The organism is Spirosoma humi (assembly GCF_054776575.1).
Genome location: NZ_BAAHBR010000007.1, coordinates 1 through 57,671, shown reverse-complemented (window position 1 = coordinate 57,671; position 57,671 = coordinate 1). Strand labels below are relative to the sequence as shown.

The following is a 57,671-nucleotide window of genomic DNA, read 5'->3' as shown; positions in this document are numbered from 1 at the left end:
CAGTTCTGGAAAGCGGAAGCCTACTCGGCCGGAAAGCAGTATGATACGGCGATTCCTCTTTACACCAGCATCAAATCCGGCGCTGGCGATTACGCGACAAAAAGCCTGTACGGCCTTGGTTACGCGTATTACAACAAGAAAGATTACGCCCGGGCACTGCCCTACTTCCGCGATTTTGTGAGTAAAGGCACTACTGCCGATGGTGCTGCGCAGGTCCAGGACGCCACCATTCGCCTGGCCGACAGTTACTTTGCTACCAAACAATACGAAAACGCCTTACGCTCGTACGACCAGGCCATTGCGCAGAATGCCTCGGATAAAGATTATGCCTCCTACCAGAAAGCCGTCATTCTGAGCTATGTTGGCCGCGACGCGGAAGCAAAGGCTCAGTTCGATCAGGTGCAGCGGCAGTACCCGAATTCGCGCTTTGTCGATGAGTCGTTGTTTCAGAAAGCGAACGTTGATTTTGAGAAGGGATCCTATCAGGTTGCCATTCAGGGATTTACGAAGCTGATTCAGGATAAACCCAACAGTTCACTCGTGCCGGCCGCCCTGCTGAAGCGGGCCATTGCTTACGGTAACCTGCAACAGTACGACCCGGCGGTAGCGGATTACAAACGCATTCTGGCTGATTACGGCGACTCCGATCAGGCGCAGAGTGCCCTGCTGGGTATTCAGAATACATTGAATGATGCTGGTCGGCCCGAAGAGTTTTCGCAGGTGTTGGGCCAGTACAAGAAAGGCAATCCGGGTAGCACGGATGTGGAGCGGGTTCAGTTTGACAACGCCAAGAACATTTATTCGACCGGTAAATACCAGCAGGCTATCCAGTCCTTTCTGGCGTTTATGCAGGAATACCCGGCCAGTCCCGGTACCAACGAAGCCCGGTATTATCTGGCCGAATCGTACCGCCAAACCGATGACATCGCGAATGCCCTCCGCTATTATAACTTAGTGATTACCGACAACAAGTCGGATTTCTTGATTCGGGCCGCTACCCGGGCTGCTGATCTGGAAGCGAAACAGAAAAACTATCCCCGGGCCATTCGCAATTACCAGATTATCCAAAGCCGGGCCACCAGCAAGGCCGAGCAGGTTACGGCGCAGCTGGGCCTGATGGATACGTACTTCGTTTATCCAAAACTAGACTCTGCAGCAGCCATCGCCCGTGAGGTTGTGGCCGGAGGAAACGTCGTGGCAGGTGCGCAGAATCGGGCTCAATTGATGCTAGGCAAAGTAGCGCTGGCCAAGAACGACTACAAAACCGCACAGGCAGACTTTGAGAAAACGATTGCCCTGGCCAAAGATGTCAGTGGTGCCGAAGCGCAGTATTATCTGGGTGAGATCCTGTACCGGCAGAAGAAATACAAAGAGTCGGTCGCTACGCTGTTAAAATTCAACGAGCAGTTCAGCGACTTTGAGTACTGGAAAGGCAAGGCGTTCATGCTGGTCTCCGACAACAACGTCGCTCTGGATGAACCTGCCCAGGCCAAAGCGGTTCTAAACTCAATCATCGAAAACTCATCCGACCAAACCATCGTTGCCGAAGCCAAAGAAAAGCTGGCAACGCTGGAATCTAAAAATTAATGAAGCGTGAAGAATGAACCATGACTAATCAGTAGCCTCTTTCCGGATGGGTTATTTATTCTTCAGGCTTCGTTCTTCACTACGTTTCACTCGTCACTATGATCGTACGCCCCTTACTTACCCTTACCCTCCTTTCCTGGTCTACGGTGCTGGTTGCCCAGCAGACAAAGCCAACGCGCCCTGTAAAAGAAGGCGAAGTGGACAATCAGGAAATAACGGTTGAAAAAAGTCGCAAGATCGAATTGCCCCCCGCCAACCGAATTTTCAATAAAGTACCATCCGTCAAGCAATCGGCAGAACAGCGAAAACTGACGTACGAATTCGAGGACCGAAAGCTAACCATTGGCGACCCCAAAATTACGCCCGGCGTTCTGGCCCCTTCTACCACCCAGCCCGACGAAACCCCGGCCTATAATAATTACGTAAAGCTCGGAGCCGGCAACTATAGCTCATTTCTGGGCGAAGGATTCTTTGGAATCAACAACCTTTCTAATCTGGCGCTGGAAGGGTCCATACGGCATCTTTCGTCGGCCATTGGGCCCGTCGATGGGAAGAACTCGGCCCAGAGCGATACCCGTGTACGGGTTACAGGTAAATATCTGGCCGATGCCTTCAAGTTGCAGGCAGACCTCGGCTTTGATCGAAACACCTACAATTTTTACGGCTACAGCCGAGAATATGCGGCTCAACCCTCCTTCGATGCGGACTTGATCAAGCAACGTCTAAATACGATAAACTTCAAGCTCGGCATTGAAAATGCCAAGTCGGAAAATGCGATCGACTATTCACTCCGCACGGGCATTACTTCATTGAGCGACCGGTTCAACGCATCTGAAACGGATTGGGGGACCAACCTGAATGCCTCTATCGGGATTACGGACAACGTATTTGCATTGGTAGCCGCGGATGCCTATGTAACGCAACGGTCTGACGGAACTATTGTCGATAACCGGAACCTGTTTCGGGTAAAACCCACGTTTAAATATACTTCGCCCCTGTTTACCATCACGGCGGGGATCAATGCCGTCAACCAAACGGATCAGCGACAAGGTATCAACGACACCCGGGCCTTCCCGGTGGTCGACATCGACGTGGCTCCCGTCGCCAATATCCACATTTTCGCGGGCGTCGATGGCGATATTAACCGAAACACGCTTCGCTCGTTACTAGGTGAGAATAAGTGGCTTGGCCCACAAGTTCTGTTGGTTAACACTGTTAAGTCATGGGATATCTACGGTGGTTCGAAAGGAACGATTGGCGGTGGGTTCTCTTACGAAGGCAAAGCATCGTACGCGCGTTATCGGAACTTCTCGACCTTTAACAACAGCACCGCCGACACGACAAAATTCTTTGTTTTTTATGATGGCGGTGTGTCGAACGTATTAACAATCTCAGGCCAGTTAGCCTACGCCCGGAAAGACAAGTTCCGCTCGTCGCTAAAAGCGGATTATTTCAACTACAGTCTTGACCGGCTGGAGCAAGCCTGGGGCCGTCCGCAAGTAGCGGCTACCTGGAGCAACTCGTATTCGTTGGATAAAAAATTGTTTATCACCGCCGACTTGTATGTTTATCAGGGCATCAAGAATAAGAACTTAACCTCTGGTGTCGTGTACACTCTGAAACCGATATACGATGCCAACGTGAAAATTGACTATTTCCTAGGTAAACAGATCTCCGCTTTTGTCTCGTTAAATAATATCTTCGGTCAGAATTACCAGCGCTATTTGTATTATCAGACACAAGGGCTTAACTTTCTCGGAGGAATCAGTTATTCGTTTTAAACTCTCCACCGACGCACACTATGGCTGCCGTAAAAGACTACCTCAAAAAGCTGCTCTATCAGTACGATTGTGTGGTTATTCCCGAATTAGGGGCTTTCCTCACACACTACCAGCCAGCAGCCTTTACGGAAACCAGTGGTTTATATCTACCTCCTCGTAAACGCGTTGCGTTCAACGAAGCGCTTCGTTTCGACGATGGTATTCTGGCTAACTATATTATGCTTCATGAGCCGGTCACTCGCGAAGGGGCTCAAAAATACATTAGCCAGTTTGTCAATGAGCTACGTCAGCAAGTCAATGTAGATGGCCGGTTCGAGATCGATGGTCTTGGAACGTTTACGCACAATGAAGAGGGCCGGTTACAGTTCGATCCCAGCCTTCGGCATAATTTCTTCGGTGAAGCCTATGGTATGAGTGCTTTGTCAACGCAATTGGTTGGGCATCAGCCAGAGCCGGTGCTGAAGGCCGTACCCGTTACGGCACTTGGCCCTGTGTTGGTGCGGGACGAAGATGTCACGTTGACACCCTATCGTCCGACGCGCCCATACTGGCGGGTGGCAGCGGCAGCATTGTTGATCGGTTCGCTTGGTCTGGTCAGCTATTTCTCGGTTATCAATCCGGGTCAGCCTTTGCAAAGTAGCCTCGACCCGGCTAACCTGTTCCGGGTTCCAGCCTCTTGGTTCGAACGCTCCGAAGCTGCTACCGAATCTCCTAAACCTGCTACGGTTATCGCTGCTCCTGTTGAAACGCAAGCATCATCTGTTTCTGTATCACCTGAACCAATAGCCCCATCTCCGGAAGCAGTTAAAGTAAAACTTGAACCCACGCCAGCAGCAGCCGTTTCAACATCGCCAGCATCAGAGCTGACGGCTAAGTCCACTACGACCAGCATAAAAGCTGTTCGTACAACGCCTTATTATACAGTCATTGCCGGTGTTTTTCAAAGTAAACGGAATGCGCTTCGCCTAAAGCGGCAATTGCGGAAAGCAGGCTATACGGATGCATTTGTTATTATGCCTGATCGCAATCAGAAAGTATCGAGGTACAAAGTTGCGGCTGCGGGTTCATCAGACCGTGAAGAAGCCGTTGCCAGCATGGCTACCGTCAGTGAGCTGGCGGGGTCAGCTGCCTGGCTCTACAAAAATTAAGATCTTTTATTGTGAATAGTCTAAACGGGACAGCCTACCAAGGCTGTCCCGTTTAGTTTATAGCTACAAGTTTTACTGTTATACCAGTCGACTACTATGGATTGCTATTCACCCGTGCGTATGGGTAAGTCCCGAAGGGGTTAGAAACAAAAACGGCTCCCTCTTTCAAAGGAACCGTTCTGCACACATACAAACAGGAACTTTAGCCTAAGTACGTCTTCAGCGCTTTCGACCGTGAGGTGTGGCGCAGCCGACGAATGGCTTTTTCTTTTATCTGGCGAACCCGTTCACGGGTCAGGTTAAATTTCTCGCCGATCTCTTCAAGCGTCATGGCGTGTTCGCCATTCAACCCAAAGTATAGCGTGATGACATCCGCTTCCCGTTGCGTCAGGGTTGACAGCGCCCGCTGCACTTCTTTGCGCAGCGAATCATTGATCAAACCGGAGTCTGGTTTGTCTTCGCCATCGTTTTCCAATACATCAAGCAGGCTGTTTTCTTCACCCTGCACGAAGGGAGCGTCCATCGACACGTGACGACCCGAGATCTTCAATGTATCGACAACTTCAGCCGCTGAAATTTCGAGGACAGCCGCCAGTTCTTCCGGCGATGGTTCCCGTTCAAACTTCTGCTCAAGGTCAGAGAACGTCTTCGAGATTTTGTTCAGCGAGCCAACCCGGTTAAGGGGTAGCCGCACGATCCGGGACTGTTCGGCCAACGCCTGAAGAATAGACTGACGAATCCACCAAACGGCGTACGAAATAAATTTAAATCCACGGGTTTCATCAAACCGTTGGGCCGCTTTGATCAGCCCCAGGTTTCCTTCATTGATCAGGTCACCTAAAGAAAGGCCCTGGTTTTGATATTGCTTGGCCACCGACACCACAAAGCGCAGGTTTGCTTTTGTCAATCGCTCCAGCGACAATTGGTCACCTTCCCGTATTTTCTGGGCCAGCGTTACCTCTTCATCCGGGGTAAGCAAGTCCACCTTACCAATCTCCTGCAAGTACTTGTCTAACGACTGGCTCTCGCGGTTGGTTATCTGTTTTGAAATCTTTAGCTGTCTCATAATCCGTTGTCCCCGGTGGAGTGACTATATAACGCTATCGTTTGACGTTACATTACACGAAAAAGTAACAATGACTTACGCATTTTTGTTCTCTGGCTTTGGCAGCAAAACTTTACGCGATAAACGATACTTTCCGGTCTTTTTATCAACGTCAATCAACTTTACTGTTACTTCCTCACCCACCTGCAAGACCCCGTCCATGGTCTCCAGACGCTCCCACTTGATCTCGGAAATGTGCAAAAGACCATCTTTGCCTGGCATGAATTCAACGAACGCGCCGAAGGGCTGAATCGTTTTCACTTTACCAACGTATGTCTCACCAACTTCCGGTACAGCCACGATACCTTTCACACGCGATACGGCTTTGTCCATGCTCTCTTTGCTGGTCGCGAAGATGCTGACCCAACCCGCATTATCGTGTTCGTCGATGTTAACGACAGCACCTGAATCTTTCTGGATATCCTGAACAACTTTACCGCCGGGTCCGATAACGGCACCAATCTGGTTAGTATCGATTTTGATGACCATTGCGCGGGGAGCATGTGGTTTCAAATCCGAGCGAACATCGGCAATGCCCTTCTTCATTTCACCCAGAATATGCAACCGGCCCACACGAGCCTGTTCCAGCGCCTGCGCTAGCACTTCGTACGACAACCCATCAACTTTCAGGTCCATTTGACAAGCTACAATTCCCTTTTCGGTACCCGTAACTTTAAAGTCCATATCCCCGAGGTGATCTTCGTCTCCAAGGATATCAGATAAGACAGCATACTTGTCGCCGTCCGAAATCAGCCCCATCGCGATACCCGCTACGGGTGCTTTGATTTTAATGCCGGCATCCATCAGGGCCATTGTTCCGGCACAGACGGTAGCCATCGATGACGAACCGTTCGACTCCAGAATGTCGGACACAATACGGATTGTATATGGATTTTCTTCGGCAGGCGGCAATACTTTCTTCAACGACCGGTGAGCCAGGTTACCATGACCAATTTCACGACGGCCAGCACCCCGGTTTGGTTTCACTTCACCCGTTGAAAAACCGGGGAAGTTGTAGTGCAGCAGGAATTTACTGTACCCCTGGTACATGGTTTGATCGACAATCTGCTCGTCCGTTTTCGTTCCGAGTGTCACGGTCGTCAGGGACTGCGTTTCGCCACGGGTGAAGAGAGCCGAACCGTGGGGACCGGGCAAATAGCCGGTCTCGGCCGATATCTGACGAATCTGATCCAGTTTCCGGCCATCCAAACGGGTGCGTTCGTCAAGCACTAAGCGACGCGAAGCTTCCCATTCCAAATCATGGAAATACGTTTTTATTAACCCTACGTTTACGTCTGCACCTTCGGGGAACGAAGCCAAATATTCATCACGAACAGCTCTGAAACCATCCGAACGACCTTTTTTACTTGGGTTCTGCCGTTGGGCAACTTCATAAATTTTGTCGTAGGTAGCCGCACGAACAGCGGCACGAAGTTCTTCGTCGTGTGTTTCGTGATTGTATTCACGCTTTTCGGTTTTACCGACCTTCGCTTCCAGCTCTTTCTGAGCCTGGCACTGTACTTTGATAGCTTCGTGCGCCACTTTCAAGGCTTCCACGACTTCGGCTTCTGAACATTCGTCCATTTCGCCTTCTACCATACAAATATCTTTGGCTGTAGCCGCTACGATCAGATCGATGGTAGCGCGTTCCAGTTCAGAGGTTTTCGGATTGATCTTGTACTGACCGTCGATTTTCGCTACGCGTACTTCAGAGATCGGCCCATTAAATGGGATGTTGGATACGGCCAGTGCCGATGACGCAGCCAGTGCAGCCAATGCATCAGGCTGAACTTCGGGGTCTGCCGAAATCAGCGTGATCATCACCTGGGTATCTGCGTGGTAATTATCAGGAAATATTGGCCGCAGCGCGCGGTCAACTAAACGACTAATCAAAATTTCGTGATCACCCAGGCGACCTTCACGCCGTTGGAAGCTTCCCGGAATCCGGCCAGCCGACGCAAATTTTTCCTGATAATCAACGGATAAGGGCAGAAAGTCAACACCTTCTTTGGCTTCTTTACTAGATACGACAGTGGCTAACAGCATCGTGTCGCCTAACCGTACAACCACCGCTCCGTCGGCCTGACGGGCCAGTTTTCCGGTTTCGATGGTAATTTCCCGCCCGTCGGGCAGCGCAACGGATTGCGTGGTGATTTCAAACATACAACAGATTTTGAATACGTCCTCTTACAGCTTTAAACCGCTCGGCAGCCTACCCAGCTACCTTTTTACTCTTACCTTACTTGTATTTACCCAGGGGTAATCTCTGCCAATAGAAACAACAAAAATGAGGGAATCTACTGTTTAGCAGATTCCCTTTTTGTGGGTTGTCCCAAATTACTTCCGGAGGCCCAGTGCAACCAGGATAGCCCGGTACCGCGTAATGTCCTTTTTGAGGAGATAGTTCAGCAGACGCCGACGCTTACCAACCAACTTTAACAAACCCAGTTGAGTGCCGTAATCGTGCTTGTGAACTTTCAGGTGAGCCGTTAAATGACTGATCCGATAGGTAAAAAGCGCGATCTGGGATTCGGCCGACCCGGTGTCAGTGGCGCTTTTGGCATAACCCGAGGTGGAGAAGATCTCCTGTTTTTTTTCGGTCGTTAGATACATCTTCAGACAGCTAATTTAGTTGAAATAATGAATTCGGGTGCAAAGATAAGAAAAAAGTGGCAAGTTACTACCTACACGTGGATAATTGGTAAATAGTTGACGCAAAAGCCGTGCTCCTGAACCAACCGATTACCACGCCTTAACTGACGGCTTTCCGCTTCATCAACATCGTATTCACCCACTTATGATTTTTCAGCTTCTCCCAGGCAATCAGGTATACGTCTTTATCAAATAGACGTGAGTCATGCCGGGCGCGCTGCATCAGCAACAGCCCCAGGGGGAACAACACGATATTAGCCATCCAGGCTCCAATTGGCACCCAGACTAAACCATCTTTTGCATACTTATCGCCTGCAATAGTCAGTATGTACAGAAAGATAAAAAACACGATCGCAATCAACACGGGCAAACCGAATCCGCCCTTTTTAATGATCGCTCCCATCGACGCGCCAATCAGAAACATGACAAAGACCGAAACCGCCTGCGTGAACTTGTGGTGACTTTCCAATTCATACCGCCACACGTTCTTTTCCTTTTCTGTCAGATAGGTTACGTTCGAGGTCGAATACGACAAAATATTCTGAGCCTGATTCAGCGCCATCTGAGCCAGATCAGGCGTTACGGTCGTTTGCTTTCTGAGCACGGAATCCACCCATTTCCCATCAGCTACCACTCTTTGTTTCAGTACGGCATCGGCTTTAAACTGATAGGTATAATACTGGCGGGAAGTACCCGCGACATTAAGGCTTGTGTTGTTGTAGTCTTTTCGCAGGGAATCGGTCAGAGCCGACAACTGCTTGAGATCTTTCATGTACTCGTGGTACTCAAACTGATTTTCGTCCGTGCGCTTGATACCAAATGACTCCAGGCTGATTACCAGCCGATAGTCTTTAAACCCATTCCGCATGAACTGAGCCCCCTGGGCCGCCGATCCATTGCTGGCATAACTGATGCTGTTATCGGAATACTCCTGGTAATCGTTGCCGTTGAAGAGCTGAAACACCAGGTACGTCCGATCTTTATCGGTATACATACGCCCCGAATCGGCCAGGATAATTTCGCGATTACCCGATTCCACACCGCTTGTCGGGTGCTTATAAATAACCAATCCTTTGAGCAGGTCGCCGGTGGTGCTGTTTTTACCTGCTTTTACCTTATGATCAACCTTGATGCTGTAACCTGGCAAATCGTTGTAGAAGATGCCTTCCTTTAAGTTTAGGGTGGCTTTGGCGGTTTTTATATCATAAAGAAGGCTATATCCTTTCAGATTGGCCCAGGGCGCTACCGAATTATTGAACCAGAATGAAAACGCGCTGATAAACGTAGCGACGACAAGCAATGGCCGCATTGCCCGTGTGAGTGAGATTCCCGCACTTTTGAGGGCTGTTAATTCGAAAAATTCGCCCAGATTTCCGAACGTCATTAAGGATGACAAGAGCACCGCCAACGGCAACGCGGTTGGAATGGTCAACAAGGCAAAGTAAAAAAGCAGACGGCCGAACGTGGCCAGGTCGAGATCTTTGGAGACGAACTCGTCGATATAAAACATCAGCAGTCTCATCAGAAAGATGAAGATGACGACGCCGAGTGTCAAAAAAAACGGCCCCCAAAATGAGCCGAGTACTAACTTATCTATTTTTTTCATTCTACTATGCCACGCAGGTGGACGTGGACCCGAATGTACAGACACAGAACAGGGGTTCTGATTCGCTCTGGTTTATATACGATACGCTAAACGTAGTACGTATTTTGGGTCTTTCATAGTTCATTTACGCCCCTCACTTAACTAATTTTAACTTCCTACGATCTCCTTGAGTTTATACATCAAGCCATCCCAGAGGTCCTGCAGTTCTTCCTCGTCTGTTGTTGCCGAGTAATCGGTGATTCGTAGAAATGTTGATTGCGTCAACTCACTCTGATCGACTCGAAAATCAACATAGTTATTGTCGGTGCCGTTTTCTGCTGTTTCCAGAAATTCAAAACGCACCCCCTTATTCTGCCGCATGGATACCTGCCTGGCAATGTGACTTTCGTTGTCCCATTGAAAATCAAACCGCTGCTCAGGCATCGTGTTTACCTTGCTGGCAAACCACTGCGACAAACCGGAGGCTGTACTAATATAAGGGAACAGCATTTTGGGAGAGGCCCGCAGTTCGTATTCGGCAATAAACTTTATTTTCTCCATAACAATTTCGCCTGATCAAGGGGGGGGCTAGGCAAAGGTAAACGATTTTTTTTGCGAAAGTCAACGACTTTTTTTGCTTCGCGTCTAATTTTTCCTACTTTTGTGGAACGAAACGGCGGGGTAGCTCAGATGGTTAGAGCGTAGGATTCATAACCCTAAGGTCGGCAGTTCGATCCTGCTCCCCGCTACCTCGAAAGCGCCTAATCAATTGCTAGTCAATCGGTTAGGCGCTTTCTTTTTCGTGTCCGTACCAACATCCATTGAATCAGCAGAATGGAAAGTTGTTAAAGTCGATCTTACCGTTTTTCAATAGTAACGCCCTGACTTTAGGAAAGTCAGGGCGTTGGCACCCGTTACAGTTAATTAGGCGTTATTGGATCACCACATTGAAATCCGTATCCAGATCAGATGAGCCCGGCGTTGGGGTTCCATTCTTTACGTTTGGCTGATGGCGCAAAACGACCTTTAGTTTGCCCGATCCGGCAGCACCCGTTTTCATTTCGGTGGTCAAACCGACCGGGTAAGGACCTGGGGCTGGATTTGTGTCTTTATCCGTCAGCGTGATAGTGAGTGCCAGTCCGCTACTGGGTGTATATACGAACAGGTGTTCGTTTAGTTTTTCTCTGATCTCCTCCGTCGCATCGAGTGCGGGCGTTTTTGTTTTGTCCAGCAGCGAAATAGCCCCCGTATAGGTTGTATTCGCTTTCAGGTTCAGCGTTGCTTTGCTAAAATCAGCGGTTGTATTCAAATTTTCGATGGTAGCCGTTATAACGTCCGTGGGTATTGCCTTATTCGTGAGCGTTAATGTGGCCGTGGTGATGGCTTCATTGTCGTCTGTCGGAGCAACATTCTGTTCATCGTTTTTGCAGGCTCCGGCCAGGAGGACAATTAATCCGAAGGCTAAAATCGATTTTGCGGGGTAGTTCATGCTTAGTGAGTTTATTGTGTACAGGTTGTTATTATTGCGTTTATTATCGTGTTACACCACTAGGTTTTACGCGCTCGATCACTGAGGCATATTCCTGGCAAAAAGTGGCAGTTTGATCTTTAGTATCAGGTTACGGCCAGGTTCATCGGCGAAATAGCGAAAGCGGTTCAGGTAATCGCGATAAGCCGTATTGGCCAGGTTCGTACCACTCAGGATGACACTGATGGGCTGTTTTCCCAGTTTCGACTGAAAACCGGCTTCGGCTCCCAGCAGAACGTAAGCTGGCGGTGGAGCCGCAAAATCGCCCGTAAAAATGACGATCCCGTTTTCCTGCCGACTGGTCACGGCGGGTGCCCGATTTTGCCGGGAGACGTAAAGCCCACTCACCGAAACGTATAGGTTCGCCAGTTTCCCCCACCTCGCCCAATCGTACCGGATGGTATTATCAGACCGATTGGCCGGAATGAATACGAGGTAATCATGATCTGTCTGGTTGTAGGCAAACAGCAGCGAATTTTTGCTCGTGGCCGTGAGTTGATCGGTCAGTTTGTAGGTCAGCGTCGCGTCGATACCACGAAATGTTGCCCGTACCTGCGCATAGGTGTACGATGGAAAAGCCCCCCGCTGCCGGACAACGGGCACCGAATCGGGTTTCAGGTAGATGTAGTTATCGATCAGGTTATTGTAAACACCAATTTCCCCGCTCAATCGTTTGCCAGCGTAGGCCAGCACGAGGTTGCTGTTATACGCCTGTTCGGGCTGCAAATTGGGGTTACCCCGCTCGTACGCTACCGCGCTCTGGTGCAGACCATTGGAATACAAATCGGCTACGTTAGGCGCACGCCAGGCAGTGCTGAGGTTAGCCGTGAGGGTCAGGTCCGGACGTAGCTGATAAGCCGCCCCCAGCGATCCATTGGCATTTTGCCAGTTGTGCGTTTCAAAATAAGTTTGCTTCGTAACTTCATTCAGAAAATAGGCCCGGAGCCAGCGGTAATCGTACCGAAGGCCAGCCTCCAGTGTCAGCCTGCCAACGGCATACCGTTCGATGGCAAACAGGCCAGCCCCGTAGTTGCGGAAGTTTGGAATCAAGAACAGGTACTCCCGAACGTTGCCCTGCGTAATACCATTGAACCCCACACTGCCCGACCACTGACCGGCAGCCCGATGGCCACTGGCCTGAGTTTTTACGGGTGCGTGCTCCCAAACGAGATCGGCGGTATGGGTAACTAGTTTGAGGTATAGCTCGGGGGTGGTTATGCCGCTGAACGAAATGAAATCGTACTCCCGACGCGTATTTTGCTGCCGGGCAAAGGTGGCCGTCAGCGTGCCACCTCCGCCAAGGTGGAGGTGGCCGCGCGCTTTCAATAAGTCATGCTTCACAGCCTGATAGGGCCGGTTGAGGGCATACGAAAAGCCGGGTTGCGCTAACGGTTCGGGACGGCTGATGGCGGCATATAAATCCGTAAGACTTCCCACTTGAGCGCCCGTAAACAGGCCTATTTTTGTATCGAACTGACTGTAAAACAGCTCTATCCCCATATTCTTGTGATCGTAATGCAGATCGCCCGAAAAGTTGTTTTCGTGATAGCTGGTGTTCTCCAGGTAATAATGGGGCGTTTTGACGTAGCCCGATCGTTTGAACGTTCCCTGCAAACGCCAGCTCAGTCCCGTCAGTTTTTTGTCGAACCGGTACGCCGGCGCAGCTCCTTCCATCATGCCGGATACGACGCCCATACCGCCATTGGTGGCCCCTACCAGATTTAGTTCACCACCGATGCCGGGTTGCGTTGGCATCGCTTTCGGCTCCACCAGAATAACGCCCCCAATAGCATCGGAGCCATAACGGATGCTGGCCGCTCCTTTAATAACGGTTAGACGGGAGGCCAGAAACTGATCGACCTGGGGCGCGTGCTCGGTCCCCCACTGCTGATCTTCCTGGCGGATGCCATTGTTCAATATAATGATTCGGTTGCTGTATAAGCCGTGAATAACCGGTTTAGAAATGCTGGGACCTGTCTGGATGGAATACAATCCGGCTAATGCTTTCAAACTTTCGCCCAGCGACTGACCCCGCGTCTGATCGAGGGCCGCGCCGGATAAACTTACCTGGGTTTGGAGTAGCTGCTGCGCTTCAGACTGGTGTTCGGTTACGACAACTTCCTGCAACGTCTGGTTATCCGACACTAATTGAACCGGATTGACCGTCACAACGGGTTCGCTCCCAACCCGAATGGCCACCGTGCTGGTTTTATAGCCAACGAACTGGATGTCAAGGGTATAATTTCCCGAACAAATACGTTTGAGCTGGAAGTTACCAGCCGAATCGGCAACGGCCCCGGTCTTCAATTCTCGAACATAAACGGTTGCGCCAATCAGGGGTTGTTTTGTGTCCTGCCCCAGAATCTGACCTTGCAGCGTTGCCACGCAGGCGTCTGACTGAGCCAGACTCCACGAAGCCATTGACACCAACAGCCCGATCAGGAAACTTATTTTCGTTACGTTACTCATTTGTCCGACTCCTTTCAGCGTAGACCCGAAAGCACAACCCTATTTATGCAACAACGTTGCAATATTAGAAAAAAGAGCAGATAATACCTAAGCGCTAAACAAAAAAGCCACTCCAGTTTTCCGGAGCAGCTTTTCAAGAACGAATAATCTTCCCTCGCTTAGTGCAGGATATCGAACACTAATTCCCGCAGAATATCACTCTCGTTCATGGTTGGGCTATCGATGCCTTTGCTTCGGGCGTCGGCCCGGCGGATGGCGTTGATAATACTGGCGACTTTAGGCAGTGGAAACGTACGGGCAGCCGTAAGGTAGTCTTTCACGAAAAACGGGTTCACCCCCAATAACGGAGCCAGTCCCTTATCGGTCTGGTCCTTGGAGGCCTGAACCAGAATGACCTTGCTAAAATAACCGAATAACTGCGCCAGAATAACAACGAGTGGGTTGTCTTTCGGGTTGCGCCCAAAATAATCGACGATTTGATTCGCCTTGACAACATCGCGCTGAACGAGGGCTTTCTGAAGTTCAAATACGTTGTATTCTTTACTGATACCCACCAGTCGCTCAACCGTTGCCGCCGAAATTTCCTCACCGACATGGAGGTTGATCAGGATTTTGTCGATCTCGCTGGCCAGTCGTTTCAGGTCGTTACCAATGTGGTCGGCCAGCAGTTGGCAGGCTTTCGGACTCACTTTTGCGCCCTGCTCGCGGCAATACTCCCCTACCCAATCCGGAATCTTATTGTCGTATAACTTTTTGACCCCCAACAATTTCCCTTTGGCGCCGAACGCTTTCACCCACGCTTTTCGCTCATCGAGCGCCGGTTTACCATCTTCTCGGGTATAACACAGCATGAGTATGGTACTGGGGAGCGGATTCAGGGCATAATCCTCAAATAAAGTCTGCGTCGATTTGTCGTTGATGCCGTTCATCTGCTGGGCTTCTTTCACCAGGACCAGCTGGCGTTCGGCCATGAAGGGATAACGCCGGGCGTAGTTGAGGACCGCTCCGGCGTCTGTATCTTTTCCGAAGAGAACGAATTGATTGAAGCCCCGTTCGGCAACCGGCACGGCCACTTTTTCCAGTTCCTCGGCAATCCGGTCGAGGTAATACGGCTCATCGCCATGAATGAGGTAAACAGGCGCAATCCGTTTATTACGGATGTCCTTAAGCAAGGCGTCTACGGCAGGAATCAAAACTGGTTTTGGTTAATGGTTTGTGGGTAGCGACTGCCAGACCAAAAACTTATTTCTCTACAAAATTAACCAAGTAGACCAGAGAAAATACGTTAGACCGTTTTTTGTCATGCTGACGAAGGAAGCATCATAAACGTCAAGCACTAAGATGCTTCCTTCGTCAGCACGACAAAAAAGCCAATTCAGTATACTTTAAGCTAGTTGTAATTGAGTTTTAGCTGATCACTTTCGCCGAATCAACACGCCCGGATACGCGCCCGTTGCTTTTTGATCCTTGTAAACCAGTTGACCCGCGACCCAAACCGCTTCGATTCCCGTTGACAGGGCTTTATTGTCGCCAATGCGCGCCTTATCCTGCACCGTTTCCGGGTTGAATAACACTAAATCCGCATAGTAGCCGGGAGCGACCAATCCCCTGTCTGTAAGCCCAAGGTGCTCGGCGGTCAGGCTGGTCATTTTCTGAATGGCTGTTTCCAGCGGCATCACCTTCTGGTCGCGCACATAGCGGCCTAATACCCGTGTAAAGGCACCATACCCGCGCGGATGGCCATCGGTAGCACCGTCAGAACAGATGTTGGTGTGTGGCCACGCCAGAAAATTAACCACGTCGGGCTCGTCCATCGACTTGCCCATGATGCCCTCAACCCCGTCGGCATCGGGGTTTTTCTTAGAAAATTCAGCGGCTTCGGCCACCAAACCCATCAGCGTTTGCGCGGGTTTTTCCCGGCGAAGCGAGGCCACCTCGCTAACGGTTTTGCCCGCGTAAGTCGGATTGGCCGCAAAGCGCACCAGCACCGACTGACCAGGATCAAAGAGTTGGTTGACGGCAAATTCGGCACTGGCCGCGTTCGTGTAATCCCGCTTGGGAAACAGCACCCGCAGCGTCGACATCCAGTAGTCATACGGGTAGCAGTCAGCCGTAATGTTCACGCCCTCCGAACGCGCCTGCGCTAATTGAGCCAGCAGGCGAGTCGACTGCCCCCATTTATCGCGGAGGGCAATTTTAAGGTGTGAGATCTGAACGGGCATCTTCGTGATACGTCCAATCTGGATAATCTCATCCACGGCATCCTCCAGCGCGATGTCTTCACTCCGGATATGACTCATGTAACGCCCACCCGAATCGGCCGCAACCTGCGCTAGCTGGATAACTTCATCGCGGCTGGAGAAAAAGGCACTTTCATACTCCAGCCCTGTCGATAACCCCAGCGAACCTTTCCCCAACTCGATCCGAAGCAGGTCTTTCATGCGGGCGAGTTCATTGGGTTTCGCTGTTCTGTACAGGCCGTTCGCGCCCATCACCTGCTGCCGCAGCGTTGCCTGTCCGGTATAGGTCGCCACATTAACCGCCACTGGCTGCTGTTTCAACTGAGCCGCCAGCGTATCCATTGAATAGCTCCCGCCGTCCTGCCCGGACACAATCGTAGTAACACCCTGACTGACAAGCGCCAACGCGTCCGAATTTGCACGTAATCCGGCTACATGATGGCTGTGGCTATCGATAAACCCGGGTGCCAGGGTCAATCCGTGGGCGTCTGTCACTGGCTCGGCGGGAAAAGGAGTCAGCTCCCCGATTTCCCAAATACGATTCTCCCGAAGCCGCACAGCCGCTCGACGAGCCGCCACCCCGGTGCCATCGATAAGTCGGCTATTGGTAATCAGACTCGTTCGAGGCACACTAAATGGTTTTCCTTCCAGTACCTCACGAGCGATCCGACGGGCGGCATCATCACTACCGTTGCTAAGAACAATCAGTGTTTGCTGGGTATCTGTGTAGCGAACAATCACGTTCAGAAAGCCCACCCAGCTTCCGGTATGCGCCAGCACACGGCCATCATTTTCAATGAACCAGCCAAACCCATACGGATAAGTACGTTGATCGTTTAGTTTAACGGGTGTCATGGCCTCCTGATAAGCACTGACTTTCAGTAATTTCCCGGTTTGCAGGGCTTGCTCCCAAACCAGTAAGTCGTCAACGGACGAATAAATATTACCATCGCCAATCACGCCGTCTATCCGAATCAGGTCGTTGCGCTGGTTTTTGCCATTTTGCCGTTGAAAGCCATACACGCGGTTACGGGGTGTGGTGCGGCTATTGAGGTAATATACGTACGTGTTTTTCAGCCTGAGCGGCTTCGCGATCTGCTGGTCAAAAAACTGCTCTACCGGCATACCCGATAAGGTGCTGATGAGCGAGCCCAGCACGACATAACCCGTGTTGGAATAGTGCCAGCGTGCGCCGGGCCGAAACGCGAGCGGTGGCTTATGCTCCCTGAACAAGTGCAGCATGCCAGCGTTCGAAAGCGTATCCAGTGGCCCCGTATACTGCTGGGCCAGATCCATGTACTCGGGCAGGCCCGATGTATGCGTCAATAGATGCCGGACGGTGATGGTATCGTAGGGAAAATCGGGTAAATAGACCCGTACCCGTTCATCGTAGCGAAGCTTACCCTGCTCCTTCAACTGCATGACCATCAGGGCAATAAACTGCTTCGAGATGGAGGCCAAGTTGAACGACGAACTGGTTGTCAGGGGTTCGTTTGTTGCACTGTTTGCCGTGCCAAACGCTTTTTTATACCGAACTGTCCCCTTCTCGGCGACCAGAACAACCCCGTTGAACATTGCCTGCTCATGGAGCCGTGTCAAAACCGAATCCAGCGTTTTCAGGCGGGCGGCCATTGGCGGACTCACTGGTTGCGCCATCAACTGGCCTACCCAAAGAATAAAGGAAAGGTAACGAAAGGCAGTCCTCATAAAACCGTGTTTTTGGTAGATGTAGGGAGTTCAGTAGACTGTTTGACCGCATACAACGCAATGGAGCTGCTGTATACCCGGATCATGGGCAAGCGGGCCAACTGCTGCAGGAAGTTGGCGTACTCCTTGATGTCGCTCACGACCACTTTCAACTGGTAGTCGATCGTACCGGCCAGATGGTACGCTTCCAGCACATCGGGCATCTGGCGAACATGGTTTTCGAATCCAGCAATGTTGTCCGGCGTATAGTCCGGCATGGATACGTTGCAGAAAACGACTAACGGGCGACCGATTTTTTCCTGATTGACCAGAGCCACATAAGCCTTGATCACCCCCTCGCGCTCCATTCGTTTTATCCGCTCAAAGATGGGTGTCGTCGTCATGCCGAGCTCTTCGGCCAGGTCTTTTATCGTCCGCTTTGCATCGCGCTGCAACAACGTCAGTAAGCGAAGATCCGTATCATCCAGCATGGCCTTGGCGAATATTTTTCTTTTCCAATTAGGGACAAAAACAGCAAAAAGAATATTATTCCAATATAATTAATATTAACGGCATTTCTTTCAATTTATATCCTATTATAAGAATAAAAATATAGTTTTGGTACGAATATAAGCATAATTATCCAATGAGTGAACAGGCTATTTTACTTACTGATGGCTTACTAGCGACCAACGATGCCAAAACCGCTCATGGTCTGATTCGGGGCACCACCCGGTATACCATTATCGGTGTGGTTGATGCACCGACGGCCGGGCAAGACGCCGGTACGGTGCTTGACGGAAAATATAGAGGCATTCCTATTTTTTCCTCCGTACAGGAAGCCCTGGCAACGCTGGGCCAGGTTTCGTCCGCCATTGTGGCCGTAGCAACCAGTGGCGGGATTCTTCCCCCCAATATGCTCGATGACATCAAACAATGCCTGGAGGGAGGGCTGTCAGTGGTGAACGGGTTGCACGAATTCTTAAACGACAAGCCTGATCTGGTTGCCCTGGCGCATCAATATGGCGGCCAGTTAATCGACGTTCGACGCCCGAAACAGCGCCAAGATCTGCATTTCTGGACGGGTGAGATTAATGAGATCACATCGCCGATCATCGCCATAATGGGTACCGACTGTTCACTCGGCAAACGGACCACCGCCCGGTTGATTCAGGAAGCGTGCAGTCGCCACGACCTCAATGTGCAGATGATCTACACCGGACAAACCGGCTGGTTGCAGGGCGTCAAACATGGCTTCATCTTTGATTCGACCCTGAATGATTTCGTTTCCGGGGAACTGGAACATGCCCTGGTCTCGTGCTGGCGGGAAACCGGGGCCGATGTGCTGCTCATTGAAGGGCAGGCTGCCCTCCGAAACCCCAGTGGCCCCTGCGGTTCTGAGTTTCTGGTGTCGGGCAATGCCCGGCACGTTGTGCTGGTCCATGCCCCCAAACGAACGTATTATGACCATATTCCTGCCTGGGGCCGCATCCCATCCGTCAAATCCGAGATCGAGTTGATCCGCTGTTATGGTTCCTCCGTCATTGCGCTGGCGCTCAACACGGAAGGATGCAGCCGGGACGAAGCGATTGCTTTTCAGAAACAATATACCGACCAGCTTGGCATTCCGGTTTTACTACCGCTGGAAGAAGGTGTAATGCCCATTTTACCTATTATTCAGGCTCTTACGACTACGACTCATGCGTATTAACGCCATCCGCGCTTATCGCCGGAACCTGGCTCTGACCAAGCCGTATACCATTGCGTACCAGACAACGTCGGACGTTGAAAATGTATTCCTGGAGATCGAGCTGGAAAACGGTCTGGTGGGTATCGGTGCGGCCAACCCCGACCCGGAAGTCGTCGGTGAATCGCCGGAACAAACGTTGAACAATCTGCAAAGTGAGTGGATATCGGACCTGATCGGTCGCGATATCCGGCTGTTCAACTCGCTGATTGACGAAGCCGGGTACCAGTTCTCCGACGCTCCCGGCACGCTGGCCGCGCTAGACATCGCTTTGCACGATGCCTTTGCCCTCTACCTAGGGGTTCCGGTCGTTCAGTTTTATGGTCAGAAACTCCGCTCATTGCCCACCTCCGTAACCATCGGCATTATGAACGTGGCCGACACATTGGTCGAAGCCGCTGAGTATGCCAAACAGGGGTTCCGGGTTCTTAAGGTAAAAACAGGCCTCAATGTCGACGAAGATGTCGAGCGCATTTTAACCTTACGGGAAAGGTATGGCAGCGCAATGACCCTTCGCGTCGATGCCAATCAGGGATACACCCTCGCGGATCTGGAACGCTTTCTGGTAGCTACCCGCTCGGCGGAAGTAGAGCTTATCGAGCAGCCCCTGCCCGTTGGCCGTGAGTTCGATCTGGTGGTCTTAGCCAACAAAACCCGCCGTCGGTTGGCCGCCGACGAATCGCTGAAAGACGCAGTGATGGCGCTGACACTGGCTCATCAGCCACAACCTTTTGGTATTTATAACATAAAATTAATGAAATGTGGGGGTATCCGTTCCGCCCTTGATATAGCCACCATAGCCCGATCAGCCAGTATATCCTTATTTTGGGGCTGTAATGACGAAAGTCGGGTCAGCATCGCAGCCGCCCTGCACGCTGCTTTTGCCTGCCCAAACACGCGTTACCTGGACCTGGATGGTAGCCTGGACTTGGCGGAAGACGTCGTCTCGGGTGGATTTATTTTGGAAGATGGCCTCATGCGCCCAACCGGCCAGGCGGGACTAGGGCTTAACAGAAACAAACTGACGTTGTAAGATTTAATTTAAGGCTGAGGATGTTCCAAACCCGTTACACGTAAACAGCATGCTCCCTTACTTCCCTTTCAACCAGCAGTTTAACGAAAAGATGGGAACGTTGCCCCTGGCCGAAAACCAGGGGCTTATGGAAGTAGATGAACACTACCGAACCGAAGTTGCCCTGAAACGAAAGCTACTAACCGAGCTGCCAGCTTATTATTTCCAGGCGTTACCGGGGTATGAATCTGCCCAGTGGGAAGTTTTGGAAACTGTATTGTCGGATCTGGTTCGGGGGGCGCCCGACCAGTTCTCACTGCTGAAAAAAGGCAACCAGTGGCATTGGCAGAACCAGTTGCTGAATGAGGCCGTCTCCTTCGTCGTTGGGGATTCATCGACACTCCCGCTGCCCCCCCTCGATTGGGTAGGTCGGCAAGTGCAGGAAGATTTGACCATACTGTCGGGCCCTGAGGCTACGCTGGTAGCCGGGCAGTTATGCTTTGCCAATGACTGGTGCCTGGACGATAAGATCGGGCTCCCCTTCTGGCAGATTCACGCGCCCCTTGTGCCCATAGTAGGACCGATGATGCTGGCCGCCCGTACATTCATGGAACGACTGCCCGCGGGCCGTCCGGTTTGGCGAGCGAACTGGAGCATTAAACCAACGAACCAGTTGGACATGACCAGCCGCCATACAGCCACGCTCAAACGGCTTCTTACGGACCGGATTCCAGAGTTTACTCCCGAAACCATCGGCGAACACCTGTACATTCGTATTGAACGCCAAACGTTGACCCGTTTACCCAGGTCAGGCGGCATCTTATTCGGCATTCACACTTACCAAAACCTGTTGGCCCGTGAAGTAGCGGAACGACATGACGGGGCAAGCCGCCTGGCCAGTGTCTTCCGCACCACGCCAGACAGCCTGCTTCATTACAAGAACATGACGGCCTTTATGCCCGCTCTGCTGGCCTATCTGGATACCTGTACCTTATCTTCACCTGACTAGTTCTATTGCCCCATATGGCCAAACTCGCCCGCTCTCTTGGTTTACGTTCTGCTATTTTATTGGTTGTTAGTGGCATTGTCGGCTCCGGCGTTTTTAAGAAGGTAGCCCCCATGGCGGCAGAGTTAGGGTCGCCCCTGCTGGTTTTAGCCTGCTGGATCATGGCAGGCGTCGTTAGTTTGGCCGGTGCCCTGACCTACGCCGAAATGGCAGGTATGTTTCCTCAATCGGGAGGAGAATACCTTTATTTCAAGAAAACTTACGGCCGCCTGTTTGCCTTTTTATACGGCTGGGGTGCCTTTACAGTCATGCGGACAGCGACCATTGCGGCTCTGGCGCACATTTTTGGTCAGTCATTGATCACGCTAACGGGTTCGCAGTGGGCCTCGGCCGAATTAGTCGTCAAGGGCATTGCCACGTCACTGATTCTCTTTCTGAGTTTAGTCAATTACCGGGGCGTGTCGTTTGCCGAAGGCCTTAGCCGATTCCTTATTTACCTGACATTTATAGCGGTTTTGGTTATTGCCGTTCTTGGCTTTCGGGCCACGATGGGTAGCTTAAGCCATTTAACGGAGTCGATTCAGGCACATGCATCCGATGCGCATGGAAGCCTGCTTGGCTCGCTGGTGGCGGCCTCACTGGGGGCGTTCTGGGGGTACGATGGCTGGAATCAAATCGGTTACGTGGGCGAAGAGATAAAAGATCCACAGCGTAACCTGCCCATCGCCCTTGGGGTAGGAACCAGCATTGTCATTTCTATCTACGTCTTACTAAATGCGGTGTATCTGTATGTGCTTCCCGTGGAGGCACTGGCGCAACTGGCCAGCACACCCGATAAAATTGCGGCTGTGGAAGTGGTACGACAGGCGGCTGGCTGGGCAGGCGCTCTGTTTATTTCTTTATTGATTCTGGTTACGACCTCTAACTCAACCAACGCGTCGATTCTGATGCCCGCCCGGGTCTTTTACGCAATGGCCCGTGATGGCTTGTTTTTTAAAGCGGCTGCCGTCATTCACCCCCGTTACAAAACGCCTTCCATAGCCATCTTGCTACAGGGAGGCTGGGCTATGGTGCTGGTTTGGTCCGGGAGCTTTGACCAACTCACAGATATGCTCGTGTTTGCTTCCTTCATTTTTTACGGAGCAACGGCCTTCGGTGTCATGCTGCTTCGGCATAAACAACCCGATCGGGTACGCCCCTACCGCGTACTCGCTTATCCAGTTGTGCCTTTATTTTTCCTCGCCTGTTGTGTCCTGCTGGTGATCATGACCCTGATCAACCAACCGCGCGAAGCACTGACGGGCTTGTGTTTAATTGCCACAGGTCTTCCTTTCTACTGGGTCTGGCGCAACCGATCAGAGGTTGTGGCTGACGACGATGAACCGGATTCGTTAAACTAGGCCCGTCTCGGATATGCGCTACCCCGATGTCCTTTTGTCCGGCGTTAGCCATTCGATCAGACGGGTCCGTCCGGGTATCTTCCCGGCTGGTGTTCTACTGTTTTATGCCGGTTGAAGCACCACTGTATTACATTTGCATACCGTTTCTATCCACGCAGGCTCCAGATTTGTTCGACTTCTATCAAAATTATAGGCCTGAGATCAATCACGCTTTTTTATGGTACTTTTTCTGACCGCTAGAGACCAGAATGCCCAAATCAGAAAATTTTCCTGCCAACTCAACAAGTTGGAGGTTGCCTTCGAATTCTTGAGTGATATTGTCGCAAAGGGTAGCACTTTATTGCAGGCCTACGTTATGGATGAAGGTGATCGAACGGAGCTGCCACTCGCTATTTTTAATGGCGAACCTTTCATAGAAACCATGCAGGAATTAGAAAAAGAATGGCAGACACTCTTGAGTGAGCCTGCGTTGCCAGCCTCCATACTGGCAACGCTACTCATCCCATTGATCCAGCAACGGGCCCGCCAGATTGAAGCAAAGATTGCGAGTTATCAGAAGCTGATTTACCGCCTTGAACAACTCCTTAGCCGTGCACAAAAAAACTTTTCCCCAGGTCCAATAAAATCCCGCGTTATCAGCCAATATGAATCACTGATTAATCAAAATCAGGTGTGGCTGGTCAAAGCCCAGGTTTCGCACCAGCTTATACTAAGTCGGCTAAACCAGCTATCCGCGTAAGCACAAGCCGAGAAATAATACCGATAGGTACGGAAAATAGGGGGCGTACTGTAACATACGCTTTTTTTCCGCCGGACTCTTTCATCAAGGTAAATTTTTTCCGGCAGGGTTGCGTCTAGCTCAATACTAAATCATGGTTAAAGGCAACTAAACACATTATTCTTCCTTAGATTCTGTTAAAAAGTCAATGCAAATACTAGTAATTATTAGAGCCGGTGAACCTTACTTACTGTTATAGTAGTGCATTTATAATCAGCTTTTTAATCGAGTGAAGTTGCCATCATACATTTATTAAAGAGCGTCTCTTTCCTGCCTTCCGACTAAGATACTATACAAGGTATTGTCCAACAAAGGCTTCAATTAAAAAAGGTTTTTGTCTACTATTATTTACTATCGAGCAGTCATCAGGCACCGTCTAGCTTTCTATTTGTCAGGGAAACAATTCAGAAAATGGACTAATAGTCGTACCCTGTACTAATTTTATAACCTAACAAGTTTTTTTTTGTTAATGGTTATTAAACAGTTTTTCTTTTTTAGTTGTAAGACTTACTATATTTGCCCGTCTGTATCAGAAAATAATTCATATACTGTCAATGAAAGCTAAACAAATACGGTTCTTTTCTCCCAACGAGAACAGCGAATCAACGAAAAAAAGCGAAAAAAGTGTTGCGAAAGCTGCCCCAGTAACAGGATACATTTCGTCTACGGGTAGGTTGGTTTTCCCTTCGAAGACGATTGCTCAATTAGGATTTGACCCAACAAACAGTCGGTTCAAAGTAGGCACCCAGGAAGGAAAACGGAAGATTAAATCTTTATATCTAATTCCAAGCGACGAAGAACAGGGCCAAACCTTCGAACTCACGCAGGGCGCTAAAAGTTACGGCATCTCCCTACCCTTTATTCTTCAGAAAGGGGGTATTGATTTTGCAGAAACTAAATATACCTTCACGGTTAAACCCTTCGATTACGAAGAAGACATAACTGGCTTTGAATTAAAATTAACGAATGAAAGCCCAAAGCCTGAGTACACGGGTAAACCCCGCGGGCGGAAAAAACAGAATCCTGAAGCGTAATAATGGTGTAACCAACAGGTTACTGACGTTTATATCGTTAGTAAAACCATTCGTTTTACAAAAAGAGGTAACGGATTTTGATCTGTTACCTCTTTTTGTAAAACAGAGTAAAGCTTTTTATCCATTATCTATTTCTCCAGCTATTTAATTACGGTCACCAAAATTTGGTACACATTTTATACCTAGATTCCTGGCTCAGGCTTATTTTCGTTCGGTTACGGATTGATGAGCAAATTCTGTATCGACAATCAGTTTGATCGATCTCACCATAGCTAATTTAATTTAAAAAGGCTATCTTACCTCATCAGAACACCCGGATGTATCTCAAATCAGCCATGTCAAAAACGAATATTCCTGTCGAGCGATGATCTTTCTAAAACAGAACAAAGATCTTGGCTTGTCGTTTTTTTCTTTATGACCCGAAATCAACTTGATGATTTAATTAGCCAGGGCGAACACACCCGGCTCGAATTTAAACGTTCACTTTCGTCAGCTTACCGGATAGCCCGTACCCTGGCTGCCTTTGCGAATACATCGGGAGGAACGCTGCTCATTGGGGTTACCGACCTGGGTAAAATTGTGGGCGTTTCATCTGAATTTCGGGAGATGGATAAACTGGAAGAAGCCGCCGACCGCCTGGTTGAGCCCCCGCTTTCTATCAGTTACGAAACGATAGCACCGGATGGCCGCCTGGTCCTGATCGTGACCATCGTCGAAAGCAACGAAAAACCTCACTATGTGGTCGATGAATCGGAAAAACGAACCATCTACGTTCGGGCAAAAGACAAATCCATGCCGACCAGTAAACTCATCATTACGCCAGAAATGGCCGATCGTGAATTACTTAAATCGCCCATGGCACGAACCCTGATCCAGTATCTCCGCAAGAACGACCACATTACGGCGGATAAGTTTGCCAAACTCATCAATATATCTGACTACCGGGCGAGCAAATTACTCCGGCAGCTCGCCGAACGAGGTTTGCTGATTTTGATCGATAAACCTCGCCCTGTTCGCTACGCCCTTAAACTAGCAGAGTGATCCGTGTTGTATCTTTGCGGACATGATGATGCAGGAACAGACGGTTACAAAAGAGACAATCACCACATTTTTCAGAGACCTTCAGGATCGTATCTGCCAATCTCTGGAGGCCGCCGATGGCGGAGCCACTTTTCGGGAAGATGAATGGCATCGGCCCGGTGGGGGCGGTGGACGGTCGCGCTTATTAACGAACGGAAGCGTTATCGAAAAAGGGGGCGTTGGTTTTTCTGCCGTGCATGGTGAGGCAACAGAGTCCACTTTACGCACCCTGAACCTGACAGAACCCGCCGAGTTTTACGCTACCGGCGTCTCCATCGTCCTACACCCGCGCAATCCGGGGGTACCGATCATCCACATGAATGTACGCTACTTTGAAATGAGTACCGGACATAATTGGTTTGGTGGAGGCATTGATCTGACGCCACACTACGTGAATCAGGACGATGCACGCTGGTTTCATCAATACCTGAAGCAGGTTTGCGACCAGCACGACCCAGGCTACTACGCCAAGTTCAAGCCCTGGGCCGATGACTATTTTTACATACCTCATCGGCAGGAAACGCGCGGTATAGGGGGAATTTTCTTTGACTATCTGAAGCCTTCAGATGCTGCGCATCAGGCCCGGCTGTTTGCCTTTGTTCAGGCCGTAGGCAATGCCTTCGCGCCTATTTATACGCATTTTATGCATCAGAACAGGCATCTTCCGTTTGGAGAGCGCGAAAAGAACTGGCAATTGCTGCGCCGGGGCCGGTACGTCGAATTTAATCTGGTTTGGGATAGAGGCACTAAATTTGGCCTTGAAACCAACGGCCGTACGGAATCTATTCTAATGAGTATGCCTCCGCAAGCCAACTGGATCTATGATTTTAGGGCGGAAGCGGGCAGCCCGGAAGAGCAAACGCTGAGCCTCCTCAAAAAAGGTATCGACTGGGTATGACCCTACGTTGCTTACCTGGCTATCTGGTCAGCCACAAGATCAGTAAGCCAGCTGTTTCATAGGCGCTGAACCAACCGTGTAGATTGGCCTCAATTGACCGGCTCACTCAGGATAAGCTGCCAATCCCGTTCCAATTGGAGGATGGCCGTCGAAAACGGGGCACCTTTGAAAACATGAGCTGGCAGTTGAATGCGTTTATCGTCATCAATAAGTTCAACACTGACTAATCGCTCCCCAGCAGAAATAAGGCTTAAAAAATCAAAAGCAATTTCCAGTTTGGTCAACCAGCAGGAGAAATTCCTAAGTTGGTTTTTACCGTCTATCGTCGTAATAAATAAAATCATAAGAGTAAGTAAGAGGACACTACAATAATTAACCTTTGTTATTGACTTGACAACATTATTTACTTTTTGGTAAGCGATTCCCATAAACCGTAAACACCACACTAATTGAACCGGGTAATGCATCGGTAAAACATCGAAAATAAGGACGTAATTTAACGTATCCTTATACTCCATATCGCTCAGGTTCCGTCTTTCATAAAAATGCTGTAAGTACTAGTTCGCAAGCAAAAAAAGTACCAGAATAGTCGATAGCTGCAACGTTTTGGCAATACGTAACGTATTGATTTTTAGCTAGCCAGACTGAAGTAAGGTGGTCTGTTCCGTATTGGTAAGTTTATTTCCTTTCGTGAAGATCGGGTTCGCATGTAAACAAGTACATTTTTTATTTCATAGATTTTCTGCACATCGATATAAGCATGCGTATATTTAAGATTAACTCTTCTTTATAGTAAGACGAATTAACTGAATCGAGTCAACCTTTCGTGAGGATTCAGCAACATTTAGAGCCCGAGTAGTATAGATAATCCATCAATATAGTCGCAACCACAAGAATGAACGGAAGAGTCAATACAGCTTGTTTATGCGCACGTTTACCTTTCGGCTTTTAGCCTGGCTACTCATTCTGGGGTTACCGTTCACCGCCGAAGCAACCCATCAGGTTGGCGGGCAGTTGGAGATGCGGGCTATTGGGGACGTGCCGGGGCATTTTCGGGTCGTTGTCACCCAGTATCTGGAGAGCGGTCCACAGGCCGACCGGCAGGGAGGGGGCACGCTGGGCATTTTCCGTAAGCGCGACGATGTGCTGATGTGGCGATTCAGCACCCGCGAAACCGGACAACGGCAGCCGGTTATTTATGCCAATGGCTATTGCGCAGAACAACGAAACCTCAAATTCATTGTCGCCACCTTCGAGGCCGATATTCAACTTGCACCCGACACGTACAATGACAGTCAGGGCTACTACATGTCCTACCAGACCCGGAATCGAAACGGGGGGATCAACAACATTGTCAATCCAATTCAAACGGGCTATACGTTCTACCTCGAGTTTCCGGCTCTGTTGCAAAATAACCAGCTGTTTACCAACTCATCGCCCCATTTTGGGGCTATAAACGGCGAGTACGTTTGCCTTGGCGATCCATTCACCTTTCCATTCGGAGGTATTGACCCGGATGGGGATGAGCTAAGGTATTCAATGGTAACACCCCTCAACCAAAAAGCCATTTCGGGACAAAGCAATACACAGAATGGGGTTTCATCAGGACCCTACCCGGATGTAAGCTGGCTCTCGGGCTTCGATGCCACGAATGCGATACCGGGTAACCCTACATTGAAAGTCGACGCCCGCACGGGTGAACTATCCGTCACGGCAACAAAACTGGGCCTGTATGTATTCGCCGTAAAGGTAGAAGAATACCGCAACGGAGTAAAGATTGGTGAAGTAAGGCGTGATTTTCAGCTACTCGTTGTCGACTGTCCCCCTACGACAACGCCTGATCCGGCCGTCCAGATTAAAAATCGGTCCAAACAACCCATAACCATTATTTGCGAAGGTGACTCCGCGGTCCTGATGGCCAGCGTGAATGCCAACTGGAACTACCAGTGGCGCCGAAACGACGTTAACATTGCCGGCGCCACCAGCCCGTCGTTATCGGTTAAAACGTCTGGTCAATACGCCGTTGTTGTCTCTCTGAAAACATCGTGCAGCAAGGTAGGGAATTCGGAAACCCTGCTGGTCGATGTGATTGGCAGTACGGCAACCGTTTCGGCAAGTGGGCATTTGTGCGCCACAACGGGCACGATCAAGCTAAAGGCAACCCAGCTCCCCAACGTGACGTACCAATGGTATAAGGACAACCAGACACTGACGGGCAAAACAACCGATTCTCTTCAGGCGACACAACCCGGCAAATACTGGGCGGTGCTGGCCTACCCCACCCTGGGCTGTCAGGCCCGCACCGATACGGCCGTTCTTGATCGGTCGCCTGTAGTACTGGCCGAGATTAAATCAAGCTCGGGCTTCAACCGAATTTGTCCGCAAGACTCCCTCCCACTGCTCAGCAGCGGTGGGCTGCTGTATACCTGGCAGAAAGATGGGGTAACCGTTGGCAGCAGTGAGTCGAAGCTGGTGGCTAAATCAGCAGGTACGTATACCGTGAAAGCCACCGATTTGTACGGTTGTGAAGGCACATCCGATCCGGTTGTCATTTCCCAGATTGCCACCATCACGGTGACCCTCGATTCGATTCCGGGCGTTTGCGGAACGGATGTGCCCATGCATATGCTAACGGGTAGCCCGGCGGGGGGCGAGTTTTCGGGAGCCGGAATAACGGGTAACGTGTTTAGTCCCAGGCTGGCCGGTGTCGGCGATCACCTGGTCACGTACACCATTAAGGCCGCTCCCGAATGCGTGGGCACCGTCGCCAGTCGCGTTGCCGTTGTGGCACCAATCCCTACTATCCAACTGGCTGACTCCCTGACGACCTATAAAGGAAATACGTTTTCGCTCAATCCGGTATACACGGGCAATCCGAACCAGTTCTCGTGGGTGTCACCGACTTATCTGGACAATCCAAGTACTGCAAATCCAACCATCACCAGCATTGCCGATGACATCACCTATACGCTCGACATAAAAAATAGTACCGGCTGTGAAGCCAAAGATACCATCCGTATCACCGTGTTTGCCGCCGTATGGGTACCGGATGCCTTTTCTCCCAACGGTGATGGGGTTAATGACGTACTGGAATTACCCGGCGTCGAAGCCTTTCCCGACGCTGTCCTGACAATTTTCAACCGATGGGGCGACATTATTTACTCGTCGGGCAAAGGCTATACCAATCCATTCGACGGTACACTGAACGGAACCTCACTACCCATGGGCGTGTACGCCTATACCCTGCATACGGTCCCCGAAAAGCCTGTCATACGGGGTAGGCTGGTCCTGGTACGGTAGCGACGATGTAGAACAAAAAATTCCGGCCTGGACTGATTTACTCAGTCCAGGCCGGAAACGTACCCTAAAAATGCGGTCTAAAATCTATAAATTAAGCTTGCTTGGTCAACTGAATGTTCAAGACTAGCTTAACGTCGTCGCTCACAACAACTCCACCCGCTTCGGTAACGCCATCCCAGGTAAGGCCAAACTCTTTCCGTTTGATCGTGCCTGTTGCTTCGAAACCCGCTTTGGTCTGACCGTAAAAATCCTGCATCTGACCACCGTGCTCTACTTTCAGGGTTACGGGTTTTGTAACACCATGAATCGTTAAATCACCCGTCAGGTTGTAGGTATCGTCACCCGTTTTTGTCATGGCCGTTGACACGAACGTCAGTTTAGGAAACTGTTCAGCATCGAAGAACTCAGCTGACTTCAGGTGGCCATCGCGTTGCTCCTGGCCCGTGTTGATGCTGGAAATATCAGCGGAGAACGAAACTTTAGCGTCCGAGAAATCATCGCCTACTGATTCGACCTGACCTTCATATTGACCAAACGAACCGGTTACGGTCGAGATAACAAGGTGTTTCACTTTGAACTGAACTTCAGAGTGCATGGGATCGATGATCCAGGTTGTTGCGGTTGCGGGTTGTGCTTGCATGTGTTTGATTGGTTAATTTCGTGTAATCGTATTTGATGTATATACATTTAATACCCTTGAAATGGTTCAGATTTGCTGAAAAATTTTTGTTAGTTGAAAAGATCAACCGGTTTGCCGGTGCGGTTGGTTACTTATAACCGATGAATGAGGTTTCTCAAAACCGAACATTATGAACCATTCGGTTTTGAGAAACCTCACCCGGCAGATGCTTACATCTGCCGACACAGCAACAACTTTATAAGGGAGCCCTGTTTTGTCATTTACCTGATCTGCATCAGGGCCGCCATAATTTCAATACCATCCCACAAATATTGAACGGTTACATTTTCGTTCTCAGCGTGCTGGTTATTATCGTAATTAACAACCGGTACGGACACCACATTGGCTTTTAAGACTTTTTCGAAAAGGTAGAGGGGTAAACTCCCTCCCGCCGATGGCGACAGAACAATCGGCTCGGCACTGGTGGTCTGCACGGCTTTTACAACCTCCTGCGCAATAGGCAGATCCATGGGTGTACGCTGGGCGTTGTAGCCTGTCCCCTGCGTAATTTTAATCAATTTTGGATATTGCTGCCGTTCGGCATCGGTGGGTTCATGGTCAAGAACCTGAAACCCCTGCGCCCGAATGTGGTCAATTACGCGTCCAACCTGCCGCGTCACCTCGTTGCCCCGCACGAGTCGTAAGTCCAGGACAGCCTCGGCTTTGGTCGGAATAATATTTCCAGCCATAGCCCCCACGTTGGCACTCTGCAGGCCGTTTATGTTCAGCGTGGGGCGCATGAGCAACTCAACGAACGAAGTCCCGTTGCCATCGGGTTGGGCAATACCCAGTTCTTTTTTCAAAGCCGCTTCCATATTGGGAACGCTGGCCATGGCCTTTTTTTCGCTGGCCGTTAGCGGTACCACATCGTCATAAAATCCCTTGATAACGACCTGATCCCTGTCGTCTTTCATACTGGCCAGCAATTTCACCAGCCGCATGGCCGGATTGGGTGCCCAGTTTCCGTAATTACCGCTGTGTAACGGGCGTTTGGGTCCGTAAACCGTCAGATTTATGTTGACATCGCCCCGTACCCCGAATTGAACGACGCGCTTTCCGGATACATGACGTGGACCATCGGCAATGATCCACAGATCGCTGGCCAGTTTGTCGCGGTGTTTGTCTAAAATTTCACCCAGGTGCGTAGAACCAATTTCCTCTTCGCCTTCAAAGAAAAACTTCAGGTTAGCCGTGAGTGGGATATTATTTTTAACCAGAGCATCATAAGCATTCAGAATGGTCATGACACCCGCCTTATCATCGGCGCTCCCCCGGCCCGCCAGCCGCCAGGCGGGGTCGATGGGATCGCCTGATTTATAGGTTGTAACCACCTTACCGCCCTGCTCAATGGGAGCGGTGATGAACACGGGAACAAAGGGCTGCAATCCGTCGGCCCACTGCTTGGGGTTAACCGGCTGGCCATCGTAATGGGCATAGAACACAATAGTTTTCCGGGCACCCGGCACCCGAACTTCACCAAATACGGCGGGGGTCGTTCCCGAAGTCGGCCCGTCGAGAAGCTGGCCGGCAATACCCCGCTTTTTCATCATTTGCAGGATGAAATCCGCGTTTTTGCGGATATTGACAGAATCGGCCGACACGTTGGGGATGGACAAAAACGCCCGATATTCATCCATCAACGCTGTTTCCTGCGTTTGCCGATAGTGCCGAATACGTTGCTGGGTCGTTTGGGCACTGGCCGAAAGTATACTGATGATCGAAACAAAGGAAAAGGTTTTTACAAACATAAACAGCTTGATTAGTAATCTATTATACTGTATCATAAACATAAACTTCTGGTCATTTACCGCCTTCTAACCCCTTACCTGGACTATCGGGCACTTTACTGAGTTCCAGTCCTGAGTTAGTTAATTTGGCGACTTTTCCCTTTGCGTCCAGGATAAAACTTACGGGATCCTTTCCATTCCAGAACTGATCATACGTAAGGCGAAAGGTGTCGTAGTGCCAATGATCCAGGTAGCCGGTCATGACGTTGTTAAGAGAAAAATAGAGCTTACCGTCGCGTAGGGTCACATCCGCTTTACCATACAATGGATCGGTATAGGCCCCCACGTAAGCCGTCAGTGGAAGCGATGGTTTGGTGTTCATCACTCGCGTGCTATCCGCTTTTCGTTCTGCCAGCTTGGCCTTTTGCCTGATTCCACCGTATAATTTCTGCAAATCCGCACTCCAGTCAGCCGACAAACCCAAGGCAAACGCATCGAACGCCCGAAGCATCAGCGCATGGCGTAGTTCGGCATGATCGAGGTTTCCCTGCACGTATACCGCTAGTTTTTGATCCGGTAGCTGCCCATGAATGGCCACCATTCCGGTCAGGCTACCCGTATGAAAATTGATGCGATGCCCACGGTAATCCTGCTGAAACCAGCCTAGTCCGTAGGTCTTCCATACGGGTTTCGTCAGGACCTGAGTCGGGTAAAATTCGGCGTCCGTTACCAGCGTTTGGGGTTTAAATAATTCGGCCCAGGTGGCGGGTTTCAGAAGCCTCTTCACCTGCGGTCCGCCGTTGCGGTACCGGCCACTGTCGAGCATGCACTGCATCCAGGCGGTAACGTCATCGGGACACGTCCAGACGGAACCGGCCGGTCCGACGGCATCCACCAGGGCTTCTTCTTTAATACTATTTATGGCCCGAACCGTATCGTTTATGGCCATGTGCGGCTTAGCGCGGTTTGCATCGGTTACGTCGCCAAACAACGCCTTTGTCCGACTCATTCCCAGCGGTTCGAACAGACGCGTGCGCATAAATACCGCCCACGGCAGGCCACTTACTTTTTCCAGCACTTTGCCCGCGGCCAGGTACATGATATTCTGGTAGATAAAGCCCGACCGGAACGAGTACGATGGTTTCACCAGGCGCATCCGGTGCAGAATTTCGTCGGAGGGAATGGTCATAGCTGCCCAGAGTACATCGGCATTTCCCACACCGGTATTGTGGATCAGCAAATCCCGAACGCGCAACTCGCGGGTCACGGCAGGGTCGTATAACTGAAAATCGGGCAGGTAGTTGATGACCGGATCATCCCAGCGAAGCTTTCCTTCATCCACCATCATGCCGAGGCAGGCCGCCGTCATGGCTTTGGTTGTTGAGGCCATGGCAAAGAGCGTCTGCGTATCAACCGCTGCGGATTTACCCGAACCCGATCCTGGCAACTCCCGAACGCCGTACCCTTTTTTCAGCAAGACTTTACCGTCTTTAACGACCGTAACCGTCAGACCCGGCACCTTCCAGTCACGCACGGCCTGTTGTACATACGCATCGTATTGAGCAACAGGGTCTGTCGTACTTTTTTTAGACTGAGCCAAAACAGGTTGTTTGGCGAAACCGACAAAGAGTAAAAACAAAATAAGGTATTGCTGTTTCATAGTGAAGGTTTATTTTGTAGAGAAGACCAATAATGTGTCAGCAATTTACAAAAAGCATTCCGTCAGGAGACGCAATTTAGAGCAACTGTCCGTAGATTTGTTAAGACCCAACTACCAGTTTATAACGAAACAATGATCTATTTAAACTTCAGAAACATTCGGTTCCTGATTACGGCATTAACTTTTTTTTGGGGCACGACGACCAGTCTGGCTCAGTCGAAGGCCAGCGCTGCCAAAACGCCCAATGCGGTATCGGCGATCAAGGAAAGTGATATCAAACGGGATCTATTTGCGCTGGCGGGTGACCATTTCCGCGGCCGTGAAGGCGGCTCGCTCGACGAACTCAAAGCATCTGTCTGGATTGCGGACCAGCTCCGGGCCATGGGCCTGCAACCCGCTGGCGATGACGGAACATTCTTCCAGTTTTTCCACATTCAGCGCACCCGCATCACCGAAACCAGCCGCCTGAACATCGGCAGTCATCAGCTCGTCCACGGTCAGGATGCGTTCATTCTGGCACCCGCCATTGCTTCGGTCGACGCTCCCCTCGTTTTTGTGGGCAAAGGTACGCCCGAGGAAATGGCTAAAGTAGACATAAAAGGCAAAGCAGTCGCCCTTGAATTTTCGGGAACGGGGCCACCCGAACTGAGCTACCGGCGTTTCCTGTTCGGAACAATGACTCGCCGGGCGGCCGAACTGGTGAAAGCCGGCGCGCTGGCCGTTGTTTGGGTGTCCGACACGCCTGCTCAGTCTTATTTCGAACGCTGGACAACGGGGCTGGAGCGCGGTCGCTATGATCTGCCCGGCGGAGCCAATACCCGCGTTTTTTCGCAGGCGCCAACGGTCTGGTTACCCGCCAGTGCGCTGGAGTGGATCAAACAGCCGGGCCAGCAGTTCACAAATGTTGTAAACGTGGAAAGCTTTAACTACCCATCGGTGAATATCGTGGCGAAGGTGCCGGGAACGGATCCAAACCTAAAAAACGAATACGTCCTGTTCAGTACTCACCAGGATCACGATGGGGTTCGGCGGGCCGTAGCGGGTGACTCAATCTGGAACGGGGCCGATGACAATGCCAGTGGCTGCGTGGCAACGATGGCTATTGGGCGGGCCTTTGCCCAGAAGCCCGGCAAACGGTCGGCGCTCATTGTTTTTCACGGCGCGGAAGAGCGCGGTCTGCTGGGTTCTCGCTATTATGTTGACCATCCAACTGTACCCAAAGGGTCTATTGTCGCAGTTCTGAACGCCGAGATGATTGGCCGTAATGCGCCCGATAGCGCGGCTATTCTGGGGCAGCAGTCTCCACACAAAAACTCGACGGATCTGGTAAATGCCGCCCTGGCCGTCAACCAATCCGAAGCGCATTTCAAACTCGATACGCTTTGGGATAAACCCGAACACCCGGAAGGCTGGTATTTCCGTTCGGACCACCTCCCCTACGCCCGGGCCAATGTGCCAGCCATTGCGTTTACGACCTTACTACACCCCGATTACCACACACCGAAAGATGAGCCAGACCGCATCAACACGGAAAAAGTAACCCGCATTGCGAAGTGGATTTACCTGACCGGCTGGGATGTCGCCAATCGCCCCGATCGGGTCCGAGTCGATCAGGGTTTTAAACTGGAACGATAAGAAAAGGCTGCCAATGTAATTTGGCAGCCTTTTTTGATGAATAGCTTTGGCGTGGCTGTGGTGTCAGCTTCTTTAAAGCTGACGAGCGAAGTTTCTTAAAACCACGTTAACAAATCAATTATCCTAACTAGTAGGTTTTGAGAAACCTCCCCATGTCAGTTTTAATAAACTGACATCACCGCAACCACGGCAACAATACGAACCTTTTTACCGGCGGCCTCCACCGTGGAATCCACCACCACCGTGGAATCCGCCACCGCTAAAACCACCGCCACCGAACGAGCGCATACCGCCCCCACCCCAGCTTTGTCCGCGGAAACCGCCAAAGAAAGCTGATGGGGCCGCCACCCGCGCACCGCCGTTCGAAAATGGACGGGCAGTGGTGACCCAGTTGCCGCGGGGTGACGAGAATCCGGCTCTTGGGCCGAATGCGCGGTGAGCAGCCGTCATAAAGCCCGCGCTGGCCGGGGTAAACCGATGATTGAAACCGGCATAATTGGTGTAATACCGATTGAAACGGCCGTATAGATGCGGATACGCATAATAGCCGCCCCCAAAAAACCAATTGGAAAAGCCGAACGATGGTAACCCAAAGACCATCATATTTCCGCCCAGCCCATAGTAGAATCCGGTGCCCATCCACCAGGCCGATGGATACCACATAGCCGTTGTGTACCAGTAGGGATACCCGAACCAGTAGGGATACGGATTCATGTAATAATTGGTATTGTTCGGCCAGGCGGGGTTCGGATTGATACCCGTTTTATACCCATTTGCCTGTGCGTAGGCCTGACCAGCCTGTTGCAGCTCCTGCCGCGCCTGGGGATCCTGATTTAATTGATTCTGATAGTCAGCCACTTCTCGTTGATTCTGAGCCGTCAGACTGTCGTGCATGGCCGTCAGATTCTGCGTTACTTCATCAGGATTTGCCCGATACGCCTTGGCCAGCTCAGCCGTTTTATCGGGTTGATCGGTCAGTTGGGTCAACACGTCGGGCATGTCGATTAACTGACGGAACGCCTGTTGCGTGGGGCCATCCAACGGACTGATTATTTTTTCGAATGCCTGCTGCGCCTGCTCGTTCAGGTTATCGACCTGCACTAAATCGTCGTGATGGTGACGGTAAAGTTTCCAGGCTGACTCCTGCGTATCGGCAGGCAGGCTTTTCGCCAGTTCTTTCACCTGCGCTTCGCTGGAACCAGCAGACAAGGTAGCCAGTGTGTGCAACACGTCGGGATAGCGCGACAGGTCGTAAAACCAGCCTTGCTTGGTTTGTCCGTAGGACTGGATCAACTGGCTGAACGCCTGCTGACTGGATGCCCGCTGTTGCGCCAGACTGCTTAACACCTGCGGCTGGCCGCTGGCAAGTAAAACCGACTGCCGAACATCATCGCGGTAGGGCGCTATGCTAGAAGCCAGAGATTGGTCGGTTTTCTGTGCGGGCTGCAAACCGAAATTGGTGCTTTGGGCACTAGTGGGTTGCCATCCTGCGACCAACAGGCCAAGGGAAAGCAACAGGGCTTTGGCCGGGATACTGTGGATGAACGTTTTCATAATGGACTCTCGTTAACCGAGCTAATTAGTGTTCGTATTGATACGAAATAAGTCATCAACAATGGGGGGCGATAGCGTTGAAAAGAGCCAGCTTCAGGACACTACCAAACCTTAATTATCGACTATACAAACAACAAAAAAGAGCCCTCGTGAGGTGTCAATCCCCGATTAATGTTTCGTTAAAACGACGGTAACGAGACCCATCTATAGTATTTATGCATCCGCCACGGTCAGCAATCCCCTCAGTAAAATAAGTACGATCTGTTCAACCCGTTTGCTGGTATCCAGCGGAACAGCCGCCGTGATCTCCGCCGGAAACTGGCTGAGGTAATCCGGGTCCGTTAGTTGCTGCATCGTGGCAATCAGCATAAGGATACCCATATGCCGGGATGAATCATTGGGCAGATAACCCGCCTTCACGCCCTCGTCCATCAGTTGCCCGAAGTCCTTCAGTGAAATTTCCCGTTTAAAGGTATTTATGTATGCCCAGGCGTCGGGTTCAGCACGCTTTATGTCAATCCAGAAGTCCTGACTGAAGCTGGAGAAACTCAGTCCGATAAATTCCAGATAGGCGGTCAGCTTCTCCCTGATGGGCAAATCGGGATTCTGTAAAATGGCTGCGGCTTTTGCCTGATAGGTTTCGGCAAACTGCTCGATGCAGGCCATTAAAATAGCCGACTTCCCACTAAAGTGGTTGTAAATCGTTTTTTTGCTGATGGCTAACTCCCGAACGATGTCGTCAACGACCACGCGACTATACCCGTACCGCATAAATAGAGCCAGGGCGGCCTCTAAGATTCGTTTGCGCGTTTTACCCTTAATCGTATCCATAATTTTCCAAAAAGGAAACCGAAGATACCAAAAAAGTGTAATCTTTGCAAAAATTTCCTAACCGAAGCCTAAAAACCCAACCCGAACAGAACAAATTACCCTAGAATCCGAATTTCAGTAGAAAACTCACTTACCGACCAGTTAGTCCTATGAACGCTACTTATCCTCATTTGCTTATCGCTGGTGCGCTGGTTACCAGTTTGGTAGCCTGCCAGACAGCCTCCGAAAAAACCCGGAACCCTGACGCTGGTCCGGTCGAAGCCCCTTCCGCTATTCCCGTTGTGGTCAGTCGGGTTCAAAACGCACAGGAAGGTGGTCAGCTTGTGTTAAGCGGCTCCACCGAAGCTGAAACGACGGTCAATCTGGGTTTTATGGTGGCGGGAAAATTGAATCGGGTCACGATTCAGGAGGGGCAAACGATCCGGGCCGGACAGTTGATCGCTTCGATCGAACCGACCGATTATCAATTGGGCGTGACCATTGCCAACGCCAATGTAGCTCGCGTTCAGGATGAGTACAACCGGCTTACCATCCTTAAGGATCGGGGGAGCCTTACACCCAGCGATTACGAAAAAGTGGTTACTGGTCTTGAGGAAGTAAAAGCCCGCCAGCAGCTGGCCGCCAAAAACTTACGGGAAACAAAGTTGTATTCACCCATTTCCGGCATCGTAGCCCGCAAAGGAGCCAACCCCGGCGAGATTATTCCACAGGGCCAGCCCCTGTTTCAGATTGCCGATATTCAACCCATCAAAGTCCGGGTTTCTGTTCCGGAATCGGAAGTGGGTCAGCTACGACTGGGGCAACCCGCTCAGGTAACTATCCCCGCGCTCAGCCGATCCTATACGGGTAAAATCTCGCTTATCGGGGCCGTTGCCGACCCCGCATCCAGAGCTTACTCGGTCAAGATCGATTTACCCAATCCTAATCTGCAGATTCGGCCCGGCATGATTGCAGACGCCCGCCTGGTGGCTTCGCAAACGAAAAAAGCGCTGGTTCTACCGGGCAATGTGGTGCTGCGGGATGACGATGGCTCAACGTATGTGTATGTAGCCGACGGCCAGAAGAAACAGGCCTTCAAACGAAAAATAACCGTTGGTCAGGTGTTCGCCAGCGATGTCGAGATTACGTCCGGTCTCACTGCGACTGACCTGGTCATTACCGGTGGTCAGCAAAACGTACAGGATGGTTCGTCAATTCAATTTAATCAACCCGCCCAATGAATCCCATCAAAAGCTCGTTAAGCTACCCGCAGGTTACCCTCAGCGTGGTGTTCCTGGCGGTGGCGGTGGGTATCTACTCTCTGCTGACCATGCCCCGCCGGGAAGACCCCAAGATCACGATCCGGACAGGGCTGGTCGTGGCCTTCTTTCCCGGTGCCAATTCAGCCCAGGTCGAAGATCAGGTAACCCGCAAACTTGAACAATACCTGTTTGGCTACGCCGAAGTTCGCAAGGAAAAAACGTATTCGACAACCCGCGACGGAGCCGTTGTGATCAACGTTGAACTGGAGGAGAACGTAAAAAATCCGGATATCTTCTGGTCGAAGCTCCGGCATGAGCTTAACCAGGCCAAAGCCCTGGATTTACCGCAGGGCGTGCAGGGGCCTATTCTCAACACCGATTTTGGCGATACCGTGGCGCTTCTGATCGGTATCGAATCCAGCCAGCTTTCATATACTGAACTGAGCGATTACCTCAAACGGATTGAAGACGGTTTACGTACCAACAAAGCGGTTTCCAAAATACGGCGCTATGGCGAGCAGAAGGAACAGATTACCATTACGGCGAGCTCTCAGCAACTAGCGCAGTACGGGATCAAATGGACGCAGGTCGTACAGGTGTTGCAGGCCCAGAACGCCATCAAGGCGACGGGCAATGTCAAAACCGAGCAATCGCAGGTACCCCTGTATGCGCAGGGGTATTACAATACCGAACAAGAAGTAGCCAATCAGGTGATTGGAACGACACCGACCGGGTCGGTCATTCGGTTGGGTGATGTAGCGGCTATCAAGCGCCAATACGCCGAACCAACCTCGACCATCAGCGTGAATGGGCAACGGGCGTTGATGCTTTCGGTGGAGATGCAGGAAGGGAACAACATTGTTCAGTTTGGCGATCAGGTGGCCGTTAAGCTAGCCGAAATCCAGCGCAATCTGCCCAGCTCCATTAAGCTGACCACCGTTGTCAATCAACCGCAGGTCGTTCAGCGCAGCGTCAGTGACTTCATCCGGGAGTTTTTTCTGGCGATTGTTTCGGTCGTTATCGTGACCATTATCCTACTGCCCTTCCGCATTGCAGCGGTGGCGGCCATGGCCATTCCGGTAACGGTAGCGGTTACGTTTGCCCTGCTGCACACCTTCGGTATCGAGTTGCACCAGGTATCACTGGCCGCGCTAATCGTGGTGCTGGGTATGGTCGTCGATGATGCTATTGTCATTGCCGACAACTACGTTGAACTGCTGGACGAGGGCGTCGAACGCTGGACAGCCGCCTGGCGAAGTGCCTCTGATTTAGTGGTGCCGGTTCTAACCGCCACCGCCACGATTATTGCGTCTTTTCTGCCGATGATCATTCTGACGGGTTCCGTTGGAGAGTTTATTTTCTCGTTGCCCATTACGGTCTCTATTGCCCTGGCGTCCTCGTTTATCGTAGCCATGTTACTGACCCCGTTTTTGTGCTTCACGTTCATCAAAAAAGGGCTGCATCAGGGTATCGATGCGGGAAAAGAACGGACGAAACCAAAGAAAAAATCACTCCTCGATTACATGCAGGATGGCTACGACCGGGCCATCGGCTGGTGCATCGACCACCGAACGGCCACCCTCATTCTGGCCGTGGTATCCATTGCCGCATCGGGTTTACTGTTCAAAGGTATTCGCCAGAAGTTCTTTCCGGCAGCCGAGCGAAACCAGTTCGTGGTAGAGATCTGGATGCCCACCGGCACCAAACTGGACAGGACGAAAGAAGCTGTTGCCAAGTTGGAAAACCTGATTAAACAGGATAATCGGGTCGAAAATTATGCCTCGTTCATTGGCACCAGCGCCCCTCGTTTCTATTACAACTTCTCGCCCGAACCGCCCGTTACCAACTACGGTCAGTTGCTCATTAATACGAAGACCGATGAGCAGACCGAAACCCTGGCCGAAGAGCTAACCAATAAAGTCGCGGCTCTGATTCCTGAGGGTACACCGCGCGTTCGGCTGATGCAACAGGGCGCGTTGACGATTGCGCCGGTTGAAGTGCGGATCATCGGCAATGACCTTCGTGAACTCAAACGCATTGGCAGTCAGATTCAGGCCATCGTTCGAAAGGCCCCCGGCAGTACACTCGTCCGCACTGACTTCAAGGAAGATTATTACGGCGTAGGTATCGACCTGAAAGATGAAGCAAACCGGCTGGGCTTTACCACCTCCGGCGTAGCAACCAGCATTTACACCGGATTTTCGGGAGCGCCCATTTCGGTACTTTACGAAGGCGACCAACCCGTCAACCTGGTCCTGCAACTGGATGAAGAGAGCCGCCGAAATTTCACCGATCTGGAGAATACTTATATCAATTCCCCGGTTACGGGAAACAGTGTGCCGCTCCGGCAAATTGCCACGTTGCGGCCCGAATGGCAAACCGGTCGGATTATGCACCGGAACGGCGTTCGTACGCTAACCGTACAGAGTGAAACGGATCGAAACACGCTGCCTTCCGAAGTGCTGAAAGCCATTCAGCCCCAGATTGCCCGCCTTCAGCTGCCTGTGGGCTACAGCATTCAATACGGCGGGGAAGACGAAAACCGCAAAGCTACCTTTAGTCAGATGGTGGGTGCCCTGGGCATCAGCCTGGTCCTGATCTTCCTGATTTTACTGTTTCAGTTTCGCAATCTGAAAGAATCCCTGGTGGTGATGGCCTCCATTCCGCTCAGTTTATTCGGGGCTTTGCTCGGGCTGATTCTTACAGGTAATCCGTTCGGGTTCACCGCCTTTATGGGCCTGATCAGTTTATCGGGGATTGTGGTGCGCAACGCCATCATTCTTGTCGACTACGCCAACGAGTTGATACGAAAGGGCATGGACATTCGGACAGCGGCCATTGAAGCGGGCAAACGCCGACTGCGCCCTATTTTCCTGACGACCATGGCCGCTGCCATTGGCGTAGTACCCATGATTCTGTCCGGCTCCCCCATGTGGAGTCCGCTGGCGAGCGTCCTGGCAGTGGGAGTTATTTTTTCCATGCTGATGGCCCTGCTGGTCATTCCGGTGCTGTTTGTTCTCTCCGTCAAACCCAACCAAGAAGCCATAGCCTACCAGGCTTCCTAGCCAGTTCAACGATGCACAACTATTTAACAATGACCCTCCTGCTGGGCCTGGTCAGTCAATCTCTGTCGGCCCAAACCAGCCAGCCGCTAACCCTGGCCCAGGCGCAGCAACAGGCCATCGAACAGAACCGACGGCTCAAGATAGCGCGCTACAAAGTAGACGAGTCCAGTGCTAAAATCACCGAAGCCCGCAGCCGGCTCTACCCGTTGATTGTGGCCAACGGTATGTATGCCTACAATGGCGTCACGCGGGATTTGACCCTGCCACGCGGGTCGATCGGTGTGTTACCGGGCACAACGCCCATTCCCCTTCCGCAACAGGACCTGACGCTGTTCAGGGCCAAACACAACCTCTTTCTGGGCAATGTGCTTGCCTATCAGCCGATCAGTCAGTTGAGCAAGATTAAGGATGGGGTTAAAGTAGCGCAAACCGATGTTGAACTGGCCCGCACGCAGGTGAGCCAGGCCGAGTTGATGGTTCGGCAGGGCGTCGAAAAGCTATACTACGGTTTGCTGATTGCCCAGAAGCAGCAGCAACAGATGCAGACGATGATCGATCTCACGCAAGCCAGATTATATGATGTACAAAGCGCTTTGCTGGCCGGCAAAACGGATCCCGTCACTAAAGTTGGGTTACAGGCTGACCTGGCTAATCAACAGCAGCAGCTACTTCAGGTAAGCAATCAGATCGAAGACTACACCGCTGATCTGAACGAATTGCTTGGCCTAGCTTCCGGCACGGCCCTGACGATCAGTCCGATCCATGATTCGTTACCGGCCCTTCGTCCGCTGGACACTTACCTGGAGGGGGCCAAATCCGGCAATTACGATGTACGCCAGGCCGACCAGACCAGTCAGAAAGCAGCCCTCGGCGTTCAGGCGGCCCGCAAAGATTACCTTCCGAATGTGGGCGCTTTAGGCGGGTATCTGTTTCAGAATGTTATTTCTGACTTACCGCAAAGCAATTACTTTCTGGGGTTGCAACTCAGTTATAACATCGTCGATTTTGGCCGGCGCCGGTCGACGCTCAACCAGCGGCTTTCGCAACAAAAGCAAGCCGATGAGAATCGGCAATACACCGGCGAACACGTACGGGTCGACGTGGATAAAGCCTACCGGAAAGCCCGGCAGGCCCAATCGCTCGTACCCATTGCGGGTCAGGCGGCCCAGTACCGACGGGATGAGCTGAAACTTAAAAACGACCGGCTGGCAGCGGGCCTGGTCCTGAAGCGGGATGTACTGGAAACGCAGGCAGCGTTGACGAAGGCAGAAGTTGATTTGTACTCGGCGCAAATGGCGTATCGGCTGGCCTTAACCGAACTGGAGCAGCTAACCGGCGTTACAAAGTAGGTTCTCCTATCTTTCTCCATGTACGACAACTTTCTGTTGACCCCAAAACAATTTTGATGCGCCTATTCAGGAAGTAACCTATTTAATAAAATTATAATTACTTTTGCCGTAAAGTCCTATCTATCAACACCCATGAATGATTCATTCTCTGAAGGCCAACGCCATCCCGCTGATAGAAATACGTATACAGATGATTTGGCAGCCTGGACAGAAGCCGCGTTCGATTTATTTATAAATTTCAAAAAAATAAGAAACTGCCTGAAGGAAAATGAGATCGCGCTGGAATCGGAACCGTTCCGCAACGATTATATAGGCCAATGTCCCAGAGAAAATATAGTGACGCTGGTCACCGTTATGCAGACTGCTTTAGATACGCTGCTTCAGGAACTTGAGCAGCTAAGCACCGTCAGTCAGACGGATTACAAAACGAATCATACCAGGCTACTCCTGCAGACGGCGAACTTGAATCAGTTGAATCAGCAGGCAAGGAAAAAGCTGCTTCTTACCACACTATCGGCTACCTGATACCAAGAGAGGCCCGCTCATGAGCGGGCCTCTATCATGTAAACGCGATCAGGTCTTTCACCAAAATCAGGTGAAGGAGCTTGCCTTATTTCTGCTCGTACTTATCCTTGTACGTTTTGTACAGGCGCTTATGGCGGTCATCCAGATTTACTTTTCGGCCCTGCATAAATACCTGCTCGATTACATTGGTACGCATATCCAGGGCATCGCCTGCTGATACGAACAGCGTAGCCTGTTTGCCTTTTTCAAGGGTGCCCACGAGGGCATCGATCCCCAGTATTTTTGCGGTGTTCGAGGTAACCATCTTCAGTGCCTCTTCGCGATCGGTAACGCCAAAACCCACGGCTGTTCCGGCCAGAAAAGGCAGGTTACGGGTACGCCACCACTCATCGGCATAACTCAGGCTTACTAAAATTCCCGCTTTCTGCAAAATCCCCGGCATTCGATACGGTAGGTCAACCTCTTCATCCTCCCGATTGGGCAGGCGGTGCAAGGCGCTCAATATCACCGGTACGTTGTTTTCTTTCAGGAACGTAAGCACCCGGTTCGATTCTTCGCCCCCTACGATCACGACTTTCGGCACACCCATCGCCTTCGCGAACGTAACGGCTTCGATGATGTCTTTTCCGTAATCGGCGCGGATGTAAAGGTTTTGCTTGCCCGAAAACAGCCCACGCATGGCCTCTAACTTCAGGTTCATCGTTGCGGGTGTCGGCGCGGCCGCATACGCTTTGGCATCGGCAAACGTCGCCTGCAGGGCATCGATAGCCGGACCACGCTTTTCGTTTTTCTTAACAATGGTGGTGAAATCTTCGAAATTGAACTCATTCGAGAAATAGGTAGGCCAGTTGAGCCAGATACCGTCATCCTTTTTCAGGGCAGCATCTTCCCAGTTCCAGCCGTCGGCCATCATCACACTCGAGCTGCCCGATATGGTGCCGCCCTGGGGCATCGCCTGGGTGAGCAAAACACCGTTGTTGCGAATCGTGGGAATGATCTCGGAGTCGGTGTTATAGGCAATCAACGACCGGATGTTTGGATTCAGAATGCCAATTTCCTGCTTGTCGACGGTAGCGCGAACGGCCCCTGTTTCCTGCAGGCCCACCGTTGCTGCGGGCGATATGAGACCCGGATAAACGTGCTTCCCCGACACATCGATGACTTCCACATCGGTCAGGTTTAACTTCACCAGCGTTCCGTCAACAACATTCGTGATAACGCCGTTGGTAAACAGGACTATGCCATTCGGAATGACTTGCCCATTGCCCACGTGTACCGTACCGCCCATCAGCGCGATGGTCTTCGTTTGTGGCTTAGCCGGTGCGGGATTCTGACCATAGCTCATGAGCGAGGCCAGCGTAAATATGGATATTAGTAGTTTTTTCATGTTTCGTCAGTTTGTGGTTGGTGGTTTGCAGGGCCGACAAAAACAATACACGGGCGTCAGCCACCGTAAACCACAAACGCTATTTCCCTTCTTCTCCTTCGGCCATAACCCCTTCAATGTCTTCGCAATGCCACATACGGGCCCGGCGGGGTTGTGGGCGCGTTGTTGACGCTCCACTCGCCTTAGCCGTTAGCATCTTTTGAATCAGGCGGGCGCGTTCGGCCTGCATAAGGTCGCGCTTGTGGTCTTCGTCTTTCAGGCTGAAGTAAATCGCCCCGTCGATGATCGTGTATTCTGGGCGAGCGTAAATCGCCAGCGGGTTCGCATTCCACAAGACCAGGTCAGCATCTTTTCCGGCCCGAACGCTTCCCAGCTTATTATCCAGGTGAAGCAGCTTGGCCGGATTCAGGGTCACCATTTTCCAGGCGTCCTCTTCGGTCATGCCGCCATACTCGATCGTTTTGGCCGCTTCCTGGTTCAGGCGCCGAGCCATTTCGGCGTCATCGGAGTTGATAGACACCGTTACACCCTGCCGGTGCATCAGGGCTGCATTGTAGGGGATAGCATCGTGTACTTCCATTTTATAGGCCCACCAGTCGGCAAATGAAGATCCACCCGCGCCGTGTTTTGCCATTTTGTCGGCCAGTTTATACCCTTCCAGAATGTGCGTGAAGGTGTTGACCTTGAAACCAAGCGAGTCGGCTACTTTCAGCAACATGTTGATTTCCGACTGTACGTAGGAGTGACAGGTAATGAAGCGCTTATTGGCCAGAATTTCGGCCAGGGCATCGAGTTCGATATCCCGGCGTGGCGCAGTAGCCGCAGCTTTTTCCTTTGCACTCAGCTTATTATAGGATGCCCAGCCTTTGGCGTATTCTTTGGCCCGGGTGAAGTGATCGACATACACCTGCTCAACCCCCATCCGGGACTGCGGGAAACGGGTCAGTACGTTCGGATTCGGGTAATTGGATTGTTTTACGTTTTCGCCCAGCGCGAACTTGATGAATCCATCGGCGCCCTTGATGAGCATCCCATCGGCTGATTCGCCCCATTTCAATTTAACAATGGCCGACTGTCCACCGATGGCATTGGCCGATCCGTGCAACAACTGCGAGGAGGTAACGCCCCCCGCCAGTTGGCGATAAATGTTGATATCGTCCGGATTGATGACGTCCGCCATCCGAACCTCCGCTGAACTCGACTGCCCCCCTTCGTTGATCGACAGCAAGGCAATGTGCGAATGTTCATCGATGATACCGTTGGTGAGGTGTTTACCCGTACCGTCGATCACCTTGATATCCGCTGGAACAGGCAGGTTCTTTCCAATTTTACTGATTTTACCGCCCGTCACCAATACATCGGTATTTGCCAAAACGCCATCTTTCTCATTGGTCCACACGGTTGCGTTGCGAATGAGCATGGTTTCGGCTTTCGGCTTCTGCGCGTTGCCCATGCCGACGAATGGATAAATTAGTGTACCAACCGCCGTGGCCGAAGCAACTGCCGTATTGGTTGCAGAGGTCGCTGACGTGGATACGGCCGACGTGGACCCAGGCGCCGTGCCCGTACGAACCGCCGACCAGGTGATGGTTTTACCGTCCGGTGTTTGCCCATCGCCCTTTAGTGTAGTGGGTGATGTACGGTAGCCCGTTAATCGGGTTGTACCCGGCTTTTTCTTATCCTGTTGGACCTGAATCGAGATCAGGTCGCCCGATACGGTTACTTTGGGATTTAGTTTCAGCGTATCGGCGGTGATCTGAAAGTCGGGCTTGTCCGCTTTTCCCGTAATGTTCAGCTTCAGATTGGATGGTGCCGCACCGGATGGTGAGCCGCCCTCCGGTGTCATAACCGTTATGTTCCAGATGCCGCGCAGGTCAGCCGCATCTTTATTCGTGACGATGTACTGTTTGCCCCGCATCCAGTTTTCGTAGATGACATTATCGGCACTGAACAGGTTACCCGAGGTAATGATGAAGTTGGCAATATGGCCTTTTTTGAGACTGCCAATCTGATCGTCGGCGCGAATCAGCCGGGCCGGAACCGTCGTCAGCGCTTCGAGTGCTTTTTGTTCGGTAAGTCCGTTTTCAATGGCTTTGCGCACATTGGCCCAGAAATCAGCTTTGTTTTTAAGGCCCGCCGTAGTCAGGGCGAACGGGATATTGGCTCCGGCTACCCGGCCCGCATTCGTGGGGGCCATCTCCCAATGTTTCAGTTCGGCCAGTGCTACGTTATCAGCATCCCAGGCATCTTCAACATCGTACGGTTGTGGGTAATTCAACGGAACAATCAGCGAAGCCCCCGTCGCTTTCACGTCATCGAGTCGCTGGTATTCATCCCCCGAACTACGAATAATATACTGAACGCCAAACTCATCCCCGATTTTGTCAGCCCGCAGAATACCCAGTTTGTCATTGGCCTCAAAAATGGCAGGTAAACTCTGATTGCGGCTTAGTGCATCGAGCGACATGTTGGCCTGCTCTTTATGACCGGCCCGCTTGTACCAGTCAGCATCGTACATGGCCTGGCGCAGCAACGCCACAATGCCCATCATGGAGTTCGGGTACTGCTGGCTCGAACTGCCTTTGCTGAATGAATAATGAGCCGTGGCATTCGGTTTGAGCACCAGCGTATTTTCCCGATCATCGGCCAGGATCACGAGTGCTCCAGTGCCCCGCGCAATGCCATCGTGTGGGTGGGTCAACACCGCCCCGAAGCCCAGCTTCCGTAGCTCATCGGCCTTTTTGGTATCCGCTTTGAACAGGACGCTGGCATCGTTTTCGGGCTGTATGGCCTGATTCCAGTAGTAAGCCCCTTTTTTGTTCGACTCATACTGAGGCACCCCGCCCCGGCCACCACCGGTCCCGCGTGTCAGTTCGGGCATGCCATAATCTGAATCAATATCGACCAGGCCGGGGTAAATACGTTTCCCTTTTAAGTCGGTTACGACGGTTCCGGCGGGTAGGTTGACGGATGTCCCAACGGATTCAATGCGCCCATCCCGAATGAGCAATGTTGCGTTTTGAAGTGTCGTTTGTGGGTCGACAACGATGGTGGCATTGGTGAAGGCATACAGCCCTGGGCGCTCATCATACACACCATTTCGCGGAAAGGTCGTCTGAGCCACAGAGGAATAAGCCAGACCAGCCGCCAATAGCGCTGTCAGAAAATGTTTTGTCATGAACTTGATTGATTGGTTGATGATTGGGATTAAGCCTCAAAAATACGGAAACTAATGCGCCATTCGGCCCTTTACCCAAAGAAGATTTTGCATTACTGAATCAATTAAATAGGGTATTTTAGCCAAAAAATTAGCTGATTCCGATAACGTAACAGTATACGATCCCTTCATGCGTTTCTACGTCTTTCTCCTCTGTACAAGCATCATACCGTGTTTTGCCTTCGCACAGGCGCAAACGGAATACATGACCCAAACCACGCGGGACCGCATCAACTTCACGAATCTCAACATTACGAACAACCCTACCTTATTTTCCATCAAAGGGCCAGCCGGACAATTACTTGGCAGCCCATACCTCGATACGACCTGGCAGGCAGGCAACGTAAAATTCTATAATCGTCTGGGGGTCTCGTTAGCTGTCGACTCGCTGGCGGGTGTTCCGGTGCGTCTGGATTTATCCGCCAACGAAGTGGAGATTCGTGCGGGGGAAAAAAACATCAAAGCCGTTAAAGCAACAGCCGTTCGGTATGTCGACATGAACAACTCGTTCGGGACGGTGAGCCGTTATATAAATGTCCACGAATACCAGGGAGACACCCCGGCACTTACTGGCTTTTTTGAGCAGTTGGCAACGGGTAAACTTGATCTGCTGCTGTATCCATCCGTCTACATCCGCCGGGCCAATTACAATGTTGCCCTCAACACGGGCACAAAAGACGATGAACTGATGAAAAAGCAGGATTGGTACGTTGCCCGTGCCAAACAGGCTACCAAGTTCTCGCCAGGCAAAAAGACCATCATTGACCTAATGGCCGACAAAAAAGAGCAAATAGAGTCCTTCCTGAAGATCGAAAAACCAGACCTCAAATCCAGAGCTGGCGTGTTGGCCGTATTTGCTTATTACAACAAATTATAAGTGAACAAGCGTGCTGACTACCGGTTTGCATTGACAAGGGCGAATTATTTTTACGTTTCTTTACTGAGTAAACGCAAGCCTCCGCCAGATCGACGGCCTGTTTACACGCCATTTTATGCGCTACTTACTGCTTCACGTATGAACTTCTTTCCCCGCTCATTGGCGGGTTTCCTGCTGGGAAGTGTCTTGGCGATTGATGTCCTGGCGGCCCCAATGCAGTTGGCAGATACAATAGCGGTTCTACCCCAGAAGCCTGTTGGCAGGCGAACTCCTCACCAACAGGACATTGCCGACCTTGCCGCACGCTGGTTTCCAAGACTGCCCATTACTCCGCATGACTCCGCGTCTCTGCGGGAGGGAAAACGATTTGTTTTGGTGATTCCTCAGATTGGCTATACCCTGCAAACCCGTGGGCTGGCTGCGGTGTTGGTCAACACTCCTTTTCGGATGGCCAATGCCAATATGTCGTCGATCACCGGTCAGCTCTCCTACACCCAGAATCACCAGATTATACTGACGACTACCTCGTCGATCTGGAGTCAGAATAATCGCTATTTATGGATAAATGACTGGCGGCTCATGCATTACCCGCAGGCAACGTATGGGCTTGGCATGTATACCTCCACTGACCGGGTCATCAACATGGATTATGCTTATTTCCGATTTTATCAAAGTTTACTCCGTCGGTTAGCGCCTAATCTATACGGTGGCCTCGGCTACCACCTGGACCTCCACTGGAACATCGATAGTTACAACAGCCGACGGGAAGTAACCCGCATTTCGAGGTACGCGAATGGCATTGAGGGTCGCTCCGTTTCATCCGGTCCAATTGTGCAACTCGTGTACGACAACCGAAAAAACGCGATCAATCCGGCCGGGGGGTTGTATATAAATGCTGCTCTCCGGGCGAATATGAGCGCATTGGGTAGTGATAATACGTACCAGTCAGCGTTGATCGAAGCGCGCACGTATAGTCACCTGCCGGGCAAATCCGATAATATTCTGGCCTTCTGGTCATACAACGCCCTTACGTTGAGTGGAAATCCACCCTTTTTAGACCTACCCAGTACGGGCTGGGATAATACCGGCAATGTGGGGCGCGGATTTATTCAGGGACGCTTTCGGGGAAAAAACCTGCTGTATGCCGAAACTGAATACCGCTTTCACCTCACGGCCGATCGGCTGCTGGGCGGAGTTGTGTTTGCCAATGCCCAGACCGTTACCGAACAGACGAGTGGTCGGTTTGAAAAAGTGGTACCGGCCATCGGTACTGGGCTGCGCATCAAAATGAACAAAGTATCCCGGACCAACTTATCCATTGATTACGGGGTCGGCTTCGACGGATCCAAGGGATTGTTCTTCAACCTTGGCGAAGTTTTTTAGGCCAGCATCTGGCCTGGACTATCCCCTTTTTCACTCCCGGTTTTACGGTTATTAGCCGACCGCCGGAGCTAACAGCCCGTCTGGTTTACCAAAGCGTATAATATGGCGCATACATCATATTTGTAGGCTTATTCTCTTTTTTCTACTCTATAAATTTCGAATCTTTAGAAAAATATAAAAAAAATTACTGCCTAAAGGCATAAGTAAATAAAAATAAATAAATATACACTTGTAAATTTTTCGCGTTAATACTACTTAATAATATATACTTACAATATTAAACAAATCCAAGAAAAATACTCAACTGTCAATCACTCCTTATTCTCAATTAAAAATCGATTAATTATAAATTAAAAAAATAAATATCATTTTTCTATTTCAGAATATTATCCTGGTATTATACCCATTCTCAGAATAAGCATTTGACAAAATAGCCATATCCAAATTATTTTTTATTGTTTTATCATTGCGTAGTTTTATACAATTCGCATTTTTTCTAACCTAACAAAAACATACTTATGAGAAAATTTATATGCTTGAGCATGCTAGTATTATGCGCACTCAGCATGACTGCCTTCGCGCAGGATCGACGGATTATCGGGAAGGTCACATCGGCCGAAGATGGATCTCCCCTGCCGGGTGTATCGGTTGTTATAAAAGGAACAAACAAAGGCACCAGTACCGATGCAGGTGGTATTTTTGACATGACAGTTCCGTCAACCAAAGGAACTGTTTTAGTATTCAGTTTTGTGGGTGTCACAACCCAGGAAGTGCCCATTGGCAATCAGTCGGAAGTTAACGTGAGCCTGGCCTCCGATTCGCGTTTATTGACCGAAGTCGTCGTTACGGGTAGCGGGGTAGCAACCAGCAAAGCCAAACTCGGGATTGCGGTTGAAAGCGTATCGGCGAAGGATCTGCCACAAACGCCAACGGCTTCGATTGACCAGGCTTTAATTGGTAAGATTCCCGGTGCGCAAATTTCGTCTACCAGCGGTAACCCCGGCGATCCGGTTAACATTCTGCTCCGGGGGATCAACAGCGTACAGGGCGGTACCAAGCCGCTGATTATGGTGGATGGGGTACAGATTGCCTCAACCGACATTAACTCCCTGGATTTAAGCAATATAGACCGCGTTGAGGTGGTGCAGGGAGCCGCTTCCGCGTCTATTTATGGTGCGCAGGGTGCCAACGGTGTTATTCAGGTGTTCACCAAAAAGGGTAAAAAAGGCCGGACAGCCATCAATTTTTCGACCAGCTACTCAGCGAATGAGTTTCTGAATACGGGAAATGTTCACAAAGCCGAATTGCATCCTTATTTGACCGATGCGAATAATAACATTGTTGATGCGCAGGGAAAAATACTGGATTATACGCAGTATGGAGCCATCAGCGGTATATCGTATCAGTATGGCGGAGCAACGCGCTATGCTATTCAGGATATTCGGAACGACGCCAACAAACCCTATAACGCCAACCTGAAGTATTACGATCACTTCAAGCAGGTATTCAACACAGGAAGCACGACCAACAATACCGTCAATATCTCGGGGGCTTCGGAGAAAAGCGACTTTAATATAGCAGCCGCTAATAACCACACAACATCACCCATTCTGACCAAGCAAAACGGCTATATCGATAGAAGTAACTTGTCGGTTAACGTGGGCACGGAGTTATTCAAAGGATTCACGCTACGGTCTACCACCCAATTGGTCTACACCAAGAACACACTGAAGCCTGGCTTGGGATCGACTTACGGTACATTAAACGGTGGATCGGGTGATGTGGGGCAAGTGTATGGCTTTTTAAATACGTCTCCTTTCTTTGATTTGACTCGAAAACTGGCCGATGGAACCTATCCGGTCTATCCAACCGCAGACTTTTTGAGCGTAAACGCGGGCAACCCATTTTATCGGGCAGCCAATACGGATGCCATCGACAATAAAATAGATGTCATTCAAAATTTCAATGCGAATTACAAATTCAACAAGTTTGTCGAACTGGATGCTAAATATGGCATCAACTATCGGAACGAAACTGCCAGGCAGACCTATTACAACCAATCGCTGAACACGAGTTCCGTTTTTTATAACTCCTATGCCAGCAACTATGCGCCGGACAACAAGGGGGAAATTGACAATTATCAGTACAATAATACCTTCCAGAACTTTCTGGGTACAGCCTTTATTCGGACTGACTTCCAGAACGATTTCCACATAAATGTACCGATTCAGACGAGCACGCAGATTTCGTTCGATTACCGGAAAAACAAATCAACAGAGTACGACACCTATGGTGTAGGCTTAGGCTTAGCCCCACCCTTTAACATAAACTCTACTTCGTCGCAAGCCGTTACCCCATACGATGCTACAGGCAAACGTAATGGAGACAATGTCATTCCATTCATTACCTATGGCTATTTGGTCAATCAGAAAGTTGAATTCGGTGATTATGCGGGCATAACGGCCGGTTTCCGGACAGACTGGTCTTCTGCGTTCGGTTCGGGGTCTACTCCGTTTACATTCCCTCACTTCGACGGCCATATTGCTCCGTTATCGTTCTTTAAAAACAGTGGCCTTGCCAATACCCTACCCTACTTCAAATTGCGGGCTGCCTATGGCGAAGCGGGTATTCAACCCGGTGCGTTTGACCGCTACCCCGTACTGAGTCAGCAGAACCTGGGTACGGGTTTAGTGTACACGATTCCAACGACAACGCAAAATCCAAATCTACAGGTAGAAGTATCGAAAGAACTCGAAATTGGTACTGACTTCACCGTAGGCGGCAATTCGAACCGGGCGTGGCTAAACTCCATTTCGGGGTCGTTTACCTACTGGAAACGGTCGAGTGAAAACGTAATCTATACCGTTAGCGTACCCCCTTCCCTAGGCTCAACTGGCCAGTTGACCAACGCCATCAATATGTCGTCGAATGGGGTTCAGTTCTCGCTGACGATACCGGTTTTCAAATCGCCCGGTCTGAAATGGGATTTCACCACCAACTTTGGCCATCAACTCACTAAAATTGATGCGATCTCGGGTGGCGCTGATATTATCCTGACATCGAATGCTGGGTCTACGGCGCTCGTCTTAACGGCAGGTCAGCCAATTGGCCAGGTGTACGGCTACAAAGCATTAACCAGCCTGGATTTCACCCGTCAGGATGGTACGAAGTATATTCAGGAAGCGGATCGGAATAACTACACCATCGTGGATGGCCGCGTCGTAAAAAAATCGGATTACCAAATCCAGTTTACAGACGAAACCTATCCATTGATGAACCCGAACCCCAAATTTAACATGTCGTTTATCAACGGGGTTAGTTTCAAAAACTTCCTGACCCTGAACTTCCAGTTCGACTGGGTAAATGGCAGTCACCTGTATAACCAGACGAAAGAATGGATGTATCGGGATGGCATCAGCGGAGATTTCAGCAAACAGGTCACGATTGACGGAAAAACAGGTGCCTTCCCCGCTTACTGGTCCAGTGCGTATTATAACCTGTGGGGTAGCACACGGGGGGCCGGTAACAACGCCACGAAAGATTTCTTCGTAGAAGATGCTTCGTTCGTTCGGTTACGGAATATTTCGCTCGCTTTCGACCTTGCCAAGGTTGTTAAGTTACCGTATCTCAACAGAGCCCAGATTGTCTTTACCGGCCGGAATCTTCTGACATTCACAAAGTACTCAGGCTATGATCCCGAAATCAGTTCCGGCTCGTCTAACTCCTCATTCGACAGAGGGGTAGACCACAGTACGCTGCCTAACACCAAGTCGTACCAGGTCGGTCTGAATATTGGGTTCTAATTCTTTAAAAACTTTATCTATGAAACTCCTGACTAAACATAAATTTCTGTCTACGGCTTGTTTAACGGTCATGCTGCTTGGTGCAGTTTCCTGTAAAGAACAACTCGATGTGGGTAACCCCAACGCGCCAACCATTGCGGCCAACGTTAATAATGAAACGGGTCTTATTGCGTATGCGCAAGGGGGCGTTTATGTCAATGGCTTCCTGAACGGCGATGGCTGGCTGGGAAACAGTTATTTTTCATTACCCTGGGGCTACAGCGAGCTGATGGCCGATAACGTAGGGGCCGATGCTTCCAACAACCAGGTTACGACGATTGGCGTACCGGATTATATTATCCTGGATGATGGCACGAAAGTATCGAATCCGGCTCCGCAAGTAGGTATCATTCGATCCTACAACAGCCGGGCTGCAACCGGTGCCGGTAACAATGCGATCTATTACCAGTGGTTGAATATGTATGCGTTGAATAATGTCTGTAATCAGATACTGGACCTAACGGCTACGATTAAGTTTTCAGGCGACGCTACCAGCCGAGCCAACACAATGAAAGCCTGGGCTTATTGGTGGAAAGGATACGCATATGCATCAATCGGCTCCATGTACTATTCAGGGCTCATTGCCGATAAGTCAGGTACGACGGATGGCAACTATGTGTTGCACGATGCCATCATCAGCAAGTCGAACGACTATTTCAATCTGGCCGCAACTACGCTGGGCGCCATAACCAGCACAACGGACTATCAATCCGTTATGACTCAGTTGATTCCTTCGTTTTTTCAGGTAGGTAATGGTACGGTGCCAACCATCGACATGTGGAAACGGAACATCAACACCATGCTAGCTCGTAACATTGTGGTCAATAAACTGGCTCCTTTTGTGAACGGAAATCCCGATGCCAAAATCACCAAGTCATCGACGACGGCCATGACGACGGCCGACTGGAACGCGGTACTGACACTGGTTACGAACGGGATTAAAAAAGGCGATGCTGTCTTTACGGAACGCAGTTCATCGTCTAACTCGCCCTTCTCGCCCACAGGTGGTACGGTAGCAGCCCTGACATCCAATGTCAATACCAGTTCAACCTTCAAGATCAGTGAGCGCTTCATGCAGTCCTTCAATGCGGGCGATAAGCGGGTAGCGAACAACTTCAATACAGCTACGACCTACAAAAACAACTACACGTTTACGACACGCTACAGTATGGTACCCAATGGGAATGGTATAGCTGGCGTGTATGTGTACGGGTCTAAAGACGTAGGGGCGCATGAGGTATTTGTAGCGGGTAGCTACGAAGAAAACGCTCTGATGCTGGCCGAAGCAAACATGCGCCTGGGTAATATCGAGGCCGGACTTGGGTTCGTTGATGCGGTACGTACCTATCAGGGGGCTGGCGTTGCCGCCGTTGCGGGTACGGGTCTAACCCTGTCGAAAGCCCTTACCGAACTCACGAAAGAAAGGAGAGTCGCGTTGTTTAGCAGAGGTTTGGCGTTCTACGACAACCGTCGCTGGGGATGGACCTACGACATCGCCAATGGTGGTGGAAGTTATGGAAATACGGTCGTCACTACGGCTGGTGCCGTCAACAAGAATGTTACCATCAACTACAACTTTATGGATTACTGGGATGTGCCCGCCGATGAATCGGTCCTGAACGCGCCTAAGACAGGGGTTGCCACAAAAAACCCGAATTATTAAGGCATTTAGCCAGGTAGCCGTCCTAACTATAACTGGATTACGGCTCCAGTTGAAAAGCCTGAAATGATAAAAAGCCAGCTCATGACGAGCTGGCTTTTTCTATAAGTTATTGGCTAAGATGCTTTACACGCTTCTACCCTGAATCAACCGCAGTATGATCATTATGACCGCGATTACCAGCAGAACGTGGATAAGGCCACCCATACCAAAACTACCGAAGCCTAAAAAGCCAAGTAGCCAGATGATAATCAAAACGACCGCAATGGTATACAGAAGATTGCCCATGATTTTAACAAGTTAAAAGGTTCAATTAGATGGTTTTCAAACTACTAACTATCTTCCTACCAATATGTTCTTCATGTCACGTTTACATACTAACTCGTGGATATACTCTATCAGCGAGCAGTACAGCGTGAGCGAAAGGCCGATTTGAGCATAAGCACCGTAATTGCCCTCATTGAGTGGCATTTTTCGTCCCGTTCAGGCCGTTCGGAGGATGGCGCCTATCCGTTTTATGCCTTTCCATCCTTTTTTCGCCCGATGCTTCGGGCTTAGTTTTTGATTGAGCGGTCCGCCCAAACGCGTCTATCTGCGTTTACGCTGTTGGCAGGTAAGTGGTTTTTGGCATTAGCCTAACAAAAGATGACAAAAAAAAGCAGGAAGAAGATCTCCCTGCTATGCCCTCAATTAGGCTTTACTTGTCCTCGCTGACGGATACAGAAGCCGCTTTTTGTTTCGGCTGACCAGTATTGTCAGCCGTTGGCCGGCCTTCCTCCTTCGGCCCGCGCCGACGTTTTTTCCGGCGCTTGGGTTTATCCGAGGGTTGACCTGCTGCATTCGGCAGTTGGGCTTTTCCGTCCGGCGACTCATTGACGGGTTTTTCGGGTGAACCAGCGGCTCTTTCCGGGCGGGGTTGGCCTTCATTTCTGGCAGCGCTATTCCGATTGTCTTCACGGCGGCCCTCTCCAGGGCGGCCCTCTCCAGGGCGGCCCTCGAGAGG

The 57,671-nt window shown here is 50.7% G+C and carries 41 protein-coding genes, 1 tRNA gene and 1 pseudogene (1 of these 43 running past the window's edge); 23 read left to right on the top strand and 20 right to left on the bottom strand.

Translation table 11 applies throughout. The features are described 5' to 3' along the window. The 3 genes from ACYU8Y_RS08440 to ACYU8Y_RS08430 form a co-directional block, all read left to right on the top strand. Positions 1–1,587: the 3' portion of a tetratricopeptide repeat protein gene (locus tag ACYU8Y_RS08440; protein WP_460936141.1), read on the top strand. It extends 1,482 nt beyond the left edge of the window; the window shows 1,587 of its 3,069 coding nt (coding positions 1,483–3,069); its start codon lies beyond the left edge, outside the window; its stop codon occupies positions 1,585–1,587. Between the two features lie 98 nt (positions 1,588–1,685). Continuing rightward, entirely contained in the window at positions 1,686–3,368 is a 1,683-nt protein-coding gene (locus tag ACYU8Y_RS08435; protein ID WP_460936139.1) for a TonB-dependent receptor, read from the top strand. A gap of 20 nt (positions 3,369–3,388) precedes the next feature. Next, the gene (locus tag ACYU8Y_RS08430; protein WP_460936137.1) at positions 3,389–4,516 is read left to right on the top strand and encodes an HU domain-containing protein; all 1,128 of its coding nucleotides are present in this window, start codon (positions 3,389–3,391) and stop codon (positions 4,514–4,516) included. Between the two features lie 202 nt (positions 4,517–4,718). Here ACYU8Y_RS08430 and ACYU8Y_RS08425 read toward each other — a convergent pair whose 3' ends face one another. The 5 genes from ACYU8Y_RS08425 to ACYU8Y_RS08405 form a co-directional block, all read right to left on the bottom strand. Continuing rightward, positions 4,719–5,582, bottom strand: a complete 864-nt coding sequence (locus ACYU8Y_RS08425) for a sigma-70 family RNA polymerase sigma factor (protein WP_009282104.1) — start codon at positions 5,580–5,582, stop codon at positions 4,719–4,721. A gap of 75 nt (positions 5,583–5,657) precedes the next feature. Further along, a complete protein-coding gene (locus ACYU8Y_RS08420) occupies positions 5,658–7,784 on the bottom strand; it encodes a polyribonucleotide nucleotidyltransferase (RefSeq protein WP_460936135.1) in 2,127 nt (708 codons plus the stop codon). Between the two features lie 174 nt (positions 7,785–7,958). After that, positions 7,959–8,234, bottom strand: a complete 276-nt coding sequence (gene rpsO, locus ACYU8Y_RS08415) for a 30S ribosomal protein S15 (protein WP_046573995.1) — start codon at positions 8,232–8,234, stop codon at positions 7,959–7,961. A 139-nt stretch (positions 8,235–8,373) separates the two neighbouring features. After that, the gene (locus tag ACYU8Y_RS08410; RefSeq protein WP_460936133.1) at positions 8,374–9,879 is read right to left on the bottom strand and encodes an LptF/LptG family permease; all 1,506 of its coding nucleotides are present in this window, start codon (positions 9,877–9,879) and stop codon (positions 8,374–8,376) included. 147 nt (positions 9,880–10,026) lie between these two features. Beyond that, positions 10,027–10,419: an START-like domain-containing protein gene (locus ACYU8Y_RS08405; RefSeq protein WP_460936131.1), complete on the bottom strand. Its 393-nt coding sequence runs from the start codon at positions 10,417–10,419 to the stop codon at positions 10,027–10,029. 114 nt (positions 10,420–10,533) lie between these two features. On the opposite strand from ACYU8Y_RS08405, the gene ACYU8Y_RS08400 reads away from it, so the two are divergent. After that, positions 10,534–10,607: transfer RNA gene (locus tag ACYU8Y_RS08400), tRNA-Met, on the top strand. 182 nt (positions 10,608–10,789) lie between these two features. Here the strand turns inward: ACYU8Y_RS08400 and ACYU8Y_RS08395 are convergent. From ACYU8Y_RS08395 to ACYU8Y_RS08375, 5 genes are all read right to left on the bottom strand, one after another. Then, complete coding sequence (locus ACYU8Y_RS08395; protein WP_460936129.1) at positions 10,790–11,347, bottom strand: hypothetical protein; 558 nt, start codon at positions 11,345–11,347, stop codon at positions 10,790–10,792. Between the two features lie 78 nt (positions 11,348–11,425). Beyond that, positions 11,426–13,855: a TonB-dependent receptor gene (locus ACYU8Y_RS08390; protein WP_460936127.1), complete on the bottom strand. Its 2,430-nt coding sequence runs from the start codon at positions 13,853–13,855 to the stop codon at positions 11,426–11,428. A 158-nt stretch (positions 13,856–14,013) separates the two neighbouring features. Continuing rightward, the gene (holA, locus tag ACYU8Y_RS08385) at positions 14,014–15,048 is read right to left on the bottom strand and encodes a DNA polymerase III subunit delta (RefSeq protein WP_460936125.1); all 1,035 of its coding nucleotides are present in this window, start codon (positions 15,046–15,048) and stop codon (positions 14,014–14,016) included. Between the two features lie 222 nt (positions 15,049–15,270). Continuing rightward, positions 15,271–17,802 (bottom strand): serine hydrolase, encoded by a 2,532-nt coding sequence (locus ACYU8Y_RS08380; protein ID WP_460936123.1) that lies wholly within the window; start codon positions 17,800–17,802, stop codon positions 15,271–15,273. Then, complete coding sequence (locus ACYU8Y_RS08375) at positions 17,799–18,272, bottom strand: Lrp/AsnC family transcriptional regulator (RefSeq protein WP_460936121.1); 474 nt, start codon at positions 18,270–18,272, stop codon at positions 17,799–17,801. Before ACYU8Y_RS08375 ends, ACYU8Y_RS08380 begins: the two co-directional genes overlap by 4 nt. Positions 18,273–18,427: 155 nt before the next feature. On the opposite strand from ACYU8Y_RS08375, the gene ACYU8Y_RS08370 reads away from it, so the two are divergent. The 8 genes from ACYU8Y_RS08370 to hemF all read left to right on the top strand — a co-directional run bounded on the left by ACYU8Y_RS08370 (position 18,428) and on the right by hemF (position 26,736). Continuing rightward, the gene (locus ACYU8Y_RS08370) at positions 18,428–19,492 is read left to right on the top strand and encodes a DUF1611 domain-containing protein (RefSeq protein WP_460936119.1); all 1,065 of its coding nucleotides are present in this window, start codon (positions 18,428–18,430) and stop codon (positions 19,490–19,492) included. Then, positions 19,482–20,561 (top strand): mandelate racemase/muconate lactonizing enzyme family protein, encoded by a 1,080-nt coding sequence (locus ACYU8Y_RS08365; protein WP_460936117.1) that lies wholly within the window; start codon positions 19,482–19,484, stop codon positions 20,559–20,561. The genes ACYU8Y_RS08370 and ACYU8Y_RS08365 overlap by 11 nt, the downstream gene beginning before the upstream one ends. 49 nt (positions 20,562–20,610) lie before the next feature. Further along, positions 20,611–21,549: a heme-dependent oxidative N-demethylase family protein gene (locus ACYU8Y_RS08360; RefSeq protein WP_460936115.1), complete on the top strand. Its 939-nt coding sequence runs from the start codon at positions 20,611–20,613 to the stop codon at positions 21,547–21,549. A gap of 14 nt (positions 21,550–21,563) precedes the next feature. Further along, positions 21,564–22,946: an APC family permease gene (locus tag ACYU8Y_RS08355; protein ID WP_460936113.1), complete on the top strand. Its 1,383-nt coding sequence runs from the start codon at positions 21,564–21,566 to the stop codon at positions 22,944–22,946. A 217-nt stretch (positions 22,947–23,163) separates the two neighbouring features. Further along, a complete protein-coding gene (locus tag ACYU8Y_RS08350) occupies positions 23,164–23,685 on the top strand; it encodes a hypothetical protein (protein ID WP_460936111.1) in 522 nt (173 codons plus the stop codon). A 593-nt stretch (positions 23,686–24,278) separates the two neighbouring features. Continuing rightward, entirely contained in the window at positions 24,279–24,758 is a 480-nt protein-coding gene (locus ACYU8Y_RS08345; RefSeq protein WP_460936109.1) for a hypothetical protein, read from the top strand. 414 nt (positions 24,759–25,172) lie between these two features. Then, on the top strand, positions 25,173–25,799 hold the full coding sequence (locus ACYU8Y_RS08340; RefSeq protein WP_460936107.1) for an AlbA family DNA-binding domain-containing protein: 627 nt from the start codon (positions 25,173–25,175) through the stop codon (positions 25,797–25,799). Between the two features lie 25 nt (positions 25,800–25,824). Continuing rightward, entirely contained in the window at positions 25,825–26,736 is a 912-nt protein-coding gene (hemF, locus tag ACYU8Y_RS08335; protein ID WP_460936163.1) for an oxygen-dependent coproporphyrinogen oxidase, read from the top strand. A gap of 89 nt (positions 26,737–26,825) precedes the next feature. On the opposite strand, the gene ACYU8Y_RS08330 is transcribed toward hemF, so the two are convergent. Continuing rightward, on the bottom strand, positions 26,826–27,080 hold the full coding sequence (locus tag ACYU8Y_RS08330; RefSeq protein WP_460936105.1) for a hypothetical protein: 255 nt from the start codon (positions 27,078–27,080) through the stop codon (positions 26,826–26,828). A gap of 580 nt (positions 27,081–27,660) precedes the next feature. Here ACYU8Y_RS08330 and ACYU8Y_RS08325 point away from each other — a divergent pair. Next, positions 27,661–30,036: a gliding motility-associated C-terminal domain-containing protein gene (locus tag ACYU8Y_RS08325; protein WP_460936103.1), complete on the top strand. Its 2,376-nt coding sequence runs from the start codon at positions 27,661–27,663 to the stop codon at positions 30,034–30,036. A 91-nt stretch (positions 30,037–30,127) separates the two neighbouring features. Here ACYU8Y_RS08325 and ACYU8Y_RS08320 read toward each other — a convergent pair whose 3' ends face one another. The 3 genes from ACYU8Y_RS08320 to ACYU8Y_RS08310 form a co-directional block, all read right to left on the bottom strand. Beyond that, a complete protein-coding gene (locus ACYU8Y_RS08320; protein ID WP_460936101.1) occupies positions 30,128–30,676 on the bottom strand; it encodes a YceI family protein in 549 nt (182 codons plus the stop codon). A gap of 260 nt (positions 30,677–30,936) precedes the next feature. Beyond that, positions 30,937–32,463, bottom strand: a complete 1,527-nt coding sequence (locus ACYU8Y_RS08315) for a M20/M25/M40 family metallo-hydrolase (RefSeq protein WP_460936099.1) — start codon at positions 32,461–32,463, stop codon at positions 30,937–30,939. Positions 32,464–32,515: 52 nt separating this feature from the next. Then, on the bottom strand, positions 32,516–34,102 hold the full coding sequence (locus tag ACYU8Y_RS08310; RefSeq protein WP_460936097.1) for a serine hydrolase: 1,587 nt from the start codon (positions 34,100–34,102) through the stop codon (positions 32,516–32,518). 132 nt (positions 34,103–34,234) lie between these two features. Here ACYU8Y_RS08310 and ACYU8Y_RS08305 point away from each other — a divergent pair, with 132 nt between their 5' ends. Next, entirely contained in the window at positions 34,235–35,737 is a 1,503-nt protein-coding gene (locus ACYU8Y_RS08305; protein WP_460936096.1) for a M28 family peptidase, read from the top strand. 207 nt (positions 35,738–35,944) lie between these two features. On the opposite strand, the gene ACYU8Y_RS08300 is transcribed toward ACYU8Y_RS08305, so the two are convergent. Together ACYU8Y_RS08300 and ACYU8Y_RS08295 are read right to left on the bottom strand one after the other, a co-directional pair. Next, entirely contained in the window at positions 35,945–37,234 is a 1,290-nt protein-coding gene (locus tag ACYU8Y_RS08300) for a hypothetical protein (RefSeq protein WP_460936094.1), read from the bottom strand. A gap of 270 nt (positions 37,235–37,504) precedes the next feature. Further along, entirely contained in the window at positions 37,505–38,122 is a 618-nt protein-coding gene (locus ACYU8Y_RS08295) for a TetR/AcrR family transcriptional regulator (RefSeq protein ID WP_460936092.1), read from the bottom strand. A 149-nt stretch (positions 38,123–38,271) separates the two neighbouring features. On the opposite strand from ACYU8Y_RS08295, the gene ACYU8Y_RS08290 reads away from it, so the two are divergent. The 4 genes from ACYU8Y_RS08290 to ACYU8Y_RS08275 all read left to right on the top strand — a co-directional run bounded on the left by ACYU8Y_RS08290 (position 38,272) and on the right by ACYU8Y_RS08275 (position 44,302). Next, positions 38,272–39,342, top strand: a complete 1,071-nt coding sequence (locus ACYU8Y_RS08290; protein ID WP_460936090.1) for an efflux RND transporter periplasmic adaptor subunit — start codon at positions 38,272–38,274, stop codon at positions 39,340–39,342. Next, positions 39,339–42,428, top strand: a complete 3,090-nt coding sequence (locus tag ACYU8Y_RS08285) for an efflux RND transporter permease subunit (protein ID WP_460936088.1) — start codon at positions 39,339–39,341, stop codon at positions 42,426–42,428. Before ACYU8Y_RS08290 ends, ACYU8Y_RS08285 begins: the two co-directional genes overlap by 4 nt. A gap of 11 nt (positions 42,429–42,439) precedes the next feature. Next, positions 42,440–43,777, top strand: a complete 1,338-nt coding sequence (locus ACYU8Y_RS08280) for a TolC family protein (protein ID WP_460936086.1) — start codon at positions 42,440–42,442, stop codon at positions 43,775–43,777. A 132-nt stretch (positions 43,778–43,909) separates the two neighbouring features. Beyond that, positions 43,910–44,302, top strand: a complete 393-nt coding sequence (locus tag ACYU8Y_RS08275; protein WP_460936084.1) for a hypothetical protein — start codon at positions 43,910–43,912, stop codon at positions 44,300–44,302. 85 nt (positions 44,303–44,387) lie between these two features. Here the strand turns inward: ACYU8Y_RS08275 and ACYU8Y_RS08270 are convergent, their stop codons facing one another. Then, complete coding sequence (locus ACYU8Y_RS08270) at positions 44,388–45,689, bottom strand: amidohydrolase family protein (RefSeq protein ID WP_460936082.1); 1,302 nt, start codon at positions 45,687–45,689, stop codon at positions 44,388–44,390. A gap of 79 nt (positions 45,690–45,768) precedes the next feature. Then, positions 45,769–48,867 (bottom strand): amidohydrolase family protein, encoded by a 3,099-nt coding sequence (locus ACYU8Y_RS08265; protein ID WP_460936080.1) that lies wholly within the window; start codon positions 48,865–48,867, stop codon positions 45,769–45,771. 169 nt (positions 48,868–49,036) lie between these two features. On the opposite strand from ACYU8Y_RS08265, the gene ACYU8Y_RS08260 reads away from it, so the two are divergent. From ACYU8Y_RS08260 to ACYU8Y_RS08245, 4 genes are all read left to right on the top strand, one after another. Beyond that, on the top strand, positions 49,037–49,783 hold the full coding sequence (locus ACYU8Y_RS08260; protein ID WP_460936078.1) for a hypothetical protein: 747 nt from the start codon (positions 49,037–49,039) through the stop codon (positions 49,781–49,783). Between the two features lie 138 nt (positions 49,784–49,921). Beyond that, a complete protein-coding gene (locus tag ACYU8Y_RS08255) occupies positions 49,922–51,166 on the top strand; it encodes a BamA/TamA family outer membrane protein (RefSeq protein ID WP_460936076.1) in 1,245 nt (414 codons plus the stop codon). Between the two features lie 542 nt (positions 51,167–51,708). Beyond that, positions 51,709–54,969: a SusC/RagA family TonB-linked outer membrane protein gene (locus ACYU8Y_RS08250; protein WP_460936074.1), complete on the top strand. Its 3,261-nt coding sequence runs from the start codon at positions 51,709–51,711 to the stop codon at positions 54,967–54,969. A 19-nt stretch (positions 54,970–54,988) separates the two neighbouring features. After that, entirely contained in the window at positions 54,989–56,671 is a 1,683-nt protein-coding gene (locus ACYU8Y_RS08245) for a RagB/SusD family nutrient uptake outer membrane protein (RefSeq protein ID WP_460936072.1), read from the top strand. Between the two features lie 123 nt (positions 56,672–56,794). Here the strand turns inward: ACYU8Y_RS08245 and ACYU8Y_RS08240 are convergent, their stop codons facing one another. Beyond that, the gene (locus ACYU8Y_RS08240) at positions 56,795–56,956 is read right to left on the bottom strand and encodes a lmo0937 family membrane protein (protein WP_111341267.1); all 162 of its coding nucleotides are present in this window, start codon (positions 56,954–56,956) and stop codon (positions 56,795–56,797) included. A 96-nt stretch (positions 56,957–57,052) separates the two neighbouring features. Between ACYU8Y_RS08240 and ACYU8Y_RS08235 the strand changes: the two genes are divergently transcribed. Next, the gene (locus ACYU8Y_RS08235; RefSeq protein WP_460936069.1) at positions 57,053–57,226 is read left to right on the top strand and encodes a hypothetical protein; all 174 of its coding nucleotides are present in this window, start codon (positions 57,053–57,055) and stop codon (positions 57,224–57,226) included. A 139-nt stretch (positions 57,227–57,365) separates the two neighbouring features. On the opposite strand, the pseudogene ACYU8Y_RS08230 reads toward ACYU8Y_RS08235, so the two are convergent. Continuing rightward, a pseudogene (locus ACYU8Y_RS08230) lies at positions 57,366–57,671 on the bottom strand (DEAD/DEAH box helicase); the annotation flags it as partial.

Excerpts from the sequence above, each read along its gene's own strand:
- ACYU8Y_RS08410 (WP_460936133.1), bottom strand. The coding sequence starts at position 9,879 with ATGAAAAAAATAGATAAGTTAGTACTCGGCTCATTTTGGGGGCCGTTT.
- ACYU8Y_RS08395 (WP_460936129.1), bottom strand. The coding sequence starts at position 11,347 with ATGAACTACCCCGCAAAATCGATTTTAGCCTTCGGATTAATTGTCCTC.
- ACYU8Y_RS08295 (WP_460936092.1), bottom strand. The coding sequence starts at position 38,122 with ATGGATACGATTAAGGGTAAAACGCGCAAACGAATCTTAGAGGCCGCC.
- ACYU8Y_RS08380 (WP_460936123.1), bottom strand. The coding sequence starts at position 17,802 with ATGAGGACTGCCTTTCGTTACCTTTCCTTTATTCTTTGGGTAGGCCAG.
- ACYU8Y_RS08350 (WP_460936111.1), top strand. The coding sequence starts at position 23,164 with ATGGTACTTTTTCTGACCGCTAGAGACCAGAATGCCCAAATCAGAAAA.
- ACYU8Y_RS08320 (WP_460936101.1), bottom strand. The coding sequence starts at position 30,676 with ATGCAAGCACAACCCGCAACCGCAACAACCTGGATCATCGATCCCATG.
- ACYU8Y_RS08305 (WP_460936096.1), top strand. The coding sequence starts at position 34,235 with ATGATCTATTTAAACTTCAGAAACATTCGGTTCCTGATTACGGCATTA.
- ACYU8Y_RS08345 (WP_460936109.1), top strand. The coding sequence starts at position 24,279 with ATGAAAGCTAAACAAATACGGTTCTTTTCTCCCAACGAGAACAGCGAA.
- ACYU8Y_RS08425 (WP_009282104.1), bottom strand. The coding sequence starts at position 5,582 with ATGAGACAGCTAAAGATTTCAAAACAGATAACCAACCGCGAGAGCCAG.
- ACYU8Y_RS08260 (WP_460936078.1), top strand. The coding sequence starts at position 49,037 with ATGCGTTTCTACGTCTTTCTCCTCTGTACAAGCATCATACCGTGTTTT.
- rpsO (WP_046573995.1), bottom strand. The coding sequence starts at position 8,234 with ATGTATCTAACGACCGAAAAAAAACAGGAGATCTTCTCCACCTCGGGT.
- ACYU8Y_RS08405 (WP_460936131.1), bottom strand. The coding sequence starts at position 10,419 with ATGGAGAAAATAAAGTTTATTGCCGAATACGAACTGCGGGCCTCTCCC.
- ACYU8Y_RS08430 (WP_460936137.1), top strand. The coding sequence starts at position 3,389 with ATGGCTGCCGTAAAAGACTACCTCAAAAAGCTGCTCTATCAGTACGAT.
- ACYU8Y_RS08285 (WP_460936088.1), top strand. The coding sequence starts at position 39,339 with ATGAATCCCATCAAAAGCTCGTTAAGCTACCCGCAGGTTACCCTCAGC.
- ACYU8Y_RS08240 (WP_111341267.1), bottom strand. The coding sequence starts at position 56,956 with ATGGGCAATCTTCTGTATACCATTGCGGTCGTTTTGATTATCATCTGG.
- ACYU8Y_RS08390 (WP_460936127.1), bottom strand. The coding sequence starts at position 13,855 with ATGAGTAACGTAACGAAAATAAGTTTCCTGATCGGGCTGTTGGTGTCA.
- ACYU8Y_RS08325 (WP_460936103.1), top strand. The coding sequence starts at position 27,661 with ATGCGCACGTTTACCTTTCGGCTTTTAGCCTGGCTACTCATTCTGGGG.
- ACYU8Y_RS08310 (WP_460936097.1), bottom strand. The coding sequence starts at position 34,102 with ATGAAACAGCAATACCTTATTTTGTTTTTACTCTTTGTCGGTTTCGCC.
- ACYU8Y_RS08355 (WP_460936113.1), top strand. The coding sequence starts at position 21,564 with ATGGCCAAACTCGCCCGCTCTCTTGGTTTACGTTCTGCTATTTTATTG.
- ACYU8Y_RS08265 (WP_460936080.1), bottom strand. The coding sequence starts at position 48,867 with ATGACAAAACATTTTCTGACAGCGCTATTGGCGGCTGGTCTGGCTTAT.
- ACYU8Y_RS08420 (WP_460936135.1), bottom strand. The coding sequence starts at position 7,784 with ATGTTTGAAATCACCACGCAATCCGTTGCGCTGCCCGACGGGCGGGAA.
- ACYU8Y_RS08365 (WP_460936117.1), top strand. The coding sequence starts at position 19,482 with ATGCGTATTAACGCCATCCGCGCTTATCGCCGGAACCTGGCTCTGACC.
- ACYU8Y_RS08250 (WP_460936074.1), top strand. The coding sequence starts at position 51,709 with ATGCTAGTATTATGCGCACTCAGCATGACTGCCTTCGCGCAGGATCGA.
- ACYU8Y_RS08360 (WP_460936115.1), top strand. The coding sequence starts at position 20,611 with ATGCTCCCTTACTTCCCTTTCAACCAGCAGTTTAACGAAAAGATGGGA.
- ACYU8Y_RS08275 (WP_460936084.1), top strand. The coding sequence starts at position 43,910 with ATGAATGATTCATTCTCTGAAGGCCAACGCCATCCCGCTGATAGAAAT.
- ACYU8Y_RS08315 (WP_460936099.1), bottom strand. The coding sequence starts at position 32,463 with ATGTTTGTAAAAACCTTTTCCTTTGTTTCGATCATCAGTATACTTTCG.
- ACYU8Y_RS08435 (WP_460936139.1), top strand. The coding sequence starts at position 1,686 with ATGATCGTACGCCCCTTACTTACCCTTACCCTCCTTTCCTGGTCTACG.
- ACYU8Y_RS08330 (WP_460936105.1), bottom strand. The coding sequence starts at position 27,080 with ATGATTTTATTTATTACGACGATAGACGGTAAAAACCAACTTAGGAAT.
- ACYU8Y_RS08280 (WP_460936086.1), top strand. The coding sequence starts at position 42,440 with ATGCACAACTATTTAACAATGACCCTCCTGCTGGGCCTGGTCAGTCAA.
- ACYU8Y_RS08290 (WP_460936090.1), top strand. The coding sequence starts at position 38,272 with ATGAACGCTACTTATCCTCATTTGCTTATCGCTGGTGCGCTGGTTACC.
- ACYU8Y_RS08370 (WP_460936119.1), top strand. The coding sequence starts at position 18,428 with ATGAGTGAACAGGCTATTTTACTTACTGATGGCTTACTAGCGACCAAC.
- ACYU8Y_RS08340 (WP_460936107.1), top strand. The coding sequence starts at position 25,173 with ATGACCCGAAATCAACTTGATGATTTAATTAGCCAGGGCGAACACACC.
- ACYU8Y_RS08270 (WP_460936082.1), bottom strand. The coding sequence starts at position 45,689 with ATGAAAAAACTACTAATATCCATATTTACGCTGGCCTCGCTCATGAGC.
- ACYU8Y_RS08245 (WP_460936072.1), top strand. The coding sequence starts at position 54,989 with ATGAAACTCCTGACTAAACATAAATTTCTGTCTACGGCTTGTTTAACG.
- ACYU8Y_RS08255 (WP_460936076.1), top strand. The coding sequence starts at position 49,922 with ATGAACTTCTTTCCCCGCTCATTGGCGGGTTTCCTGCTGGGAAGTGTC.
- ACYU8Y_RS08375 (WP_460936121.1), bottom strand. The coding sequence starts at position 18,272 with ATGCTGGATGATACGGATCTTCGCTTACTGACGTTGTTGCAGCGCGAT.
- hemF (WP_460936163.1), top strand. The coding sequence starts at position 25,825 with ATGATGCAGGAACAGACGGTTACAAAAGAGACAATCACCACATTTTTC.